Below are 56,831 nucleotides of genomic sequence, written 5' to 3'. Positions count from 1 at the left end.
GGAACCGGACCGGCGCGCGGAGTTGCGGGAGAAGCTGACCCTCCAGGGTGAGCGGCTTTGGGCGTACGTCCAGCAGAACAAGGGCACTTGGTGGACGGACGCCTACTGGCAGAACCACAACTGGATCTGCTGGGCCGGGCTGGCCACGGCCGGTTACGCGCTCGGCCGCCCCGAGTGGTCCGACGCGGCCCGCGCCAACCTGGAGACGGTGCTGGCCCATCTCGCCCGCGACGGCTCCGACTCCGAGGGCGTCGTCTACTGGCGCTACGGCGTGCCCTGGCTGGCGATCCACGCCGACCTCGTCCAACGGGTCGAGGGCGCCGACCTGTTCAAGACGTGCGACTTCCTGCGCAACACCACGAACTGGCGGCTGCACCAGTCGGCCGGCGGCACCTTCGAGGAGAACATCGACCACGGCGACTGCCACGACCGTCGCAGCGGCCACAGCGTCGCCCTGTACTACCGGCTCGCCGCCGCGTACGCCGACCCCACCGCCCAGTGGCTCGGCGCCCTCGTCGCCGAACGGCACTTCTGGCGCGAGGCGTACGCGTCGGGGGTCCGGCCCGGCGTGATGCCCGAGGCGTACCTCGAACTGCTCTGGTACGACCCGCGGATACCCGCCCGCGCCCCGGGCGGGGAGACACCGGCCACCGCGTACTTCCCGGACCTCGGGCAGATCACCGCCCGCACCGGCTGGGACGCCCCGGCCACCGTCGTCAGTTTCAAGGCGGCACCCGGCGGGGGCCACCACGCGTGGGAGGAGGGCGAGCGGCTGCGGCGCGCGACCGGCTGGGAGGCCGCCAGCGCGGGACACCACCACCCCGACGCGGGCGCGTTCGTCATCGCCTCGCGCGGCGCCTTCCTCGCGGTGGACGAGGGCTACAGCAACCGCAAGCGCGCCGCGCACCACAACCTGGTGCTGGTCGACGGACAGGGCTGGGCCGACGAGGACCGCTACCACGTCTACCGCGACATCCCCTACGAGCGGCGGCCGCGGGTGCGGGACGTGCTCGCCGAGGGCGGGTTCGCGCACGCCACCAGCGAGACGGCCTGCATGTTCCCCGCCGAACTCGGCGTGACCCGGCTGGACCGCACGCTCGTGGCGACCCCGCGCGGCCGGGTCGTCGTGCTCGACCTGCTCGCGGCCGGGCAGCCCCGGGAGTGGACGTTCGTGCTGCACTCCGACTGGCCGGCCGAGGAACTCGACGGCGAGAGCTGGCTGTTGGCGTCGGGCCCGGCCCAGGCGCGGCTGACCCGGCTGGCCCCGCGGACGGTGCGCGCCACGCGCTTCGCGACTTCGATCGAGGCGAACCCCACGTCCAGCACGCCGAGTCTGCGGATCGAGAAGACCCTCCAGACCCTGCACCTGACCACCGAACCCGCCCGGGAGACAGCGCTGTTGACGGTCATCGAGTGCGCCGATGCCTTCGACGCCACACCGGCGGCCGCAGTGGCGCTCGATACGGCCGAGGGCTGGGGTGTCCGGGTCGGCCGGGGCGAGGACGCCGAAACGGTGCTGCTCGCCCCGCTCACCCGGCGGATCGACGCGGGCGGTGTACGGGCGGACGCGGCCGCCGTCGTCATGTCGGGTGGCCGCACCGCGGTGGTCGGGGCGCGCACGGTGCACCGAGGAGGGCAGCGACTCCTGGCGTCCGGCGAGCCGGTCACCGCGATCCTGAGCTGACCGCGAGCCGGCGCCGGCCGCGGTCTTCGGCCGCCGGACGCCCGGCCCACCACCTCCGACCCCTCACCTTCGACTCTCCACCTCCCTCCACCGCACATCCACGGCACACCGATCGGCAGGAGCACACTCATGGACGGCTGGGAACGCAAGGCGCTGCGCGCCGCGGAGTTCGTCGCCTACCCGGCCCTGGCCGGGGCCGCGTTCTGCGTGCTCGCGCTCGGCGTCGTCACCTGGCTGCCGGCCCTGGCGGCGGCCGCCACCGCGCTGCAGAGCTGGCGCACCGACGGCTCGGGCCGCTGCTTCACCGCGACGCTGCGGGCCTTCCCGGCGCAGTGGCGGCGGCTGCGGGGCGAAGCGCTCGTCGGCACGGCGGTGTTACTGCTCTGCGTCTCCAACACCGTGTTCCTGGTGGGGCGGAGCGGTCCCGCGCTGGCGCTGCTGCCCGTGCAGGCCGTCCTGCTCGCCGCCGCGGCGGTCTACGCCGTCGCCCTCGCGGTGACGACGACGCTCCAACCGGACGCGAAGCGAAAGGAGTTGCACCAGGCGGCGGCGGTCTTCGCGTTCGGCTCGCCGCGGCGCACCCTCGGCCTCGTGGCGGCGGTGGCCGTGCTGCCGCTGTCGGTGCTGCCGGTACCGCTCGGACCGGTGCTGCTCGGGCCGACGTTGCCGCTGATGGCCGCGCTGTCCCTGGCCGCCCCGGTGACACCGGCCGGCCTTCGCGTGGCGCCGGGCGCGTACGGCCGTGGCCCGTCCGCAAGGGCGTCGTCGGCGGCTCCACACGGTCCCGCGAGGCCGGCGCCGTCGCCCCTGTAGCGGCAGGTGCGTCGGCCCGCGGGGCGCGACCGGCGCCCGGTCGGTTCGGTCGGCCTGGTCGGCCCGGGAGGCCCGTCGAGGCTCGCACGGACACCCGCATTGCCGACTGACACGCGCCTGACACGCGCCTGACACGAGCCTGGCGCGCGGCGCCGATCGTTGCCGGAGCGCCGCCCCGCGGGAAGCGCCGCCCTTGTAGCCTGGAGCAATGGCCCCATCCACGCCGGTGTCCGCGGGCGCACCGAGGAGTCCTTCCGCCGCGCCGGAGTTGGCCCGCCTGGAAGTGGCGCTGTCGGCGCTGATGCGGTGGAGCGAGAGCAAGTACATCCGGGCCGAGGTGGCCCGCCGGTCGGGGTGCGACATCCCGGCGAGCGCGCTGCGGCTGCTGGAGCACTTCGACGTCGCCGGCGCGATGCGGGTGTCGGACATCGCGGAGTGCCTGCGGATCGACATCTCGACGGTCTCCCTCCAGCTTCGCCAGCTGAAGGCCGACGCGCTGGTCAGCCGGCTCCGGGACCCGTCCGACGGCCGCTCCGGGGTCATCGCGATCACCGAACGCGGCCGCGAGGCCCTCGCGCGGGTCCGGGCCGCACGCTGCGAACTGCTCGCCACCGTCTTCACCGAGGCGGTGCCGGACGAACTCGGCCGGGCCGCCGACACCCTGATCCAGGTCCAGGACCACATGCTCGCGGGCATGGTCGAGGCGGGCTACGTCAAGTCGCTCGACTGACCGCCGCGTTGGCCTCCGCGCCGACCTCCCCCGGCCCCCCCGCCCCGAGCGCGCCCGAGTCTCCCCGCACCCGCACGCGGACCCGCACCCGACGGCCCCCGCCGCCAGGGAAGTTCGCCCCGCGTCCCCGAGGTGTGCCGAAGTCCCCATCCCCGCAAGCGCGTTGCCCGCCTCCCGGCAATCTGCTTTGATTGATCAAACTAGTTGAAGAGAGCCTGGGGGAGACCATGGGGACCACCGTCATCACCGGCGGCACCGACGGCATCGGCCGCGCGCTGGCCGACCGCTACCTGGAGCGCGGCCACGACGTGCTGATCGTCGGCACCAGCGCCGAGAAGGGCGAGGCGTTCCTGGCCGCCGCCGAGCGTCGCGGCGCCGGCGACCGGGCACGGTTCCTCCGGGCCGACCTGAGCCGGGTGGCGGAGAACCACCGCGTCATCGCCGAGATCACGCGCGGTTACCCGGCCGTCGACCTGCTGGTGCTGGGCGCGCGCTTCCACCGCTCGACCCGGGCGGAGACCCCGGACGGGCTGGAGAGCAACTTCGCGCTGTACTACCTCAGCCGCCACCTGCTCAGCCACGGGCTGATCGCACCGCTCAGCCGTGCCGAGCGAGCCGTCGTGCTCAACTTCGGCGGCTCCGGCCAGGCCGGCCCGGTCCGCTGGAACGACCTGCAACTGCGCCACGGCTACCCGGGCACCGGCGCCCTCGGCCACGGCGGCGCCCTCTGCGACCTGCTCGGCGTGCACTTCGCCCGGCTGCACGCCGACACCCCCGTGCACTACGTCCTCAACCACCCCGGGGTGGTGTCCACCAGCTTCGCGGGGGAGTACGACCCGGCCACCGCGGCCGCCGTCGACCGGCTGAAGGCGACCGGCAAGCCCGTCACCGAGGCCATCGCGCAGATCCAGCCGTTCCTCGACGAGCCGCCCGCCCGCCTCACCGCCGTACTGGAGGGCCGCCAAGTCCCCACCGACGGGCAGGCGTTCGACCCGGCGGATGCCGCCCGCCTGCACGAGATGACCGAGCGGCTCCTCGCCGACCTGCCGCGATGACGGCGCCCGTCACACGCCCGAGGGGCGCCCGCCCCGGCAACTGCCAGTTCAGGCGCCCCACATGCGGGTCCGGGCCGGCCGTCAGACTCCCGAGGCGTCCTTCACCTGGGGCAACTCGGGTGCGGCGGCGACGGGTTCGGGCCCGCCCTCGCTGAGGCCGATCCGTCCGTGCAGCGTGCGTAGGAACCCGGGCGCGTACCAGGCCGAGCGGCCCAGCAGCCGCATCGCGGCCGGGACCAGGACCCCGCGGACGGCTATCGCGTCGATGAGGATGGCCAGTCCGCTGCCGAGGCCGAACATCTGCATGAAGCTGACCTTGGCCGTGCCGAAGGCGAAGAAGCTGACCGCGAGCAGGCAGGCGGCCGCGGTGACGATGCGGCCGGTGTGCCCCAGGCCGTTGGCGACGGCGGACCCGGTGTCCTCGCCCTGGTCGTGGAGTTCCTTGATCCGGCTGGTGACGAACACCTCGTAGTCCATCGACAGACCGAAGACGATGCAGAACATCAGCACCGTCATCGACACCTCCATCGGTTGCGCGGTGAAGCCGAACAGGCCCGACAGGTGGCCGTTCTGGAAGATCCACGTCATGGCGCCGAGGGTCGTTCCCAGGGTGATCACATTGAGCACCAGGGCGCGCAGCGGCTGCACCACGCTGCCGGTGAACAGGAAGAGCAGCACGAAGGTGGTGAGGGCGACCAGGCCGATGGCGAGCGGGAGGTGGCTGCTGATGGAGTGCTTGGCGTCGACCAGTTCTGCGTCCTGCCCACCCACCAGCGGGTGCGCGCCGGGCGGCGGAGCCAGCGCGCGCACCTCGCGGACGAGGTCCTGCGCGTCGTCCGACCTCGGCGTCAACGAGCTGACCACGCTGATCCGTTGGGCGTCCGGCCGGCCGAGGCCGGCGCTGCCGGGGTCGGCCGCCGAGCGTTGCCCGCCGGCGTAGGTCGCGGTGCTGGTCTCGACGCGCTCCACGCCCTTGAGACGGGACAGCTCCGTCGCGTACGCGCCCAACGGGCCCTCGCCCACCCGCTGGTCGATGACGATCTGCAAGGCCGTGTCGTCGTTGCCGTCGAAGTTCCTCTGTAGCGCCGCGGACACCTGGCGGCTCTCGGCGTTCGTGGGCAGCACGCGCTCGTCCGGCGTGCCGAAGGCGATCCCCAGCAGGGGGCTCGCCGCCACCAGCAGGACCGCGAGCACGGGCAGCGCGGTGAGCGCGGGCCGCCGCATGACGGTGCGCGCCAGCCGACCCCACGCGGATTCCCGCACGCCGGAGCGCTCGGACTTCAGCCACGGCAGCCGCCCGCTGTTGACCCGGTGGCCCAGGACGGCGAGCAGCGGCGGCAGCACGAACAGGGCGCTGAGGGCCGCGATGGCGACGACCCCGACCCCGGCGTAGCCGAACGAGCGCAGGAAGTACTGCGGGAAGACCAGCAGCGCGGCCAGCGCGGCGGCCACGGTCGCGGAGGAGAACGCGACGGTGCGGCCCGCGGTGTGCACGGTGCGCCGGACCGCGTCGTCCACGTTCGCCCCGGTCGCGAGCTGCTCCCGGAAGCGGCTGATCATCAGCAGGGCGTAGTCGATGCCCAGTCCCAGGCCGAGGGCCGTGGTGAGGTTGGTCGCGGTGTCGGCCACGCTGGTGAGGCTGCCGAGCAGGGAGAGCAGGGCGAACGAGCCCAGCACGGCGATGGTGGCGATCGCCAGCGGCAGCAGCGCGGCGACCACGCTGCCGAAGACGAACAGGAGCAGCACGAGGGTCAGCGGGATGGCGATGGTCTCGGCCAGGAAGAGATCGCTCACCACCTGCTTGGACATGTCGGAGTTCACCGCGGCGCCGCCGCCGGCCTTGACGGTGAGCGTGTGCCCGTACGCGCCGCTGTAGGTGTCGATGAGGTGCTCGGCGCTCTTCTTCTGCTGGGTCTCGTCGCCCTTGACGTGGGCGAGCACCATGGCCTCGCGGCCGTCCCGCGAACGGAGTCGGGCGCTGTGCGTGTCCCAGAACGAGACGACGTTCGCCAGGGTGCTCTCGTGCTTGAGGTCGGCCTCCAGCGCGCGGCCGCTGCGCTCCGCGGCCGGAGTGTCGATGCGGCCGTCGCCGGCCCGGACCAGCAGCACCAGGTTCGTCTCACCGCCGAACTTCCGGTCGATGACGTTGCTCGCCCGGGTCGACTGGGAGGAGGGGTCGTCGAATCCACCGCCCAGCAGCTTGGTGAACGCGCCGCTGCCCGCGGCACCCATGAGGGCCGTTGCCACGACAGCGACGATGAGTACCAGCCGGGACCGGCGGATCGCCAGTTCGGCTATGCGTTGGAACACGCGGGATCTCCTCTTTGTCCTTGCGCTTGCGCTTGCGGTGAAGGCGACGTGGCGGCGGCCGGGAGGCAGGGGGGAACCACGCGGCGCTCGACGGCGGCTGGGCGCGCGTCGGAACCTGGCGCGCCACCGGCACCGGCACCGCGCTCTTCGTCGCGGCAACGACGTTAGTGAGACGGAGCGGGAGTTGGCAGTGTGAGATTTACCTGACAGTGTTCGAATTCCTGAAGACCGCCAGGAGTCGCAGGCCGTACGGTGGCTCCATGCCCGCAGAAGAGCACGCCACGGCCCCGCCCACCCTGCGCGAGCGGCGCCGGGCCGCCGCCGTCCGGGAGATCCTGGAGGCCGCCGAGCGCCAGATCGCCGAGGACGGCCCCGCGGCGCTGTCCCTGCGGGCGGTCGCCCGCAGCCTCGGCATGACCGTGCAGGCCCTCTACCACTACTTCCCGAAGCGGGAAGCCCTCGTCACGTCGCTGGTCGCCAAGGAGTACGAAGACCTGGCCGACGCGCTGCAGGCCGCCCTCGACGGCGTGCCGGACTCCTCGGACGTGCCGCGCCTGGTGGCCGCGACCGAGGGCTACCGCCGCTGGGCCATGGCCCACCCCGAGCGGTTCCAACTCCTCTTCGGCACGCCGCTGCGCGGGTATGCGGCCCCCGCCGAGGGCGCCACCACCAAGGCGATGCGCCGGATAGCCGGCATCTTCCAGCGCGAGCTGTTCGACGGGTTCAGCAGGGAGCAACTCGCGGCGGCCGACACCTCCGCGCTCTCACCCGAACTCCTGGCACACCTGGAGAGCCTGCCGGCCGAAGGGCCGGGCGAGCTGCCGCCGCCCGCGATCGCGCTCTTCGTCGACGCGTGGGGGCGGGTGCACGGCCTCGTCGTCCTGGAGGTCTTCGGGCAGACCTCGTTCATCGGCGACGGCCAGGCCGAGATCTTCCGGATGGCGATGGCGCACATGCTCCAGGACGTCCACCGCCGCATACCCGCCGCGGTCAGCGCGCCGGCCTGATCCCTACGCGCTGACGGGTCGTCAACTGACCTTCACCATCAGGATCTTGTCGTCACCCGGCTTCGGACTGATCCGGCCGTCGGTGTTGCTCGTGGTCACCAGCAGCCCGCCGTCGTAGGCCAGGACGGTGCGCAGCCGGCCGTAGGTGGCGACCAGCTTGCTCTGCGGCGCGGCGACCAGCTTGGTGCCGTTCAGCGGGATGCGCCACAGCCGCTCGCCCTTCAGGGCCGCCATCCAGATGCAGCCGTCGGCCCAGGCGATGCCGCTGGGGGAGTCCTGCTCGGTGCCGAACTGGGCGACGGGCGAGGTGTATCCGGGGTGGCTGGTCTTTCCCTGGGTGGCGGGCCAGCCGTAGTTGTGGCCGGCCTTGATCAGGTTCAGCTCGTCGGCCTTCTTGTCGCCGAGTTCGGAGGCCCACAGGTTCCCGGACGGGTCCCAGGCCAGGCCCTGCACGTTGCGGTGGCCGAGGGTGTAGACGACGGAGTGGCCGAAGGGATTGCCCGGTGCCGGCTTGCCGTCCGGCGTCATCCGCAGGATCTTGCCGCCGAGCGAGGACTTGTTCTGCGGCAGTGCCTTGTTCTCGGCGTCGCCGGTGCCCGCGTAGAGGAAGCCGTCCGGGCCGAAGGCGATCCGGCCGCCGTCGTGGTGGATGTTGCGCGGGATGCCCTTGAGGATGACGTCGAGCTTGCCGAGCTGGTGGCCGGCGGTCGCGGAGGGCGTGTACGTCAGCCTCGCGATGCGGTTGTCGGTCGCCGTGGAGAAGTAGACGTAGATCAGCTGGTTCGCGCCGAAGTCCGGGGAGAGCGCCAGCCCGAGCAGGCCGGTCTCGCCCGCGGAGCTCTTGGTGGAGACCACCCCGGGCACCGTGCCGGCCACGGTGCGCTTGCCGGTGCCGGCCGCGATCCGCTGGATCGCCCCGGTGTCGCGCGAGTTCACCAGCAGGTCGCCGCCGGGCAGCGCGGCCATGCCCCACGGCACGTCCAGGTTCTTGGCGACGGTGCGAGTGACCGCCGCCGACCCGGAGGCGGCGCCCGCGGTCGCGGTCGGCGTCGCGGTCGCGGGCGCCGAGGCGGGGGCGGAACCCGCGGTACCGGCCGGGGCCGACGCGCTCGCCGACGGTGACGCCGATGACGACGCGCCGGCGTCGCTGGACGGGGTGGACGTGCTGCCGCCCGATCCCGACGAGCAGCCGGCGAGCAGCACGGCCGCCACCGCGGCGGCGCCCACCGCGGTGCCCCGCCCGCGCCGGCCCGCGGCGCCGGTCCGCCGCTGCGGGAGGAAGCGGTCCGCGTGCTCCGTCAGTGTCCTGCGCCATGCCGTCATCCGACGGTCGCCCTTCTCGTACCCGGTGCCGTGCGCCGGTGTGCCGTATGCCGTATGCCGTATGCCGACCGGGCCCGGTCCGGGCCCTCGGGCCACTCCTACCCCATGCCCGGGCTCACCGCGACCGGCACCGGCCACCAGCGCCCGAACGGCCCCTCCCGTTCCCTCCCGTTCCTTCCCGGGCCCGGGGCCCGCCGATCCGTGCGCGGGGGTGCGGGGCGGGGCGGCGTGTGCGTCGGGGTGCGAGTCCGGGTCCGCGCTCGGGTCGGGCCGTCGTACCGCCCGGCGCCTGGACCGCCGGCGCCCGGACCGCCGACGCCCACGCACACCGCCGCCGGGCGGCACCGGAAGGCGCGGGGCGGGCGGGGTCGGCTCAAGTCCGTTGAGCGGGCGGGGCGGAGGGCGCCCCAGGGGTGAAGGCCGTCGCGAGCCGGTCGAGCAGCGCCGCGGTGGACGGGTGCGGGTCGCGACGAGGCGCGAGGGCGTAGACGCCACGGGTCGGAGGGTCCACGAGGGCCACGGTCGTGACGTCGGTCCGGAGCGCGGACCTCAGCACCCCGGGGATCAGCGCGACGGCGTGGCCGGTCGCCACCAGGGCGATCTTGCCGGGCAGATCGGCGGCGGTCAGGTCGATGCGGGCGGTGACGCCGGCGCGGGCGGCGTGCCGGCGCAGCAGCGCAGCGGAGCCGTCGTTGTCCTCGACCCAGGTCTCGCCGGCCAGCGCCTCGACAGGTACGGGGCCGCGCCCGGCGCGGGGATGGCCGGCCGGCAGCACGACGACCATGGCGTCCACCCCGAGGAACCGCCGCTCGACCCGCGGATCGTCGGGGAGCCCGGGCGGCGCGTCGGTGACCACGCCGACATCGAGATCGCCGGCGGCCACCCGGTCGTGCAGGTCCGCGCTCAGCCCGGGCGACAGGCTCCAGCCGAGGGGGCCTTCCGCGTCCAGCAGGCGGCGGATCGCCGCGGGCACCACCCCGGCCGCCAGGGACGGCGTCCCACCGACGGCCAGCGGCCGGCCGGCCACCCCGTCGCGCAGGTCGCGGACGGCGCGGACCGCGCGCTCGGCCTCGTTGAGCGCGACCAGGGCGTGGCGGCGGAACACCTCGCCGGCCGGCGTCGGGCGCACCCCGCGCGCGTGGCGTTCCACCAGCGGCACGCCGAGTCGGCGCTCCAGCCCGGCGATCTGCCGGGAGACCGCCGACTGGGTGTGCCCGAGCTCCTCGGCCGCCGCCGACAGCGAGCCGAGCCGGCACACCGTCACGAACGCCCGCCACACCAGCAGATCCATGACGCCAGTATGCCCGCTGCCATGCGTATCGCGCAGAGCTGACCTGCGAGATCTGCGCTTGTCGCAGCCATCGCGATGTACCACGCTGGACCTATGACCACCACACCGCACACGATCGCGGTCCTCGGCCTGGGCCGGATGGGCGCCGCGATCGCCGCACGGCTGGCCGGAGAGGGCTGGGACGTCGTCGGCTGGACGCGCTCCGGGCGCGCGGCCGGCGCCGTCCGTACCACCGGCGACCCGAACGACGCCGTGGCGAAGGCCGACGTGACGCTCCTGGCGTTGTACGACGGCCCGGCCTGCCGCTACGTCGCCGACCGGGTCCGCGCGTCGCTGCGCCCCGACACGCTCGTGCTCAACACCAGCACCATCGCCCCCGCCGAAGCAGCGCTGCTGGCAAGGGAGTTCGGCCCGTCCTACGTCCATGCCCCGGTGCTCGGCTCGGTGCCGGCGGCCACCGCGGGGACGCTGCGGATTCTCGCCGCCGCCGAGGGCCCCGCGCTGGACCGGGCGCGACCGGTCCTGGCGGCGCTCGGCACCGTGCGGGCGGTGGACGACGCGGCGACCGCCGCCGCGCTCAAGCTGGTTGCCAACAGCTCGCTGGCCGGCGCGGTGCTCGCGCTGGGCGAGTCGCTGCGGCAGGCCGACGCCCTGGGCGTGCCCCGCGCCCAGGCGCTGGACGTCCTCGAACTCGGGCACCTCGGCGGTCTCGTCACCCGCAAGCGAGCTTTCCTCGGCGACCAACCGGCCCCTGACGCCGCCGAGTTCACGATCGGCACGCTCGCCAAGGACATGGCGCTGCTGGCGGCGGCGTCGGACGTCCCGCTGCGCGGCGCGGCCGAGTTGGCCGCCTGCCCGGCCGGCTCTGACGCCGACATCGCCCTCGCCGCCACCGTGCCCGCCCCCGGTGACGAGGTGCTCGCCCCGCTGCGCGCCTACCAGCGCGGGCACGCCACCGGCGACCCCGGCCACTTCCGCGACGCGTTCCTGCCCACCGCCCACATCGAGGGCCTGCGGGACGGCGCGTTCGTGTCGTGGCGACTGGACGAGTACTGCGCCCTGTTCGGCGGCCGGCCGGCGCCGGACGAGCCGGCCCGCTCGCGCCGTATCGACTCCGTCGAGGTCCGCGGCACCGTGGCGACCGCGACCATGACGCTCCGGCACGGCCCGGACACCTTCACCGACCTCTTCCTGCTGGTCCAGGGCGGCGACGGCTGGCGTATCGCCAACAAGGTGTACCACCGGCACCCTTGAGGCGGCGGAAGAGACGTCCGGCTCGTACGGAGGCGGGTCCGCCGCTCCCCGCGGCCCGCGCGAGGGTCAGCGCCTGATCTCCGCTTCCAGTCGTCGCGCACGATCGACTCCCGGCCGTGGTCCGTGGCGATCAGGCAGGCGTCGGAGAACGGGTGGGAGCCCTTGAGGGTGTTGGCCGGCGCGACCTGGGTGCGGCCCAGCGGCATCGCGCGGGCGGCCTTCTCCGGCACGCCGACGGTGTGCATGGTCTCGTGCAGGGCCTCCGTCAGCGGCGCGCCCGCCATGCAGGCGGTGGTCTCGACCAACGTCGGGTCCAGCACGGCGAGTTGCTTGACGGTGGCCCGGTGGACATCGACCACGGGCGCGTACTTCACGCGGATCACGGGGCGGGGCGGCTTCCGCTGGGCCTCGTCGCCGCCCTCGTACGCGGCGCGGCGCCAGATCGACACGAACCTGTTCGGCCCGTTGTGGGTGACGCAGGCCGCGCTGCCCGTGCTGCGCGGCCAGGGCAGCGGGCACATCATCCAGGTGTCGTCGGTCGGCGGCGTGTTCGCGCTGCCCGGCCTCGGGCTCTACCACGCCTCCAAGTGGGGCCTGGAGGGTATGACGTCCAGCCTGGCCATGGAGGTCCGGCCGTTCGGCGTCAAGGTGACCCTGGTCGAACCGGCCGGCTTCGCCACCGACTGGCAGGGCGCCTCGGCGGACCAGGCCGAACACTCGCCCGCGTACGCGGAGTTCCGTGCGAACCTGCCGGTCAGCGCCTCCGCCCGGCGCGGCGACCCCGACGCGACCGCCGCGGCGATCCTGGCGATCGCCGACGCCGACGAGCCGCCGCTGCGGGTCTTCCTGGGTGACCAGCCGCTCCCGCTGATGCGCGCCGAGTACGCCCGGCGGATCACCGAGTGGGAGGCATGGGACGACCTTTCCGGCAAGGCGTTCGGCTGAGGTGCCCGCCACCGGCAGCCGCGGCGGGCCGGCCGCTCCGGTACGCCGATCGGAGCGGCCGGCCGGCGATGGGCAGGTCTGAACGTCCGGGTCGCGGGCACGCGGACGGCGTGAACACTTCAGCAGGGACAGCGGCCGGCCGGCGCGGCATCGGGAGAACGGCGGGTGGCACGGCCGTCGAGTGGGGCGGGCGCGCCGGTTTCGCGGCGCGCGGCGTGATCTACGTACTCGTCGGCGTGCTGGCGGTGCGCGTCGCGTTCTCCGACGCGGGCGGGCAGCAGGCCGACCGGGGCGGCGCGCTCGCGGAGATCGCCCACGAGCCGTTCGGCGAGGTGCTGGTGTGGCTGCTGGGCGCGGGGCTGGCGGGCATGGCGCTGTGGCGGCTCTCCGAGGCGGCCTTCGGCCAGGCGGGCCCCGACGGCGGCAAGCCCGCCAAGCGCGCGGCGGCCGCGGGGCGTTGTGTCTTCTACGCGTTCGTGTCGTACTCCGTCCTCGCCTACGCGGTGGGCGACAAGGGGAGCGGGAGCGGCTCGACCGACAAGCGGACCGACGACGTGACGGCCCGGGTCCTCGACTGGCCGGGCGGGCAGTGGATCGCCGGCGTCGCCGGGGTCGCGGTGGCCTGCGCCGGCGCGTGGATCGCCGCCCGTGCGGTGATGCGCAAGTTCCACAAGCACCTGAAGATGGGCGAGATGTCGGTACGGCAGCGTCGCGTCGTGGACTTCCTCGGGGTGTCCGGCGGGGCGGCGCGAGGTGTCCTCTTCGCGACCGCCGGGGTGTTCGCGGTGGTGGCCGCGGTCCAGCACCGGCCGGGCGAGTCCAAGGGCATGGACGACACGCTGAGGTCGTTCGCCGGGACGCCCGCGGGCCCGTGGCTGCTGGTGCTCGTTGCCGTGGGCCTGGTCGCCTTCGGCGGCTTCTCCTGGGCCAGCGCCCGCTGGCGCGCGCTCTGATGACTCCGGGCCGGGCTGGCTTCATGCCCTCGTTGGCTCCGTTTCCTCCGCTTTTCTGAGACCTGACCCACCTTTCACCCTCACAGCGGCGTTCATACGGGAATGTTCGCATTCCGCGGAGGGAAGGGACGGAGGGTGAGCACGCGCAGAAGTTTTCTCGGCACCGCCACCGCGGTCGGCGCCCTGGCACTCCTCGACGGCGCCGACGCCGCGGCCGCGGCCGGACCGGACGCGGCGGCGCCGGAACTGCCCGCCCGGCACGCGGTTCTCGCGGTCGACACCGCCACCCAGCGCCACTACGACGCGCTCCGGGCCGAGTTGGCCCGGCGGCTCGGCCCGGTGATCGTCGTGCAGAACGACGACCGGGGCGGCCTGTACACCCTGGTCCACCACGGGACGCGGGAGTCGGCGCACCCGGTCCCCGCGCTCTTCGCGCTGGCCAAGTCGATCGCCCACGCCCCGCTGGGCATCTACTCGATCGTCGCGCCGTATCTGGACCACCGGGTTCCGGGCCTGCCCGGCGCGCCCCGCCCCGACCGGCACGACCTGCGGATGGTGGCGTTCAAGGGGCCCCGGACGAGGGACTGGGTCGGCCCGCTCCGCGAGTTCGGCGCCACCCTGACCACCGCCCGGCGGCAGCTCGGCGACGCGCGCCTGCCACGGGAGCTGGCGGCGTCCAGTGCGCAGATCCTCGATGCCGCCGTGGAGTTCGCCGAGGGGTCCGTCCGGCGCGGCGCCTTCGACATGCGGTCGTTCGAGCACTTCACGAGCGGCCTGGACGACGCCATCGGCACCAACCTCAGCTACGCGGCCCGGGCGCAGATCGCGGGCGTGGAAGGGCTCATGAAGCGGTGGCGGGCCGAGGTCGGCGAGGCGGACTGGCCCGGCCTGTATGTGGTCGTGCTGTCGATCTGGACGACGTCCGCGCCGAACCAGAACTCGCTCATCGTCAAGCGGTTCCTGGACCCCGCGACGGCGGACGCGCACCTGATCGACCTGCCGACGGCCCAACTCCCCGCCGACCCGGTCCTCGTGGCCCTCGACAACCTGGCCCGGATCGTGCAGGACAACGTCGCGGCGGAGCTGGTCTTCCCCACCGACCGGAAGCTGGCGGACGCGCTGAAGGGCCCCGAGGATCTGCTCGCCCCGGCGATCCGGCGCCAACTCGCCTGCCCCTACCGGACGTCGGCCGCCCCGCGGAAGGACGCCGGGGCGGCCTCGTAGCGCGGACCGGGGCCGCACGGTGCCGGTCACCGCCGCTCGGGCGAGCGAGGGTGACCCGTCGGCGGGCTCACCTGGACGCCTTCCCCGGTCCGCCGCCGCGTGGCCCGGGGCGCGGGGTCCTCCTGGACGACCGCCACCTCGCCGGGGGGCGGGACGAGCGCGCCCGGGGCTCGACGTGGACGCGGGAAATCGAGGGTGGACGCGGGAAATCGAGGGTGGACGCGAGAGATCGAGCTGTGGACGCGCCGAGGGGAGCCGCCTCCACCGCGCGCGTCGATCATCCCGACTGGCGGCGCACTCGCCGGGCCCGGCAGGGTGGTCCCGAGCTGGGCAGAAGGACCGAGCAGCAGGTCCGACCAGAAGGCACCGAGGAGAGGACGCCCGCCCGTGACCGTCGAGACCATCCGCACCCACGACTTCCCGTTCGACCCCACCCACGGCTACGACCTGGACCGGCTGTTGGAGGTCGGCGCGCCCGAACCGCCGCCCGGCTTCGACGACTTCTGGCGCGGCAGGTACGCCGAAGCGCGGGCCGTCGACACGGCGCCGCGGGTGGGCACCGTGGAGAAGGAGCGGGACGGGGTCCGCGTCCACGCGGTGTCGTACACCTCGGCGGGCGGCTTCCGGGTGGGCGGCTGGCTGACGGTGCCGGCCGACGGCCACGTCACGCGCGGCATGGTGGTGCTGCACGGCTACGGTGGCAGGGCCGCGGTCGACGTGCCGCTCCCGCCGCCGGGCACGGCCGCGATCTGGCCGTGCGCCCGGGGGTTGGGGACGCGCAGCCTGGACCCGGACATCCCCCCGGTCTCGGCCGGGCACGTGCTGCACGGCATCGGCTCGCGGGAGAGCTACGTGCACGGCGGATGCGCCGCCGACGTGTGGTGCGCGGCCTCCGCCCTGCTGGAGCTGGTGCCGCCGGCCGCGGACCGGCTGGCACTGACCGGGGTGAGCTTCGGCGGCGGGATCGGCGCGCTCGCGCTGCCCTGGGACGAGCGGTTCGCGCGCGGGGCGCTGGTGGTGCCGAGCTTCGGCAACCACCCGCTGCGGCTGACCCTGCCCTGCACCGGCAGCGGCGAGGCGGTCCGCGGCCACCACGCCCGGCACCCCGAAGTGACCGACGTGCTCGGCTACTTCGACGCGGCCGTCGCGGCCACGCGGATACGGGTCCCCGTGCACGTCGGTGCGGCGCTCTTCGACCCCTCGGTGCCGCCGCCCGGGCAGTTCGCGGTGTACAACGCGCTGGCCGGGCCGAAGGAGCTGTTCGTCCTGGCGGCCGGCCACTTCGACCACCCCGGACTCGCCCGGGACGAGGCCCGACTGCTGCGTGCCCAGCGGGAGTTCCTGACGTCCGAGGGGTGACGACCGCCCCGCGGGGGGATTCCCGCGCGTCGTATGGACACCTCCCCGCGACGTGCCCTTTCCAAGCTCATACGCATGAGCGAATCAGCCCCGGCCCGGCCCGTGACCGCCGGGCCGGGCGCCCACGGGAGCTCACGGGTGCTCCCGGGTACCCCCAGGCGCTCCCGTGCGCTCAGGGCCTGCGGCCCCGGAAGGTGCCGCGCAGGTCGCCCACCCACGCGTCGGGGTTCTCCCAGGGGATGAAGTGGCCCCCGTGGTCATGGGCGTTGACGTTGACGTGGTGGAACCACCGCGCCTGCGGGCCGGAGACGAACGCCTGGACGCGTGCGTCGGCGGAGTGCACGCCGGGCGGGTTCTCGTACGTGACGAAGGTGAGGCCGACCGGGGCCTGCACCACCGGGGTGCGGTCGTGGGAAGGGGCCCAGGGGTAGCGGTTGGCGTTGGCGTAGTAACGCATCGACGTGGCGATGGAGTTGTTCACCCAGTAGATCGTGGCGTGGGTGAGCAGGTCGTCCTTGCTGAAGACGGACTCGACGTCGCCGCCGTTGTCGCTCCAGGCGTTCCAGCGCTCCAGCAGCCAGGCGAGCAGTCCGGCGGGGGAGTCGCTCAGCCCGTGGGCCAGGGTGGCGCCGTCGAGCATGTGCGTGGCGAGGTGGGACGCCGAGCGGCGGTCCATCGCGAGGATTCGGGCGCGCACGTCGGCGGGCTGGTCGTCGGTGAGGGGCCGGTTGCGGGCGAAGTCCCAGGCGCGGGGGCCGGTGAAGAAGTCGAGCGGCAGGCCGGAGCCGATGTGAATGCCGTACAGCTCTTCGGGGTACTTGTGGCCGAGCTGGCTGGTGACGATCCCGCCGATGTCGCAGCCCCCGGCGGCGTACTTCGCGTACCCCAGGGTCTCGGTCATCAGGGTGTGCCAGAGGTCGGAGACCTTCCAGAAGTTGACGTCGGGGAAGCCGGTGAGCGGGCCGGGGAAGCCGAAGCCGGGCAGGGAGGGCACGATGACGTCGAACGCGTCGGCGGGGTCGCCGCCGAACGCGGCCGGGTCGGCGAGCGGGTCGATCACCTTCGACCAGTGCCAGAACGTCCACGGCCAGCCGTGGGTGAGGATCAACGGGACCGGGCGGGGGCCGCGGCCGGGCTTGCGCAGGAAGTGCACCGGGACACCCCGCACGTCCACCTGGTAGTGCTGGTAGGCGTTGATGGCGCGCTCGGCCGCGCGCCAGTCGTACGCGTCCCGCCAGTAGGCGACCAACTCGCCCAGATAGCCGGCCGGTACGCCGTAGGACCAGTCCTCGTTCCCCTCGTCCAGCGGCGGCCGGGTCAGCCGCAGCCGGGCGCGCAGGTCGTCGAGGACCTCGTCGGGCACGTGGATCGGGGTGGGTTCCAGTGCGAACGTGCGCGCGGAGGTCATGGCGGGGAATTTTACCGGGCCGCCGACCGGCGGGACCGGTCATCCGTCCTGCCGGTGGGCGGAGCACCGCAGGTCCACCGCGGTGGCGGCGAACGCCAGCGGCCCGGGCAGCAGCGGCAGCAGCACCGGCAGGGCCCACAGCAGCAGCGCGGCCAGCACCGCGGCGGCGGCCAGCAGCGCGGTGCCGCGCGGGTCCGCCAGCGAGCGGGCCAGCGCCTCCCGTCCGGAGAGCCGGTGCGGCCCGTCCAGGGCGACCGCGCGCAGGCCGACGGCGGCGGCGCCGAGCGCGAGCAGCAGCAGGACCGGCGCCATCGCGGCGGCCCCGGGCAGCCCGGAGCGCAGCAGCCGCTCGTCGAGCAGGAACAGCACGCCGAACGCGGGCGGCACCAGGCCCTTGGCGAGCGTGGCCAGGGTCAGCCGTGCCCGGAGTTCGGCCGACAGGTCGCCCACCTTGACCTGGACGCCGCTGCCGGCGGACCGGCGCAGCACGGCGCTCGCGGCGGAGAGCGCGGCCGGGGCGGTGACCACCGGCAGGCAGGCCACCGCGGTGACCACGCCCACCAGCAGCATGTCGGCGAAGAGGGTGAAGCCGGAGCCGAACACCTCGCCCGGCTCGCGCCGGGCCCGGCGGGCCTGATCGGGTACGTGGGTCGACGTCATCGGGAACCCTCCTCAGCTCTTCAGTCCGGACGTGGCCATGCCCTGCACCAGGTAGCGCTGGAAGACGAAGAAGAACAGCACGATGGGCAGGACGGAGATCACCGACATCGCGAACATCGGCCCGTAGGCGGACGTGCTCGACTGGTCGACGAAGTTCCGCAGCGCCAGCGTGATGGTGGCCTTCTGCGGCGAGAACAGGTAGATCATCTGCGCGAAGAAGTCGTTCCAGGACCAGATGAACGAGAAGATCGCGGTGGTGATCAGCGCGGGGCGGCTCAGCGGCAGGACGATGTGGAAGAACGAGCGGAACGGGCCGCAGCCGTCGATCCGGGCCGCCTCCTCCAGTTCCCTGGGCAGGTTCCGCATGAACTGCACGATGAGGAAGACGAAGAACGCGTCCACCGCGAGGAACTTCGGCAGGATGAGCGGCCAGAAGGTGTTGGTCATGCCGAGCTTGTTGAAGATGATGTACTGCGGGATCAGCACCACGTGCTGCGGCAGCATCAGCGTGGCCACGGTGAACGCGAACATCGGGCCGCGCATCCGGAACCGCAGCCGGGCGAAGGCGTAGGCGGCCAGCGAGCAGGACATCACGTTCCCGACCACCGCGCCGAGGCTGATCAGCAGGCTGTTGCCGAGCAGCCGGGTCACCGAGACGCCCGAGACGCCGTCCAGCGCGGTGCTGTAGTTGCTCCACTCGAAGTGGCTGGGCCACAGGTTGACGCTGGTCACCACCTCGTCGGCCGGCTTCACGGAGGTCACCAGCAGCCACAGCAGCGGGTAGAGCAGGGCGAGCAGCGCGATCAGGGCGACCGTGTGGGGCAGCCAGCGTCGCATGGTCAGGTTCATCATTCCGCCTCGTCCGCGTAGAACACCCAGGCCCGGGAGACCTTGAACATCACCGCGGTGACGGCCGCGATGGCGAGCAGCATCAGCCAGGCCATGGCCGAGGCGTAGCCCATGTGCGAGGCGGTGAACCCGCGCTCGTACAGGTAGAGCGTGTAGAAGAGGGTGGAGTCGGCCGGCCCGCCGTTGCCGCCGCTGACCACGAAGGCGGGCGTGAAGACCTGGAAGGACTGGATCATCTCCAGCACCAGGTTGAAGAAGACCACCGGCGAGAGCATCGGCACCGTGATGGACACGAACTGCCGCCAGGCGCCCGCCCCGTCGAGCCCCGCCGCCTCGTACAGCTCAGGGGAGATCTGCTGGAGGCCGGCCAGGAAGATGACCATGGGGGCGCCGAACTGCCAGATGGTCAGCATCACCACGACGAAGGTGGCCAGGTGCGGGTCGCCGACCCAGCCGCCGAGGTGGATGCCGAAGGTGCCGAGCACGTTGTCGACGGTGCCGCCGTCGTTGAACAGCGCTCGGAACACCAGGGCGATCGACATGCTCGCGCCGAGCAGGGACGGGGCGTAGAACGCCGAACGGTAGAAGCCGCGGCCGGCCCTGAGCCGCTTGAGCAGCAGCGCGGCGCCGAGCGCCAGGGCCAGCTTGAGCGGGACGGCGATCACCACGTACTTCAGGGTGGTCAGCACCGACCGCCAGTACCGCGGGTCGTCGAACAGCATCTCCCGGTAGTTGCGCAGGCCCACCCAGTGCGGGGCGTTGAACATGTCGTAGCTGGTGAAGGAGAGGTAGAGGGACACCGCCATCGGCACCAGCGTCACCGCGACCGCGCCGATCATCCACGGGGTGAGGAAGACATACGCCGGCCAGCGCGCCTCACGGCGGCCGCGGGCGCGCCGGCGCGCGTCCGCCCGGTCCGCCGCCGGCCCGGCGGGCTTGGGCACGTCGATCTGCGAGACGCTCATGACTCCAGCTCCTGCTTCGCCTGGACGACGAGTTCGTGGGCCGCCTTCGCGGGCGAGGCCAGGCCGAACTCCACCCGCTGGTACTCACGGACGAAGGCGCTCTCGATCGCGACGTCACCCTTGGGGGGCGCGGCAGGCGGGGGCTGCACGCCGTACTTCTGCATCTGCTCGTCGAACTGCCACACCTTCAGGTCCGGCCCGCTCAGCTTCCGGTCCACCTCGGCGGCGATCGCGCGGTTGGGCGGCTGGGACCGGGTGACGCCCAGGACGTCGCCGGCCTGCCGGTCGTTGAGGAGGAAGTCCATCAACTCGGCTGCCATCTGGGGGTGTTTGGAGTGGGCGCCGATGCCGATCAGCATCGTGGGCTTGAAGTAGGCGCCCGCCTTGCCGTCGACGCCGGGGACCGGGGCGTAGCGCATCGTGTGCCCGGTCGGGCTGGTGAAGCCGGTGAAGGTGGCGTCCCAGGAGTAGTCGAGGGCGTCCAGGCCGCGGCTGAAGGCGCTGATGCCCGTCGCGTCGGCCTGCGCGCTGTCCTTGGCCGACACCAGCGCCCCCGACTTCTGCAACCGGTGGCAGAAGGACCAGAACGCGGCGAGGTCCTGCTCGGTGTAGCCGAGCTTGGTGGGGCCGGCGTAGAGCTGCTTGCCGTGGCTGCGCAGCCAGTCCTCGAAGACGTCCTCGTTGCTGCCCCCGTCGTTGGAGCCCGCCACGGTCCGCCCGTCGGGGGACTTCAGCTTCATCGCGGCGATCTTCGCGTCGACCTCCGCGTAGTCCTGCCAGGTCCAGGAGGGTTGCGGCGCGGGGATGCCGGCCTGCGCGAAGACCGTGGCGTCGTAGACGTAGCCGGTGATGCCGCGGCCCATCGGCAGGGCGTACTGCTTGCCGGCCAGGTGGCCGGTGTGCACCAGCGACGGGTCCATCTCGCCGGTGTGGACGGTGCCGTCCTTGACGTAGCTGTCCAGGGGGAGCAGGGCGCCGCCGGTGGCGAACTGGGAGATCTGGCGGTAGTCCAGCTGCGCCAGGTCCGGGATGCCGCCGCCGGCGGCCTGGGTGGCCAGCCGCTGCTTGTAGGAGCCGAAGTCGGCGTTGGACATCTGGACGGTGACGTCGGGGTGCGCCTTCTCGAACAGCCGCACCGCCTTCTCGGTACGGGCCTGCCGGTCGTCGTTGCCCCACCAGGTGAAGGTGAGGGTGATGTGGTGGCCCGCGGCGCCGGAGGCACCGCAGGAGGTGAGCGCGGCCAGCAGGACGGTGCTGCAGCCGGCGGCGACCGCCGTGGCGACCGCCCGGCGGCGGAGGAACCGACGCCGGCCGCTTCGGGGCTCGGGCATGGTGGCCTTTCCGGGGTGGGTGGGTGGAGCGGTGGCGCGAGGCGGCGGGCGGGCGCCGCCGGCCGGGGGCCCGGTGGGGGACCGGCCGGTCGGCTCAGGCGCCTGGGCGGGCGCCGGGTGCGGACCGGCCGGTCGACTCCCCGCCGGGAACGGGGACGTGAGGGAACGGGTCGGCTCAGGCGTCGTGGTAGACGTCGAGCCGGCCGCACATGCCGAACCGTCCGGTCGCGGTGGGCCCGCCGGCCCGGGTGCGGGCGGCGGCGAGGTGGCTCGGGTCGCCGCCGCCGAGGGCGGCCAACTGGTCGCGGGTGGCGGTGGCGGCCGCGTGGGCGCCCTCGCGCCAGCGGCGCTCCCACTCGGCGAGGCGGGGCCGCACCAGCTCCGCCGCCGCGCGGTGGAAGGCGGCGAGCGGCTCCGGGTCGCCGGCGGCGACCGCCTCCCGCAACTCGACGAAGCGGCGGGTGGCGAGGTCACGGCGGGCCCGCGCCGCGACGACCAGTTCCTGCTCGCTCCCCGCGGTGGGCAGCCGGACCGCCGCCGCGTAGGTCTCGGGGTCGGTGAGCCGGTCCGGGGGCAGGGTGAGGACCGCGTCGCCCGCCTCGGGCAGCCCGCTGTTCTGCATGACGACGGTGATCCGCAGGCCGCCGTGGTTGACCAGCCGGTGGATGGTGCCGGGGGTGAACCAGGCCACCGTGCCGGCCCGCAGCGGGGTCTCCTCGAAGCCGGAGGTGGTCAGGGTCTGCACGGCGCCCTCGCCGTCCGTCACCACGTACCCCTCGCTGCACGTCAGGTGGAGGTGCGGGGTGCCGCCGCCGGGCCGGCCGTCGACGGTCGGCCAGTCGTAGACGGTCAGCCGGGAGACCGCGACCGCCCCGGGGAACCCGTCGTAGGCCGTGGTCACCATGGGTGCCGCTCCAGGTGCGCGGTGACCGCCGCGCGGTCCCAGGCGCCGTCGGCGACGTGCACGCGGTAGCGGCGGGCCAGTTCCTCGCCGGGATCGAGGACCAGTTCCTCGTGGAAGGCGAAGGAGGGGGCGACGGCGGCGAACGGGTCGGTGCGGACGAACCAGTGCGCGGGGTGGGTGCCCTTCGCTCCGGTGTGGTCGTTGCCGGGTGCGTGCTCGAAGACGACGGTGGCGTGCCCGTCGCGGCCGTCGTGCTCGCCGCAGTAGGCCAGCCACGGCGCCTGGTCACCCATCAGGTCGCGCTCGGCGCTGTCGGCGTCCGCGGTGAAGGCGTGCCCGTCGCGGAAGGCCCGGGGGCCGCGCCAGAACAGCCCGGTGTAGCCGGCGGCGGGGCGCCCGGCGGTGGTGGGGCTGCCGAACCGCAACGGCTCGGAGCGCCGGTTGGTGACGGCCGAGGACCAGGTCAGGCTCCAGCTGCCGGCCTCGGCGTCGGCCCGGACCTCGATCCGGCGCTCCTCCTCGGCCCACAGCGAGCCGTCGTACGGGTGCCAGGTCAGGCGTTCGGCGATCACCACGCCGTCCGGCCGGGCGGACACCTCGTCGAAGCCGACGTGATCCATCGAGCCGATCCGCTCGGGCAGCGCCAGGTAACCCTCGCCGTGGACGTAGGTGTTGCCGCCCCACAGGTTCTGGCCCGACAGGTGCGAGGCGGTCAGCTGGAGGCCCTTGTGCCAACGGTGGTCGTTGGGGCGGTAGTCGGTGACCAGGGCGCCGCCGAGGGTGCGGATCGGGTGGAGGTACGGCTTGGGCGCCTCCCAGGCGGCCTCCGGGCGGTACACGTAGGCGAACAGCTCGGTACCGGTGGCCTGGTGGGCCACGGTGATCCGGTCGCCGTGCACGTGGGTCAGCGAGAGCGTCATACGGCCTGCTCCTCCTCGCGGGCGCCGACCGGCAGCCGGTCGGGGTCGCCGCCGTGCATGGCGGCGTAGAACGGGTCGCCGGGGCCGATCTCGCCGGCCCGGACGGTGGTGTCGGTGAAGGCGGACTTGTAGAGCGCGGCGGTGAACTCCACCACCCGCCGACCGCCCTCGCCGCTGGTCGGGTGGGGCGCGGCGGCCTCGATGTCCGCCACCAGGGCGCGCAGTTGGGCCAGGTGGGAGCTGGGCTCGTCGGGGCCGAAGTCGTTCCAGTCCCGGACCTTCCGCTCCGGGACGCCGGGCGCGGGGGTGATCCGCCAGTCGGCGTTGCGGTAGCCGTAGAGGTGGGTGAGCTCGACGGTGGCCAGCTCGCAGTCGATCCGGACCCGGCTGACCTCGTCGGGGCTGAGAACGCTGTTGACGACGGTGGCGACCGCGCCGCTCGCGAACCGGACCTGGGCGGTGGAGACGTCCTCGGTCTGCACGTCGTGCACCAGCCGGGCGGCCATCGCGCGGACCTCCCGCCACGGGCCCAACAGGTCCAGCAGCAGGTCGGTCTGGTGAATGCCGTGGCCCATGGCGGGGCCGCCGCCCTCGGTGTCCCAGCGGCCACGCCACGGCACCGCGTAGTAGGCGGCGTCCCGGTACCAGGTGGTCTGGCAGTGCGCGACCAGCGGCCGGCCGAAGGCGCCCTCGCGCAGCAGTCGGCGGACGTGCCGGGCGCCGGAGCCGAACCGGTGCTGGAAGACGAACGACGTGGCGGGAGAGCCGGGTTCCTCGCCGGTGGCGGCGGTCATCGCGTCGTAGTCGGCGAGCGAGGGGCACGGCGGCTTCTCGCACCACACGTGGGCGCCGGCCCGCACCGCGGCGATCGCCTGCTCCCGGTGCAGCGAGGGCGGCGTGCAGAGCACCACCAGGTCGGGGCGCAGCTCGCCGAGCATGGTGTCGAGGTCGGTGAAGGCGCTCGCCACGGCGAACTCCTCGGCGGCGGCGCGGGCCGCCTCCTCGGCGACGTCGACGACGGCGACGATCTCCACCGCGCCCTCACCCGCCAGGGTGGCGAGCGCGGGCAGGTGGGCTCCTCGGGCGATGCTTCCGGTGCCCACCACAGCGGTGCGCAACGGGGGTTTCGGACGGTGCGGGGACATACGGGCCCTCTCGTGAGGCTGGCGGTACGTCATGAGCGGCGCGGAAGCGGTGTGCCGGCCGGCCGCTCGATCACCGTGGGCACGGCGGCGGTCGGCCCCCGCGCCCACGGCATGCGGGCGCGCGGAGCCACCGGAAGGGTGGGCCGGCGGCTCCTTCGCCCGGCTATTCCAACGTTGTAACCAGCGCGCGTGCCGCGGGTCAACCCTTTGGGCATCGCCGACTTCCCCACATGGTCGCCACCGGCGCGGTCTGCCATGAACTGCCCTACAATGAGGCCACTTCGAGAAGGGTCAGGTACGTGACGGCAGTGAGGCTCAAGGATGTCGCCGACCGTGCGGGCGTCTCCGTCAAGACCGTTTCCAACGTTGTACGCGGAATGTCGAAAGTGGCACCCGCCACCCGGGAGCGCGTCATGGCCGCGGTGAGCGAACTGGGTTACCGCCCCAACCCGTCGGCGGTGCGGCTGCGCACCGGCCGCAGCGGGCTGATCGCCCTGGCGGTGCCGTTCCTGGCCACGCCCTACTTCGCCGAACTCGCCCACCACGTGAGAACCGAGGCGTCCCGGATCGGGCTGACCGTCCTGATCGAGGAGACGCTGGGCGACGCCCGGGAGGAGCTGCGGCTGGCCAGCGGGCTCGGCGCGGCCATGCTGGACGGGGTGATCCTCTCCCCGCTCCGGGTGCCCTTCGACCAACTCGCCGCCACCACGGCCGGTTTCCCGCTGGTGCTGCTGGGCGAGCGGGAGGACGGCCGGGAGCGGCTGGAGACCGACCACGTCCTGATCGACAACGTGGCCGCCGCCCGCGAGGCCACCGCCCACCTCGCCTCCCTCGGCCGGACCCGGTGCGCCGCCGTCGGCGTGGACCGGCAGGGCTCGGCGACCAGCCGGCAGCGCCTGGAGGGCTTCCAACTCGCCCTGCACGAGGCGGGTATCCCCTTCGACCCCCGACTCGCGCCGCCGGTGGAGGAGTTCGACCGGCGCAGCGGGCTGCGGGCCGGCCGCACGCTCGCCGCCCTCCCGGCCGGAGCCCGCCCGGACGCGGTGTTCTGCTTCAACGACCTGCTGGCCGTCGGCGCGATCCGGGCCTTCCACGAGGCCGGTCTCGCGGTGCCCGGGGACATCGCCGTCGCCAGCGTCGACGGCAGCGAGGAGGCCCGGTACGCCACCCCCTCGCTGACCACGGTGGTCCCCGACAAGGCGGCCATCGCCTCGCTGGCCGTCACCTCGCTGGCCCACCGGATCGGGGCGGCGACCCCGCCGCGCCACGCGGTGCACCTGGCGCCGTACCGGCTGGAGGTGGGGGAGTCCACGACCGGGGTGCGGCGGCCGGTGGACGACTGAGCGGCGGCGCTTCCACGAAGGCCGGTCGGTGGCGCGTCCACGAGGACGCGGTCGGCGGCGCGTCCACGAAGGCCGGTCGGTGGCGCGTCCATGAAGGCCCGGCCGGCTTCCCCCGGCCGCGGCTCCTACCCCTGCGGCTCCTTCCCCGCGGCCGCGACCTGCGTGCGGTGCGGGGAGAGGGCGGCACGGCGATGTTCGGGTTGGTAGTGTTCCCGGCCATGCGGGTGGGCTGCTGGAACCGGGTGATCGCCGGGTGCGCCGTTCTGATCGCCGCGAGCGGGTGCGGTGGGAGCGGCGGGGGCGGCGGGTCCTCGCACTCCGCGGGCGCCCCCGCCGCGAGTTCGCCGGCCGGCCCGAGCGCGACCGGCTCGTCCGCGCCCGTGGATCGCTCGCCGTCGGGGTCGCCGTCCGGCAGCACTCCGGCGGTGCCCTCGGGCGCCACCGGTTGCGCGGCGGTCGGCCTCACCCCGGCGCAGGTCAGCCGGATCAGCGGGCTGACGGTGACGTCGCGGAAGACCAAGGGCTTCGGCTGCGCCTACACCGGAAGCATCGACGCGATGGGCCGCGGGGACACCGTCGCGATCCAGCGGCTCACGTCCTCGGCCGGCCGAACCCGGTCGGTCTTCGGCTCCTTCGACCGGCTCGGCCGGTCCTGCCGCTGGGGTGATCGGCGCAAGACCCGCTTCAGCTGTACGAACGACGCCGGGGCGCGGACCGGTGTGTACGCCGGTGTGGTCGTGGTGGCCGGCGGCGCGCACTCCTGGGAGGCGACGGTCAACACCACCGCCGCGGCGCGGCGCGACGCCGCGGACACCGGATTGACCGACTACCTGTCCCAGCACGGCGCCTGACCCTGGAGCGCGGCGCCCGACCGCGGATGAGCGGGGCGCGCACCCGGTGGCTCCGGGTTCGCGCCCGCACGCGTCCGTTCACGCGGTCGGGGCGCCGGCGCCGTATCCGTGCAGGAAGGCGTCGACCCCGCGGCTCACGCGGTCCTGGACCTGGGCCGGGCTCAGGGACGGGCTGCCGTAGGGGCGGATGGTGATCTCCGAGGTCACCAGGGCGATGAAGTGCACGGTGGCCCGGGCCGGTTCCGGGATGCGCAGCAGGCCGCCGTCGGCGAGCTGCTGGAGCCGGCGGCCGACCTCCCGCTGCACGCGCTGGGGTCCGGCCTGCTGCCAGGCGTCGATCACGGCCGGCGGGAAGTGCTGCACCTCGGCCTTGATCTGCCGCACCATCGCGAAGTGCTCGGGGAACTGGGTGCGCTGGCCGACGAAGGCGCGGCCGAGCGCCAGCAGATCGGTCCGCGGGTCGGTCCCGGTCACCTGCTGCTCGACCGTCGCGATGAAGGCGTCCGCGACCTGGCCGGCGCTGTCGTGGACCACGTCGGAGAAGAGCTGCTCCTTGCCCTCGAAGTGGTTGTAGATCGTGCGCGTGGACACGCCCGCCTCGGCCGCGATGGCCTCGATGCTGGTGCGGCTGTAGCCCTCCCGGCCGAAGACGGTCCGGGCGCCCTGGGTGATGGCCTGGCGCTTCCCCGCCCGCCCGCCGGTGCGGGCCGGACCGGGGCGCACCGGCGTCGCCGGGGCGGCGGGGGTGGCGTGGGCTGTCGGTGAGGTGCTCAGGGGGGCCTCCTGCGGTCGGTCGTCCGTTGCCCAATTTACCATGCACGTTGTACTTTACTTTCAGGGCTTTCCTTCACCTGGCTAAGGACCGTGCGATGGACATCGGCACTATCACTTTCGGCACCCTACTCAGCGACCCCTATACCGGGCACCGCGTCTCCCAGGCGGAACGCCTCGACGAGGTGGTGCGTGCCGCGGTGCTCGCCGAGCGGCTGGGCTTCTCCTGGTTCACGGTCGGCGAGCACCACTTCGGCGAGCGCGACGTCATATCGGCGCCGCCGGTGGTGCTGGCCGCGATAGCCGCCCGGACCTCCACGATCACCCTGGCCACCGGCACCACGCTGGTCGCCAACCGCGACCCGGTCCTGGTCGCCGAGGACTACGCCACGCTCGACCTGCTCTCCCACGGGCGGCTCCAGCTCATCGCGGGCGCCTCGTTCTTCCCCGACCCTTACACCGTCTTCGCCCAGCCCCCGGAGAGCAAGGCCGACCGCAAGCGGGAGAACCTCGAACTCCTGCTGCGCCTGTGGTCCGAGGAAGAGCCCGAGGTGACCTGGGAGGGCGCGTTCCGCCCGCCGCTGGACGCGGTGCGCGTACAGCCCCGCCTCCACCAGGACCGGCCGCCGATCTGGGTCAGCGGGGGCTCCCGCCCCGAGTCGGTGCACCTGGCGGTCGAGTCCGCGCTGCCCATGGTCTTCGGCACCACCGCCCGGCCGCCCGAGACGCACGCGCCGATGTTCCGGCTCTACCGCGAGCTGTGGGAGCGCGCCGGCCGCCCGGCGGAGCAGGCCAGGACCGGCGCCGCCAGCCATGTCTTCGTCGCCGACACCACCGCCGAGGCCCGCGAGCAGTGGCGGGAGTACTACGGCAACTACTTCCGCGGCGCGAAACTGCCGGCCGGCGCCCGCCCGTTCGCCTTCGACTTCGACGACCTGGTCGGACCGGGCTCGGCGATCTGCGGCAGCCCGGCGGAGGTGGTCGACAAGCTCGGCCGGCTGCACGACCTGTGGGGGCACGACCTCCACCTGCTGTCCATCGACATCGGCGGCATCCCGCACGGCAAGGTGGCGCGGGCGATGGAACTGGTCGCCGCCGAGGTGATCCCGCAGGTGGCCGGTCTGGGCGCGGACCGCCCCACGGGCGGCACCGTCGGCGGCCGGCCCCCGGCGCCCTCGGCGCTCGCGGCCGCGGCGGCCGAGCCGGTCGGAGGGAAGGCGTGAGCGCGATACGGGCGGACGCGGTGGCACAGCCGGTACCGCCGGTGGTCCCGGCCGCATGGGTACGCGAAAGGGCCGACGGGGACGACGCGCTGGTGCTCGCCGACGTCCGCTGGTACCTCGACGGGCGCTCCGGATACGACGCCTACCTCGGCGGGCACCTCCCCGGCGCCCTCTGGGTGGACGTCGACACCGACCTGGCCGCACCGCCCACCCCGTCCGGCGGGCGCCATCCGCTGCCCGCCCCCGAGGAGTTCGCCGCACGGCTCGGGCGGCTCGGCATCGCCGAAGACAGCGTGGTGGTGGCCTACGACGACCAGGGCGGCGGGTTCGCCGCCCGCCTGGTGTGGCTGCTGCGGCGGACCGGCCGCGCCGCCGCGCTCCTCGACGGCGGCCTGGCCGGATGGCCCGGCGCGCTGGACACCGGCCCGGTGCACCGGGCGCCGGTCACGCGCCGCGTGACGCCGTGGCCGGCCGCGCTGCTGCGCGACGCGGACCAGGTCGCCCGGGCGGCGGGCGCACCGGACGCGCTGGTGCTGGACTCCCGCGCCGCCGGCCGCTACTCCGGAGCCGACGCGCACGCCGGGGAGACCCGGTCCGGCCACGTGCCCGGGGCACTCAGCGCTCCCTGGCAGGAGAACCTGGCCGCCGACGGCACCTTCCGCTCGCCGGAGGAACTGCGCCGCCGTTTCGAGGAGTTGGGCGCCGCCGACGCCGAGGAGGTGGTGTTCTCCTGCGGTTCCGGGGTCACCGCCTGCCACAACCTGCTGGCCGTCGAGCGGGCCGGCCTGCCGGACGCCGCCCTCTTCCCCGGCTCGTGGTCGGCGTGGTCGGCCGACCCGGACCGGCCGGTGGTGGCGGGCCCGTACCCGTTCCCCACGGACGGCCCGGACGGCCCGGACGCCCAGGACCCGGCCGGTCCGCGGGCGGGCCGTGCCGATGCCGTCGACGTGTCCCGTACCGCCGACGTGTCCCGTACCGCCGACGTGTCCCGTACCGCCGACGCGCCCGACGCGTCCCGTACCGAAGGGGCAGTGCGATGAGCACCCTCACCGGACAGCACCTCGGCTTCGGCGTCGTCTCGCACTACCAGGGGCCCGACCCCGAGCACCTGGTGGCCGAGGCGCGCGACGCCGAACGGCTGGGCTTCGACCTGTTCGCGCTCAGCGACCACCTGCACGGCGACCGCGACACCTGGGAGCCGTGGACCGCGCTGAGCTTCCTGGCCGCGGCGACCGAGCGGATCACCCTGGCCACGGACGTGCTCGGGCTGCCGTACCGCGCGCCGGCCGTGCTCGCGAAGATGGCCGAGACCCTCGACCGGCTCTCGCACGGCCGGCTGGTGCTCGGGCTGGGCAACGGCGGCTACGACGCGGAGTTCGCCGCGTTCGGCCTGAGCACGCGCACCCCGGGGCAGAAGGTCGCCGCCCTCGACGAGGCGGTGCAGGTCATCAACTCGCTGTGGCAGCGGCCGACGACCACGTTCGTGGGCCGGCACTTCGCGGTCTACGACGCGCGGATCGAGCCGCGGCCGGCGCACCCCGTCCCGATCTGGCTCGGCACCTACGGCCCGCGGGCCCTGGAGGTCACCGGGCGGCTGGCGGACGGCTGGCTGCCGTCGCTGCAACGCCTGGGCCTGGCCGAGGCGGTGGGCCTGCGCGACAAGGTGCGGGCCGCGGCCCGCGCGGCCGGCCGCGACCCGGACACCATCACCTGTGCCTGCAACGTGCAGGTGCTGCTGGAACGCCGGCGCGGCGTCCCCGGCCACGTCCTCGCGGGCTCCTCGCAGGACGTGGCGGAACAGCTGGTCGCCGTCGTCCGGGCCGGCTTCACCTTCCCGCTGCTGTTCGGGCTGACCCACCCCGAGACCCGGGAGCGCTTCGCCACCGAGGTGATGCCCCTGGTGCGCGCCGAGTTCGTCCGCGCCTGACGACTGACGCCTGATGCCTGGACGCCTGATCACTGACCACTGACCCCTGACATCCGTCACCCGACGCCCGACCCCTGACGCGTGACGCCCGCGCGCCGACGCGCCGACGCGCCGACGCGCCGACGCGCCGTCCCGCCGGGGGGCCGAGGGGCCCGAGAGCCGGACGGGCGCAGACCCGCGACACCCACATCCAGCCGGGCAGGCCGGCCGATCCGGCCTGCCCGGACACGAAAGGAAGATCACGCATGGCACGCAAATGGTGGACGCTCGTGGCCGTCGTGGCCGGAGTGTTCATGCTCGTCCTGGACATCACCATCGTGAACGTGGCACTCCCCGACATCCGGGACGACTTCCACTCGTCGCTGTCGGATCTGCAATGGGTCATCGACGCCTACGCGTTGGCGCTGGCGGCGGGTCTGCTCACGGGCGGTTCGCTCGCGGACCTGTGGGGGCGGCGCCGGCTGTACGCGGTGGGCACCGCGGTCTTCACGATCGGCTCGCTGCTGTGCGGCCTCGCCACCGGCCCGCTGTTCCTGGCGCTGGCCCGGGCCGGCCAGGGCATAGGCGGCGCGGTGGTGTGGGCGACCTCGCTCGCACTGCTGAGCCAGGCGTTCCAGGGCCGTGAACGCGGCCTGGCGTTCGGGATCTACGGCGGGGTCCTCGGCATCGCGGTGGCGGTCGGACCGGTGCTCGGCGGCGCGCTCACCAGCGGGCTGAGCTGGCACTGGATCTTCTGGGTGAACGTCCCGATCGGCATCGCGGTCGTCGCGATCACCCTGCTGAAGCTGGAGGAGTCCCGCAACCCGACCGCGGCCCGCCCCGACTGGACCGGCTTCGTCCTCTTCAGCGCCGGGCTGTCGCTCCTGCTGTACGGCCTGATCAACGCCGCCGACGGCTGGTCGCAGGCGAAGGTGTGGGGGACGCTGGTCGGTGCCGCGGTCCTGCTGGCCGCCTTCCTGCTGCTGGAGCGGCGGGCGACCCACCCGATGCTGGACCTGTCGCTGTTCCGCAAGCCCACCTTCAACGGCGGGCTGGTGGCCGCGTTCGGGCTCAACGCCTCGATCTACGCGCTCATCACCTACCTGGTGCTCTACCTCCAGCAGGACCTGCACTTCAGCCCCGCCCAGGCGGGCCTGCGGCTGCTCGCGCTGACCGGGGCGATGTTCGTGGCGTCCACGACCGCCGGGCGGCTCAGCTCCGCGGTCCCGGTACGCCTGATGATCAGCGTCGGCTTCGTGCTCATCGCCGTCGGCATCGCCCTGATGACCGGGGTGAAGGACTCCTCGACGTGGACGCATCTGCTGGCGGGGATGATCGTCTCCGGCGCGGGCGCGGGCATGGTCACCGTGCCGCTGGCCTCCACGGCCGTCGGTGTGGTCGCCCCGGCCCAGGCGGGTGTGGCGTCGGGGGTGAACGCCACCGCCCGGCAGGTCGGGCTGGCCACCGCGATCGCGGTGCTCGGCACCGTGTTCACCACCCGCAGCGAGCACCACGGCTTCGCCAGCGGGCTCAACCTGATCCTGTGGATCGGCGCGGTCGTGGCGCTGGTGTCGGCGGTGCTCAGCGCCCTGCTGATCCGGCAGAAGGACTTCGTGCCGCCGCCCGCCCGCCCGGCCCCGGCCGACACCGCCGCACAGCCCGAGGCCGCCGGGGCCTGACGGCACCGCGACCGAAGCGGAACCGGCGCCCGAGCGGCGCGTGTACGGCGTGCGTACGGTGTCCGACCGGCGCCCGAGCGGCGTGCGTACGGCGTCCACCTGGCGTCCCGGGCGGCTCCCGAGTGGCGGCTGACAGCGCAAAGGGCCCTGGGTCCACGGATTTTCCCGTGGCCCCAGGGCCCTTGAGGTGTGCGGCCGTAGCCGTAGCCGTAGCCGTAGCCGTAGCCGTAGCCGTAGCCGTAGCCGTAGCCGTAGCCGTAGCCGAAACCGAAGGCGCGGCCTCGGCCGCTGCCGTGTCCCCGCCCGGGGTCAGGCGGAACCGGCGGGCCGGGACGCCGCGGTCGCCGGTGGTTCGGCGTCAGCCGGAGACGTGGCGGTGGGCGCCGCTGCCGCCAGCAGCGTGCGGGTGTAGGCGTGCGAGGGTGCGGCGAAGACGGCTTCCACCGGACCGCTCTCCACCACCTGCCCGTCCTTCATCACCACGACCCGGTCGCTGACGTGATGGACCACGCCGAGGTCGTGGGAGATGAACAGCAGCGCCACCCCGAGGTCGTGCTGGATGTCGGCGAGCAGATCGAGGATCTGCGCCTGCACCGACACGTCGAGTGCCGAGACCGGCTCGTCGCAGACCACCACGTCGGGCGCGGTGGCCAGCGCGCGGGCGATGGCCACGCGCTGGCGCTGCCCGCCGGACAGTTCGGCGGGGCGGCGTTGCAGCACCGCGGCGGGCAGCCCCACCCGGTCCAGCAACTCAGCGGCCCGCGTGCGGCGTCCGGCGCGGCCGCGCACCCCGGCGCGGGCCACGGCCTCGCCGACCACCCGCTCCACGCTGTAGCGGGGGTCGAACGAGCCCAGCGGGTCCTGCTGCACCGCCTGGATACGGGGACGCGCGGCGCGGCGCTCCCGCTCCGGCACCCCGCTCCACGGCCGCCCGTCGAACCGCACCTGCCCGGTGTCGGGCGGCACCAGGCCGAGGATGATCCTCGCGACGGTGGTCTTGCCCGAGCCGGACTCGCCGACCACGCCGACCGCCTCGCCCGCGCCCAGGCGGAGCGAGACGTCACGCACCGCGTGGTGCACCGAGCCGTCCGGGCCGCGGAAGCCCTTCGACACCGCGTCGACCTCCAGCAGCGGCGCCCGCTCCGCGAGGTCCTCCGCGCGCCCGGCCGCGCCCGGCGGCCTGCGGTCGCGCGCCGCGCTTCGTGCCACGGCCGGCGTGCGTACCGGCGTGCGTACCGGCGTTTGCTCCGACTCCGGTCCGTCCAGCGGGTGGTGGCAGACCGCGGTGTCCGCGCCGGAGACGACCGGCAGCAGGGTGCGGCAGGTCTCGTCGGCGGCCGCGCACCGGTGGGCGTAGGGGCAGCCGTCCGGGCCGGCGTACGGTCTCGGCACCGCGGGCACCGAGAGACGGGTGCCCTTGGCGTGCAGGGTCGGCACCGCGTCCAGCAGCGCCCGGGTGTAGGGATGGCGCGGCCGTTCCAGCACCCGCCGGCCGGTGCCCGTCTCGACGATCCGCCCGCCGTACATCACCGCCACCCGGTCGGCGAGCCGGGCCACCACGGACAGGTCGTGACTGATCAGCAGCAGCGCCGTGCCCTCGCGGCGCAGCCGGTCGAGCAGGTCGAGGATCTGTGCCTGCACGGACACGTCGAGGGCGGTGGTGGGCTCGTCGGCGACGAGCAGGTCGGGGCCCGCGGCGATGGCCGAGGCAATCAGGGCGCGCTGCCGCAGCCCGCCGGAGAGCTGGTGGGGGTACTGCGCGGCGCGGCGCCCGGGTTCGGGCACGCCGACATCGGCGAGGAGTTCCCGCACCCGCTCGGCGCGGTCCTGGCGGGCCGCCACGCCGTGCACGCGCAGCGGCTCCGCGATCTCGGCGCCGACGGTGCGCAGCGGGTCGAGCGAGGACAGGGCGTCCTGGAGGACCAGGCCGACCCGCCGCCCGCGCAGCCGCCGCCACTGCGGCTCGCGCAGCCGGGTGAGGTCGTGGCCGTCGAACGACAGCGTCCCGGCGCGCACCCGCGCGCCGTCTCCCGCGAGCCCGACCAGGGCGCGGGCGGTGACGCTCTTGCCGGACCCGGACTCGCCCACCACGGCGAGGCATTCGCCGGCGTCGAGGGTGAAGGAGACCTCCCGTACGGCGCGCAGCGCGCCGAAGGACACGTCGAGGCCGTCGACGGTGAGCAGGGGCGTCATCGGCCGGTCCTCCGGGTGAAGCGGGCCTGGGCCTGGCGGCCCACGATGTTGACCACCAGCGCGGTCGCGGTGATGGCGGCGCCGGGGAAGATGCCCAGCCACCAGGCGGTCTGCAGGAAGTCGCGGCCCTGGTCGAGCATCGCGCCCCACTCCGCGGTGGGCGGCTGCGGTCCCAGGCCCAGGAAGCTCAGCCCGGAGGCGGCGATGAGCGAGGAGCCGAAGCCGACGGTGGCCAGGACCAGCAGCGGGCCGAGCGCGTTGGGCACGACGTGCCGCCACACCAGGACCGGCCGGGACAGGCCCAGGGTGGTGGCGGCCTCGACGTAGCCGGAGCGGCGCACGACCAGGGTCTCGGCGCGGACGATCCGGGCGTAACCGGGGGCGAACGCGGCCGCGATGGCGATCGCGACGTTCACGGTGCCGCTGCCGAGGACGGCGACCGCCAGCAGGGCCAGCAGGATCGGCGGAAGGGCGAGCAGCACGTCGGCGACCCGCATGAGGACCTGGTCGGCCACCCGCCCGCCGAGCCCGGCGGCAAGGCCGAGGGCGGCGCCGGCCAGCACGGACAGCGCGGTGGCGCCGGCGCCGAGCAGCAGCGACAGCCGGGTGCCGTAGACGACCCGGGTGTAGAGGTCGCGGCCGAGCTGGTCGGTGCCGAACCAGTGGCCGGAGCCGGGCGGCCGCAGCGCCTGGAGCGGGTCGGTGGTGTCGGGCGCGTTCCCGGTGAACAGTCCGGGCGCCGCGGCGGCCACCACCAGCAGGGCGAGGAAGAGCACGGCCGCGCCGAGCAGCAGGGTACGGGGGCGCGGTCGGCGCCCGGCGCGGGCCGCGGGCGCGGCCGGCGGATGCGGAGCGGACTCCAGGGTGGGGAGCACGGTCACGGTGTCACCTGGTCCGTCCTGAGCCGGGGGTCGATGACCAGGTAGAGCAGGTCCACCAGGGTCGAGAGCACGACGAACACCAGGGCGGACAGCAGCACCAGACCGATCGCCAGGGGCATGTCCTTGTTGGTGGTCGCCTGGAGGATGAGGGCGCCGATGCCGGGCCGGCCGAACACCGTCTCGACCAGCACCGCGCCGCCCAGCAGCGAACCGGCCAGCCAGCCGGTCAGGGTGATCAGCGGCAGCGCCGCGTGCCGCAGCGCGTGGCGCAGCCGTACCGCGGTGGTGCTCAGCCCCCGGGAGCGCGCGGTCACCGCGAACGGCTCGTGCAGCGCGGTCTCCAGCCCCTCGCGCAGCACCTGGGCCAGCACGCCGGTCATGGGCAGCGCCAGGGTCAGCGCGGGCAGCACCAGCGCGGTGCCGTTCTGCGCGCCGGCCACCGGGAACAGCTGCCAGTGGAAGGAGAACATGGTGAGCAGCAGGATGCCGGTCCAGTACGACGGGCTGGAGACGGTGAGCAGTTCCAGCAGCGACGCGGCGCCGCGCAGTACCGGGCGCCGTCCGGCGGTGGCGGTGGCGCTGAGCACGGCCAGCAGCAGGGCCACCGCCAGCGCGGCCAGGGCCAGTTGCGCGGTGGGCGCGAGCTGGCCGCTGATCAGCGAGCTGACCGGGCGCTGCACCTGGTAGGACTCCCCGAGGTTCCCGCGCAGCAGGTGGCCGAGGTAGTGCAGGTACTGCTGCCACACCGGTTCGCCCAGGCCGTACTGGGCGCGGATGCGGTCGCGGACCTCCGGTGAGGCGGAGCTGAACGGGCCGAGCATGGTGGTCACCGGGTCGCCGGGGATGAGTTGCAGAGCGGCGAACGCGACCGTGGCGGCGCCCAGGAGCACCGCCACGGCCGCCGCCACCCGCCGGGCGACCGCCCGGAGCAGGTGTGTCGCCTTCACGTCACTTCCCGAGCCAGGCGTCGTGGAACTCCAGCCAGGTGTTGGCGTCGGCGGCGATGCCGTGCACGTGGCTGGAGGCGCCGTACACCGAGGAGACGACGTACATCGGCACCACCAGGGAGAGGTCGACGGCGCGCTTCTGGACCTGGGTGTAGTACCTGGCCCGGCCGGCCGGGTCGAGGGTGGTCTGGCCCTGCTCGGTCCACTTGTCGAGGTCGGCGTCCTTGATGAAGGTGCCGTTGGCGCCGCCCTTCGCGGGGGTCTCGGCGCTGTTGAAGTACAGCCGCAGCACGTCCGGGTCGGCCCGGGACCAGCTGTAGTCGGAGATGTCGTCCTTGCCGCCGAAGAGCTGCTTGACGAAGGTGCCGACGTCCTGCCGCGGCCGCTCCACCTGGATGCCGAGCTTCTTCAGGTCGGCCTGCACGGCCTGGCCGAGGATGTCGTGCTGCTGGCTGACGAGGTTCTGCGGCATCAGCGGCCAGACCAGGGACAGCCGTTTGCCGTTCTTGGTGCGGTAGCCCGCGGAGTCCCGCGTGGTCCAGCCGGCCTGGTCCAGCAGCTTCGCCGCCAGCGTCGGGTCGTACGGCCAGGTGCCGGTCAGCGAGGAGTCGTAGCCGATGGTCGCCGGGGACAGCGGGCTCCAGGCGCGCTGGTAGGCGCCGAAGTACACGCTCTTGACGTCGGCGTCGACGTTGATGCCGCGCTGCACCGCCTGGCGGACGCGCTGGTCGGTGAAGGGTCCGCGGGAGGCGTTGAGGACCAGGTTGTACACGCCGCCGGGCGCCTGCTTGGAGATCACGGTGAGGCCGGCGCCGGGGGTGAGGGTCTTGACGTCGGTCGGCGGGATGGACTTGGCGACCTGGACCTGTCCGCTGCGCAGCGCTCCGACCCGGACCGAGTCCTGGCTGAGGAAGCGGTAGGTGAGCTTGTCGAGGTAGGCGGGGCCCTGGTGGGCGTTGGTGGACGGCGCCCACCGGTACTTGGGGTTCCGGGTCAGCACGGCGCTCTGGCCCTTGGTGTAGGAGGAGAACACGAACGGGCCGGTGCCCACGTCGGCGGGGCCGCCGGCGCCGAGCTTGGAGCCGTACTTGGCGATCGCGGCCGGCGAGTAGAAGCCGAGGTAGGGGGTGCTGGCCGCTTGCAGGAAGGGGGCGAACGCCTTGGAGAAGGTGATCTGGACGGTGTAGGGGTCGACGACCTTCGTCCCGGTGTAGGGGCCGAGCAGCCCGGCGGCGTACTGCGACTTGGTCGCCGGGTCCACGATCCGGTCGAAGTTGGCCTTGACCGCCTGGGCGTTGAACGGGGTGCCGTCGGTGAAGGTGACGTCCTTGCGCAGGTGGAAGGTGTAGGTGCGCAGGTCCTTGGCGACCGTCCAGGACGAGGCGAGCCAGGCGTGGAACTGCCCCTTGTCGTCCTGGTAGACGAGGGAGTCGAAGACGTTGCGCTGGATGGAGCCGGTGATGTCCTGCTGGCTGACGTCGATGTCCCAGGAGACCGGTTCGGTGTCCACCGCGTAGGTGAGGGAACCGCCGGAGACGGGTTTGCCGGCGGAGGAGGTGCTGCCGCCCGACCCCGAACCGGAGCCGCAGGCCGCGGCGAGGAGTACGGCGGCGGTGGCGACGGCGAGCGGGACGGGTCTGCGGCTGAGGCGGGACATGCGGGTCTCCCGGAGGTACCTGGTGGTGGCATGGCGGCGGCCGGACCGCGTGGCGCGGCCCGGCCGTCAGGGTGTGTCGGTGGTGCGGTGGTGCGGTGGTGCGGGTCGTGCCGGTCGCACGGGTGGATGCCGTACGGCGGCGGGTGGCGGGGTGGTGCGGGCGTCGCGGCGGTCAGCCCTTGGCGACGTTCTCGCGGACGGCCGGCACGACCTCCTCGGCCCACCGCCCGAGGGCGGTGTCGAGGGGGGCGTCGCCGGTGGGGAAGAGGATGAAGCCGGCGGCGCCGTGTTCCAGGACGGCGCCGGTGAGTTCGTCCGTCCACTGCCGCACCGAGCCGCCGACCCAGCGGCCGCTGTCGTCGCGGGTCCGGGCCAGGGGCGCCTCGGTGATCTGCCCCGGCAGGTTGAAGACGCTGGCGACGGCGGACGGATCGCGACCGGCCTGCTCGGCGGCCCGGTCGACCAGCGGCCGGGAGGCGCGGTACCGCTCGCTCACCCAGTCCGAGGCGTGGCCGGGTATCCACCCGTCGGCGAGCCGGCCGGTCACGTCGAGCGACCGCTCGCCGAGCGAGCCGGTCCAGATCAGCGGCGCCGGCACGTCGGCCGGCTCGATCCCGCGCACCTCGTTGAACTCGCCGAGGAAGGTGACCGGTTCGCCCCCGCCGGACAGGGCGCGCACCAGCGTGATCGCCTCCTCCAGCGCGCGCACCGCCTGGCCGGGGCCGAGCCGGGGCCGGCCGAACCGCTCGATGTCGTCCCACAGCCCGCCGGCGCCGATCCCGAGCACGATCCGGCCGCCGGACAGGGCCGACAGGGAGGTGAGCGCGCGGGCGAGCACCGGCGCGGGCCGGCTGGGCAGGTTGGTCACGTTCGCCAGCCCGGCGATGCCCGAGGTGGCACCGAGGACGAAGCCCAGCGTGGAGTACGCGTCCAGCCGGTGCCCGTAGTACGGATGGTCCGAGGTGGAGAACAGGTCGAGGCCGGCCCGGTCGGCCTGCACGCCGAGCCGGACGATCTCGGCCGCCCGGGCGGTCTCGGTCCCTGGGGCGAATCCGAACAACGTGGTGTGCTGCGGCATCGGTGCGTTCTCCTCGTTCGTGGACGGGTGGTGCGGTGCTGCGGTGGCGCCCGGGTCAGCCGGCCGCCGACCGGTCGTGCACGACGGTGTACGTGTTGGCGTCGCGTGCGGTGATCAGCGAGCGGGCGTGCTCCCGGCCCTGCCGGACGCTGACCGGGCGGTCCTCCTCCGGCAGCCGGTGGAAGGCGTCGTACGCCTCCTTGCTCTCCCACTGGGCGTAGTTGACGACGGTGGTGCCGTCGAGGCCGCGCAGGATGGTGTGGGAGCGGTGCCCGGGCCGGGTGCGGACCCACTCCTCCGGCTGGGCGAGGGTGTCGACCAGGTCCTTCTGGTTCTGCGGGTCGACGTCGAAGACGATGATCACCGTGTAGTCGTCGCGGCGGGTGGAGAACTCCACCTGCTCCAGGTCCGGGTGCAGCTGCGAGGCGACCACCTCGGTCTGCAACAGGCGGATGGAGGTGGCGAGTTCGTTGAAGAGCGGCACGGTGTGGTGCTTGAACCCCTCGCCGGCGTAGCGGGCCTGGAGGTCTTCGAGGCTGCGCCACTGGATGACGTTGGCGGTGCCGCGCTCGTCCCGGCCGGCGTGGAGGGTCGAGGAGATCCACCCGGGGTAGTCGGCGTGGTCGATGATGTCCCGCATCGCGTCGAGCAGCCGGTCCTGGCCCTGCTCGGTCTTGGTGCGGAAGAGGTTGAACACGGTCAGATAGCCGTCGTCGGGCGAGAGCAAAGGCATGGTGTCTCCGTGGGGTCGGGGCGCGGTCGGGCGCGGGACGTGCTCGGGGGCGGGCGGGCGGGTCGGGCCGGGGCCGCGGTCAGGCGGGAACGGCCTCGACCACGCTGCAGTGGCCGCCGGGGACGACCCGGGTCAGCCGCAGTCCGGCGCGGGCCAGCAGGGCGGCGAACTCCGCCTCGGTGCGCTGGCGTCCGCCGCACAGCACGAGCATGTCCAGGTCCATCAGCTTCACGTTCAGCGCCGGACGGTCGGTCGGCAGCACCGCCTCGACCAGCAGCACCCGTCCGTGCGCGGGCAGCACCGCGCGCACGTGCGACAGGATGCGGACCGACGGCTCGTCGTCCCAGTCGTGGATGATGTTGGAGAGCAGGTAGGCGTCGCCGCCGGCGGGCACGGAGTCGAAGAAGTCGCCGCCCTCGGTCGTGCTGCGCTCGGTGACACCGGCCTCCTTCAGCACCGGCCCGGACTCGGCGACGACCTCCGGCTGGTCGTACAGCACCCCGCGCAGGTCGGGGTTGGCCGCCAGGATCGCCGACAGCAGGGCGCCGCGCCCGCCGCCGACGTCGACGAGCGTGCGCAGCCCGCCGAAGTCGTAGGCCGCGACGATCGATCCGATGATCTGCCGGGACGTCTGCGTCATGGCCCGGTCGAACACGCCCAGTACGTCGGGGTGTTCACGGATGTGGTCCCACACCGGCACGCCGTGCACGCCCTCGAAGGCGGGTGCGCCGGTGCGGACGCTGCGGGCCAGTTGGGTCCAGGTGTGGCGCTCGGCGGGCAGGCCGGTCCAGATGGCGAAGTCGCGCAGGGAGACCGGTGAGTCGCTGCGCAGCGCGTCGCCGAGGTCGGTGAGCGCGAAGACCCGGTCCGGTCGCTCCTCGAACAGCTCGATGTCGGCGCAGGCGCGCAGCAGCCGGTAGAGCGTGGGGGCGTGGGCGTCGATGTCCACGGCGATCTGCTCGACGGTACGGGGGCCGGCGGCCAGCGCGTCGGCGACTCCGAGCTCGGCGGCGGCGCTGACGACCTGGGACATCCAGCCGGCGGTCGCCAGTTGGAGTATCCGGACGGGGGGTGGAAGCGGAGCGGACATGGCGAAGCTGCCTCCAAGATGGGGTTGCCGGTCCACCGGCGCACCGCCCCACCGGCGCGCTGTCGGCGCGCGGGGCGGATGGCGGCGCACCGCGTCCGGAACCGTCCGCGCCTGCGGCGTTCGCGCGAGAGCGCACGACGAGGAGACGCGGGGGCACCGGGCGGGGTGGACTGCGGCAAGGTGCGGAGTGGGAGATTCCGAGATTCCGAGAGGCGCTGCTCGGCAGGTCGTCGACGAACCGTCGTTTTCCGGGCAGGGCGAAGCCGCCTGGAAAGCGTGACACATGCCGAAGCAGAGCGTCAACACGCGCCGTCGACAGGCGACATGGAGCGGTCCGGCGAGGCCCGGCAGCGCGTGGGAGCGAGGTGACGCCGGAGGCGGGAGGGCCCCGTGCGACCGCCGCGGCGGAGGCGGCGTTCACTGCCGGCCCGCGCCCGACGGCAGGTCGCCGCGGCTCCACACCAGGTGGATCGCCAAGGCGCGCAACCGCCAGCCGTCCGCGGTGCGGACCGCCTCCGCCTCGATCCGGCTGCCGGTCCGCAGGTCGGCCCGGCCCGACAGCGGCGGGTGCACATGGGTCACCAGGAGCTTGGCGGACACCTCGGCCCGGTCGCCGAGGAGTTCCACCACGTGGTTGGTGCTGGCGTGGTGGGTGCGCGCCCAGTTCCGCTTGGCGCCTTGCTGGAACTGCGCCAGGCCGGCCAGCCCGCGGTGACCGCCCACGGGGAACCGCAGGTCCAGGTCCTCGGTGAACAGCGAGCGGTAGAAGGAGTCGTCGCGCGGCGGGTCCGGGCGGCTGTCGAAGTCCAGCAGGTAGCGGTCGAGGAGACCGCCGATCTCGGCGCGGTCGAGCAGGTCCGCGAGGCCGGCGGCGTCCTCGTGCGAGGGCGTGCCGGGGGCGGCGGCGCGGGTGGTGGCGCGGAGGGGACGGGTCATGGCGGTACCGCCTCTTCGGTAGCGGGCCGGCAGGTCGGCGGGTCGGCGGGCCGGGGGTTCAACGGGCCGGCGGGCCGAACCAGCGGCGCAGGGCTCTCCGCGCGCCGGCCAGCGCCCGGGCCGGCGTGGCGTCGGGGCCGGTCGCCCAGGCCACGTGGCCGTCCGGGCGGACCAGCACGGCTCCGACGTCGTCCAGCCGGACCGCCCCGGGCCCCGACGTCCGCGCGCGGACGTGCCGCACCCGCGGGAGCCAGGGCGCGACGGCGCGGGCCAGCCGCTCCCCGTGCGCGTCGTCGCCGGTGAGGGCCAGCAGCAGGCCGCGCCCGTCGCGCAGGAGCGCGGCGCTGTGGGTGACCGTTCGCGACGGGGCCGCGCCGCCGCCCGTGCCCGTATCCTCGCCCGCGCGCTCGGACGTGTGCAGGGGGACGTGCGGCAGCAGCGCGCCGGTCAGCCGGTGGCCACCGCCCAGGTCGTAGCGCGTGTCGAGGCCGCTGACCGCGCCCGCGAGGTGCCGGCGGGCCGGGGCGAGGGCGATCAGCTCCTCGAACACCGCCCGCACCGGGCCCACTTCGGGGCCGCCGAGCAGCAGCAGCGCCTGCGCGGTGATCGAGGTGAGCACCTGCTGCCCGGCCGGGTGCCGCTCGGCGTGGTAGGTGTCCAGGAGCGCGTCGGCGAACGTGCCCGGCCCGGCGGCCTCGGCCCGGACGGCCGACGCGAGTTTCCAGCCGAGGTTGAAGGCGTCCTGGAGGCCGAGGTTGAGTGCCTGCCCGCCGACCGGGAGCTGCCGGTGGGCGGCGTCGCCGGCGAACAGCACGCGTCCGTGCCGGTAGCGGGTGAGCTGGCGGAGGGAGTCGTCGAAGGACCCGGACCACAGCGGGGTGCCGTGGCCGATCTCCTCCCCGGTGACCCGCTTCCAGACGTCGGCGACGGTCGCGAAGTCCGTGGCGCGGCCGGGGGAGGGCTGCGTGCCGAACTCGTGGACCATCACCCGAGTCACCCCGTCGCCGCGCCGGGCGGCGATGGCCAGTCCGCGATCCAGCCGTTCGAAGCGGCGGTCGGGGATGTCGAGGCCGGCGACGTCGGCCCGCAGCAGTTCGCGTTCGGCGGGCCGGCCGGGGAAGTCCGCCCCGAGCAGGCCGCGCAGCGCGCTGTCCTGCCCGTCGCAGGCGACGGCGTAGCGGGCCCGTATCCGCGTGTCGGTGCCGTCCGGGGTCCGGGCGAGCAACGCGACGTGGTCGGCGCCGGGTTCGACGGCGTGCACGTCGTGGCCGCGCAGCACCCGCACGCCCAGGTCCGCGGCCAGGGAAGCCAGCAGCTTCTCGGTCACGGTCTGCGGCGCCTTCCACTGGCCGGGGTAGGGGCCCGGCACGGTGAGGTCCAGCGGGATGCCGCCGAAGTGGCCGCGCGGGTCCTGGGGGAGGACGCCGAACCGGGTCAGCAGGTCCCGGCTGTCGAGGAGTTCCATGGTGCGCGCGTGCAGGGTGGAGGCGCGGGACTCGGTGGTGGGTTCCGCCAGCCGCTCCAGTACGAGCACGTCGGCGCCGCCCAGCCGCAGTTCGTCGGCGAGCAGCAGCCCGACGGGGCCGGCGCCGATGACGACGACGTCGGCGTCGAGGCCGGGGGCATCGTTCGCGGGGGTGTCGTTCGCGGCGGTGCCGGTCGCGGGAGTGCGCTTCGGGGAGGAGGTGCCGTTCACGGTGGTCATCGTTCAGCGCCTGCTTTCCGCGTAGTCCCGGCCGAGGCCGAGCGTCGCCAGGCTGTTGGCGCTCAACGCCCCGCGGACGTATTCGCGGGCCGACGCCACGTCCGCCTCGGGACCCAGGACGCCGCGGATCGCCCCGGGGTCCAGGACGACCGTGTGCCGCGACGCCGCCGTGACCCGGCGGCCGGTGTCCGTGAACGTCCACAGGCCGGTGTGCAGTGACAGCAGCGCCGGCAGCGTGACCTGCTTGTAGGCGATCCGGTGCGGGGGCAGGCAGACCCGGTGGGACGCGGTGGTGTGGGTGCTGCCGTCCTTCGCGCGGGTGTCCATCTCCAGCGTCTGGAGGCCGGGGGTGTGCTCGGTGAGCCGGACCCGGGCGACGTGCGGCAGCCGGTGCTCCCACCGGTCGGCCTCGTTGACGAAGTCGTAGACGTCCTTCACCGAGCCGTCGATCTGCACCACGTCCTCGAAGGTGAACGTCAACTCCGCGGCGCCGTGCGCGCGTTCGACGTTCTCGCGCAGCGCGGCCAGCTCGGTGCGGGAGTTGCGGTCCACCGCGCGGTCGATCCACTCCAGCCCCTGCGGGCTGTCGTCCACGGCGCGGTAGTCGTGCAGCAGCCGGACCCGGGAGCCCTCGCCAGCCTCCTCGACGATCCACGTGCCGCTCATGCGCGCGACCGGCGGGGCGGAGACCTCCTGGCGGAAGTCGATCCGGCGGGCGTCCGGGTCCAGCGAGCGGTGCGACGTCCAGCTCTTCGCCTCGCCGTTGGCGGTGGCCCAGATACGGATACGCTCCTGGTCTCCGGAGCGCTCCAGGTGGTCGACGTAGATGGTGGGCGGGAAGATCAGCGGCCAGTTCTCGACATCGGCGAGCAACTGGTAGACGGCGGCCGCCGGGGCCGCGACGGTGACGGTGTGCTCGGTCTCGTGTGTGCCGCTCGGCGGCATGGGAACCTCCGTGAGGGGTCGGGTGGCCCGGGTACGGGGCGGGTACGGGGCCGGGTCAGAAGTTGCCCAGGCCGCCGCAGACGTTGAGGGCCTGCGAGGTGACCGACGCGGCCGCGTCGGAGACCAGGTAGCCGACGAGGCCGGCCACCTCCTGCGGGGTGGAGTAGCGGCCGAGCGGGATCTTCGCCTGGAAGCGGGTGAGGACGTCGCCCTCGCTGACGTCCCACGCCTGGGCGTAACCGGCCCGCACCCGCTGGGCCATGGGCGTCTCCACGTAGCCGGGGCAGACGGCGTTGACGGTGATGCCGGTGGGGGCCAGCTCGTTGCCGAGTGCCTTGGTGAAGCCGACCACGCCGTGCTTGGACGCGGAGTACGGAGCCCCGAGGACGACGCCCTGCTTGCCCGCGGTGGACGCGATGTTGACGATCCGGCCCCACGGCCGGTCCCGCAGGCCGCCGGTGGTCAGCACCTCCCGGGTGACCAGGAAGACGCTGTTGAGGTTGGTGTCGATCACGTCGTACCACAGCTCGTCGGCGATGTCGGCGGTGACGCCGCCGCCGGAGCGCCCGGCGTTGTTGACCAGGATGTCGACGTTTCCGAACGCGGCGACGGCGGCCTCGACGAAGAGCCGCACCGAGCCGGGGGCGCGCACGTCGACCTCGGCACCGGCCACGGTGAGCCCGGCGGCGCGCAGTTCCTTGACGGTGGTGGTGACCGCTTCGCCGGTGCGTGCGCCGAGGAAGACCCGGTGCCCCTGCTCGGCGAGTTGGCGGGCGACGGCCAGGCCGATGCCGCTGGTTCCGCCGGTGACGACGGCGACGCGTTCGTCACGGTCGGGTCCTTCGGTGCGTTCGCTGCGTTCGGCCTGTTGGGACCGGCCCTGCCGGTCCGGCTGTTCGCTTGGTGCCACGTCCTGCTCCTTGGTCCTGGCGGCGCCCTCGCGGGCGACGGGTGTCGAGGCGTACCCGGGCCCGGGTACGCGGGGGATGCGGGTCACGCGGGCGGGGCCGCGGCCAGTTCGCCGTTCACGGCGGCGATCAGCGCCCGGGGGGTGGTGTCCGGCGCGAGCGCGTCGTCGGCGAGCGCGATGCCGTACTCGCGCTCGATCCGGCTGCCGGTCTCCAGCAGGGCGAGCGACTCGTAGCCGAGCGCGTCGAAGTCGGTGTCGAGGATCTCGCCGTCGAGGTCGACGGTCTCGTCGGCGCCGGCCCCCTCCCGCAGGATTCGGCGCAGGTCATCGAGGTGGAAGGGCAGTTGGGGCATGATGTCCTCTCATCGGTGCGGGGGAGTGGGGGTGCGGGGGCACGGTGCCGGCCGGGGCCGAGGGCCCCGGGGCGCCCGGACCGCGGCGGGACGGCCGCGCGCCGGGCGCCGCCGGGACCGGCTCGGGCCGGCTCGGACGAGTTCAGATCCGAGCGGCTCGGATCGGCTCAGATCGGCTCCGCCGCGCGGACCACCACGGCCGAGTTGAAGCCGCCGTAGCCGCGCGCCAGGACCAGGGCCGTGCGCAGCGGGACCTCGCGGGCCGCGCCGGTGACCAGGTCGACGCGGTACGCGGGGTCGGGCCGGACGTGGACGGTCGGCGGGATCACGCCGTGCCGCAGGGCCAGCAGCGCACCGGCCAGGTCCAGCGGGGCCGCGCCGGAGCCGAGCCGGCCGGTGGCGGTCTTGGGGGCGGTGACCGGGACGCCGCCGGGGCCGAACACCGCCGCGAGGGCGTCCGCTTCGACCCGGTCCAGCGCGGGCAGGCCCGCGGCGTCGGCGAAGACCACGTCGATCTGCTCGGCCGTCACCCGCGCGTCGCGGAGGGCGGTGTCGATGGCGTGCCGCAGCCCCGGCTCCCGGCCGGTCTCCGGCCGCGGGTCGAAGGAGGCGCCGTAGCCCGCGATGACGCCGTAGCCGGGCACCCCGCGGCGGCGCGCCGAGGCGGCGTCCTCCACCAGGAGGATGGCCCCGCCCTCGCCGGGGACGTGGCCGGCGGCGGAGGCGTCGAAGGGCAGGTAGGCGCCGGCCGGGTCGTCGCTCGTACTGAGCCGCTCGCTGGCGAGTTGGGCCACCCAGCCCCAGGGGCACAGCGCCGCGTCCACACCGCCGGAGACGATCACCGGGGTGCCCTTGCGGATGAGCCGCCGGGTGTGCGCGAGCGCGTCCAGGCCGCCGGCGTGATCGCTGACGACCACGCCGGAGGGCCCCTTCATGCCGTGGCGGATGGAGATCTGGCCGCTGTTGACGGCGTAGAACCAGGCGAAGGACTGGTACGCGCTCACGTACTGCCCGCCCTGGCTCCACAGCTTCCGCAGCTCGTTCTGCCCGAACTCGAAGCCGCCGGAGGTGCTGGCCGTGACCACACCCATGTCGAACGCGGCGTGCTGCGACGGGTCGATCCCCGCGTCGTCCAGCGCCCAGTCGGCGGCGACCAGGGCCAGCCGCGTCATACGGTCGGTCTGCGGGATCAGCCGGCCCGGCAGGTGGTCCTCGGCGACGAAGCCGGTGATCTCCCCGGCCAGCCGGGCGGGATAACGGTCCGCGTCGAAGCGGGTGATCGCCCGGATGGCACTGCGCCCTTCGACGGCCGCGGACCAGTACTCGCGCGTGCCGAGGCCGGTGGGCGACACGATGCCGAGACCGGTGACCACCGCCCCGGTCACCGGCGCCCGGCTCGCCACGGCCCCGGTCGCCGCTGCCCCGGTCACGCCGCGCTCCGGTCGGGCTCGGCGAGCACCATGGCGCTCTGGAAGCCGCCGAAGCCGCTGCCGACGGTGAGCACGTTGTCGGTGCGGTGCTCGCGGGCGGTGAGCGGGACGTAGTCGAGGTCGCACTCGGGGTCGGGGGTGTGCAGGTTGGCGGTGGGCGGCACCACGTCGTGCCGTATCGCGAGCGCCGACGCGGCGATCTCGATGGAGCCGATGGCGCCCAGCGAGTGGCCCACCATCGACTTGATCGAGCTGACCGGGACCCGGCGGGCGTGCTCGCCGAGGCTGCGCTTGAACGCGGCTGTCTCGTGCCGGTCGTTCTGCTTGGTCCCCGAACCGTGGGCGTTGACGTAGTCCACGGCGGAGGGGTCGAGCCGGGCCTCGTCCAGGGCGACCCGGATCGCCTCGGCCATCTCCGCGCCGTCCGGCCGCAGTCCGGTCATGTGGAAGGCGTTGCAGCGGGAGGCGTAGCCGGCGATCTCGGCGTAGACCCGGGCGCCTCGCCTGCGGGCGCTGCCGAGTTCCTCCAGGACGAAGAAGGCCGCGCCCTCGCCGAGCACGAACCCGTTGCGGGTGCCGTCGAAGGGGCGGGAGGCGTGCGCGGGGTCGTCGTTGCGGGGGGTGGTGGCCTTGATGGCGTCGAAGCAGGCCACCGTGATGGGGGAGATGGGGGCGTCGGAGGAGCCGGCCACCATGACGTCGGCGCTGCCCTCCCGGATCAGCTCGACCGCGTGGCCGACCGAGTCGATGCCGGAGGTGCAGCCGGTGGAGACCACGGCCGAGGGCCCCTCGGCGCCCGCGGTCCAGGCCACTTCGGCGGCGAACGAACTGGGGACGAGGTAGTCGTACAGGTGCCGCACCGCGTAGGTGTGGTCGACCTCGGCCAGCCGGCCGCCGTCGCTGACGACGCGGTACTCCGTGTCGAGCCCGGTGGTCGCGCCGACCGCGCTGCCGACGGTGACGCCGACCCGGTGCGGGTCCAGGGCGCCGATGTCGAGGCCGCTGTCGTCGAGCGCCTCGCGGGTGGCGGCCACCGCCAGTTGGGCCGCCCGGTCCATCCGGCGGATCTCTTGCGGGCCGAGGCCGTGCGCCTCGGGGCAGAAGTCGATCTCGGCCGCGATACGGGAACGGAAGGGCGCGGGGTCGAAGAAGGTGATGCCCCGCGTCGCGGTGCGGCCCTCGCTGAGCAGGCTCCAGAAGTTCTTGACGCCCACGCCGCCGGGGGCGAGGACGCCGATACCGGTGATGACGACGCGCCGCCCGCTCATGCCGAACCGTCCCAGTCGTAGAACCGGGTGGCCATGGCGTCGGAGGGGGACCGCCAGGTCGCCGGGTCGTAGGCGCCGATGAACGGCTTGAGGTCGGCGCTGATCCGCACGAAGTGGGGGTCGGTCTTCGCCTCCTCGATCCGGGTGCCGCCGTCGTTGTCGTCGAAGTCCTGAAGGTGGAAGTAGAGGCCGTGGTAGTAGAACAGCTGGCGGCGCCGGGTGCCCATCCGGTGCGGCACGTCGGTGCGGTCGAAGTCGGCGAAGAGCGCGCCGACGTCGGCGGCGTGGCCGGGTTCCATCCGGGCCACGATCAGGGTGCTGTGCATGGGGCCTTCTCTCGGTCGTTCCGTTGGCGGGGTGACAGGAGAGCGGGGGGCACGTCGTCGGGCCCTGCGGTGCGGGGTGATTACGGGGACGGTCGGTCGGGCGGAGTCGCTTACGGGAGCGGCGGGTTGAGGGGACGGTTGGTCGGGCGGACGGTGCCGGTGCGGGTTGGGCGGTGACGGGGGCGGAGTCGCTTACGGGAGCGGCGGGTTGAGGGGGTCGGCAGGTCGGGCGGGTTCGGTGACGGGGGCGGCCCGGGGGGAGGCTGCGACGGGTGCTCGGGGGCGGACTTCGGATACGGCGGCCGCGGCCTCGCGTACGGGTCAGGCCGCGGCGGCGCGGACGGGCCGGTGGGCGGGGCCGAACCACCGGGTCAGCGCCTCGTCCAGCCGGACGCCGGTGCCCGGCGCGGTCCAGGCCACGTGGCCGTCCGGGCGGACCAGGACGGCCCTCGTCCCGGTCGGAGGCGCGGAACCGCCCTGCCGGGGCGTGCCGGTGACGATCGTCAGCCGGTCGCGCCAGGCGGCGGCGCGGCGGCGCAGCCCCGGGTCGTCGGCGAGGTCGAGAAGCACGCCGCGGGCCGGGTGGAGCAGTTCGGTGGTGCCCACCGTGCCGCCGGCGGTGGCCAGTTCCTGGTGCGGCAGGCGCCGGCCCAGCAGCGGGTGCGTGCCGGGCCCGACGTCGTAGCGGATGTCGAGGCCGCTGACCATCCCGGCCAGGTGCCGGCCCACCTCGTCGTGGACCACCAGGCCGGTGAGCACGTCGCGCAACGGCTGTACCTCGCTGCCGCTGAGGTAGAGCAGGCCCTGCGCGCGGGTGTTGGTGAGGAGCCGGCGCCCGACCGGGTGGCGCTCGCCGTGGTAGGTGTCCAGCAGGGTCTCGGGGGCGTCACCGCGTACGACGGCGCCGAGCTTCCAGCCGAGGTTGACGGCGTCCTGGATGCCGGTGTTCATGCCCTGGCCCCCGGCGGGCAGGTGGATGTGGGCTGCGTCGCCGGCCAGCAGCACCCGGCCGCGGCGGTACTCGGTCGCCTGCCGGGCGGCGTCGCCGAAGGCGCTGATCCACAGCGGCGTGGCCCCGGCGATGTCCTGGCCGGTCAACCGCTGCCAGGCGGCGGCCACTTCGGCGTACCGCAGCCCCTCCGGCCGGGCGCGCGGGCGGGCGCCGCGCTCGCAGGCGATGATCCGGTGCACGCCGTCGCCGATCGGGACCGACATCGCCATACCGCCCGGCAGCGACTCGCCGATGGGGCGCGGCGCGATGTCGCAGTCGCCGATGTCGGCGAGGAACATCTCCATCGTGGACTCGGTGCCGTCGAAGGCGAATCCGGCGAGCCCGCGTACGGTGCTACGGCCGCCGTCGCACCCGACCAGCCAGGCCGCCCGCAGGGTGCGGCGGCCCCGCGGCCCGTCCACGTCGACGCTGACGCCGTCGGGGCCCGCGCGAAGCCCCACCACCGCGGTGCCGCGCAGCACACGCGCGCCGAGTTCGGTGATCCAGTCGCCCAGCACCGCCTCGGTGCGGTGCTGGGGCACGCCCCGCACGCTGAAGTGCGCGCCGTCGAGCACGCCGAAGTCCACCGGCACGCCGCCGAAGTGGCCGAGCGGGCTGGTGTCGAGCGGTCCGTAGCGCGGCAGCAGCCCGCGCTGGTCGAAGACCTCCATGGTGCGCGGGGTGAAGCCGAGCCCGCGCGACTCGCCGCTGGGCCGGGGCAGCCGGTCCAGCACGAGGACGTCGACGCCGGCCAGCCGCAGTTCGCCGGCGGTCATCAGTCCTGTGGGGCCCGCGCCGACGACGATGACGGCAGCGTCCATGGTGGTGCCTCCTCTCGGTGTGTTCCACGGCAGGTGGAAGCGAAGGGGCGACGGGGGAGGGATCGGGGCGACGGTCGTGCCGCAGCCGCAGCCGCAGCCGCAGCCGCAGCCGTAGCCGTAGCCGGGCCGCGGACCGCCGGGAGGTTCCGGGCGCACCGGGGCCGGCAGGGAAAGGGCGCCGGGCGCAAGGGTGCCGGGCGGACAGGGCGCCGGGCCGGACCGGAAGGGAGGGGAAGGGGCGGGGGACCGCCCGGGGCGCGGCGTCGCGCTCGGGGCGAGGAGAGCGCTCCGGGTCTCCCGCGGGAGCCAGGAAGGCGTCCCGATGTGGGCACAGGTGTGCCGCGGAAAAAGTGTGACAGTGCCCTTCCGGCAATGTCAATAGCCGATCTGAATCGCGATCACACGCCCGGCGCAAAGCTGGACGGCGACCGGTTGGCGCGACCGTGCAAAGCCGGTCGGCGGCCGGTTGCCGCGCCGGTGATCGCTGCTCGGCGGGGTCTCCACACACGTCCTTCATCCGCATGTCATTGGGCGAAACATTTCCCCCGGTCGGCCGCTGCCCGCCCCGCCCCTATTTCCTTGACGTCCCGCCGCAGGACTGCCTAGTGTTCTGCCGGACTCAGCTGCGAACAGCCCTTCGATTCACCCCTCCGGCCGGGACGAGAATTTCGACCACCCGGCCGGCCGACCAGAAAGGGTGTCCTCATGTGCCCGCCCCCGCTCGTGACGCAGGCCCGTGCACCGCGGCGTGCACCCGCCACGCCCGCCGACCGCGTCGCCGCGTGTGCGCGCTGCGGCGGCGAGGCCCGGCCGGGCAGACCTGGTTCCCCCTCGGGCCGACGGCTGTGCGGGCGGTGCGTGGAGCGGCTGCGGACCGACCTGTGCCGGGTGCTCACCCTCTACGAGGAGTCCGAACGCGCCCTGGTGCGCTCCCCGGTGGGACTGCGGCAGCGGGTCAGCGGCAGCCGCTCGGTCGGGATCGTGCTCGACGACGAGACGGTGGCGGTGCGCTCGGCGATCCGCTCCGTGCTCCAGTCGTGGGCGCGGCTGGTCGCCGACGAGCGGGGGGTGCCGGGGGCCGGTGACACCGAGGTCAGAGGGCTGCTGCGGTTCCTGGTGTGCCATCTGGACTGGCTCTGCGGCCACCCGGCGGCGCAGGACCTCGCCGACGAGGTGGCCGAGCTGCTGGCGTCCGCGGGCGTCCCCGCCGGCCCGGCGCCGCAGGCGTCGGCGCCGCTGGGACCCTGCTCGCAGCCCGGCTGCGGCGGCACGCTGCGCGGACCGGCCACCGCCGCGGGCGACGCGCTGCCCGCCGCCGACCAGGTCCGCTGCGAGCACGGCCACGCCATCCCCCCGCGCCAGTGGTTCCTGCTGGCCGAGCGGATACGCCGCGGGCCCGGCGACCGGCGACCGGGACCCGCCACACCCGCCCGCCCCGGCCGCCCGGCCCGGGAAGGCGCCGTGCGGTGAGCGCCGACCGGCGCCGCGCGCGCACCGTGCCCACGGAACTCGCCGCACTCGCGATGGGCGTTTCCGAGGCGACCATAAGGAAATGGGCGAGCCGCGGGAAGATCACCCGGTACGGAACTCCGCAGCGCGCGGAATACGACCTCGACGAACTCTTCGAACTGGCCGATGGCGGCAATCGGGAAATTCCGGCCGACAATCCCTCGGAAGACCGCGTATCCGAGGGAGATGAAATCGGTGGAGCATCCGATACGCATATCGAGGACGGCCTCCGTGGAGAAGTCGACTGCGGCGCCTGCCGGTGAGACGTGAGTGCGCGTCGCGCCGCCGGGTGCGAGGGGTTTCTGAGCGGTATTTCGCGGAACGCCCGCGCCCGCGGATTCCCCTTTACGGCGAGACGCCCTCACAGGTGCGGTCTCCGCTGATGCCGGACCCCCGGAGCGGCGGCTCCTGACGCCCAACCGCCGCCCCCAACCGCCGCCCCCAACCGCCGCCCCCAACCGCCGCCCCAACCGTCGCCCCAACCGTCGCCCCAACGCCGCGCCGCCGTCGCCCCGCCGTGGTTCCCTCGCGGCCCCGCCGCGGCCCGGCGCGACTCACGGTGCGGGAGGCATCTCCAGCACCACCTTCCCCACGGTGTGACCGCCCTCCACCGCCCGTACCGCCTCCGGCGCCTGAGCGAACGGCACCACCCGCGTCACCCTCGGGTCCAGCGCGCCGGCGCGCACCAGTTCCACCACCGCGCCGAGCAGCGCGGGGTCGCGAACCGGTCCCACCGGCGCGCCGCCCAGCGCGCCGACCGCCTCCCGGTCCGCCCCGCTGACCACCTTCGCCGGGTCCGCCACCAGGGCCGCGGCCTCGCGCAGCACCTCGCCACCGACCAGGTCGAGCACGCCGTCGATGCCCTGGGGCGCGGCGGCCCGCACCCTCGCGGTGAGCCCCGGCCCGGAGGCGACGTGCCGTACGCCCAGCGACTCGACGAACTCCCGTTTGCCGGCGGACGCGGAGCCCACCACCGTCAGGCCGAGATGGGCGGCGACCTGCGCGGCGGCCACCCCCACCCCGCCGCCGACCCCGGTCACCAGCAGCGTCGCCCCGGCTCGCAGCCCCAGTTGGCGCACCGCGCCGTACCCGGTCGCCGCCGCTATCGGCAGCACCGCCGCGTCCGTCCAGGCCACCTCGGGGGGCTTGCGTACCACCGCGTCCGCGGCGAACAGCGTGAACCGGGCGTACCCGCCGGTCAGCGGACCGCCGAGGACCGCGTCGCCGACCGCGAACCCGGCCACCCCCGACCCCACCGCCACGACCTCACCGGCCGCCTCGCCGCCCATCACGGCCGGCAGGCGCACGACCGGCGCCCCGCGCGGCCGGCGGCCCGAACGACGCTTCCAGTCCACCGGGTTGACGCCGGCCGCGCGGACCGCGACGAGCAACTGCCCCGGCCCCGGCGCGGGGCGCGGCAGGTCCGCGAAGTGCTCGACCTCCGGGCCCCCGAAGCGAGCGTGTACATAGGCCAACGGCATGTGTTTCCCCGGTCTTCCCAAGCGGTTTCCGCGCCATACGGAAACCGGTCCGACGACTTCCCCTGCACGGCGATTCCTTCTGCCGATCGGCGGCTGAACGATGACCGATCCAGGACCGATCCACCACCGATCCGTGCGGGTTCCCGGCAACGAAGACTCCGTTCGTCCGCGACTCCCGCGAAAATGCCATGCAGATTGCATTTTACCTAAGGCGCTGGCTAGGCTCCACCGAAGTACGACGGAGCCTCAGTTCTCCGTCGAAGGCACGGCATTCGGCCCGCGCCGCGCGCCCGGCGAGCCCCCTCGGCCGTACCGGCGCGATTCCCGGCGGCGGGCGACACGGACAAGGAGCACAGCGAATGGCAAGCACGGTCGTGGTCGTCGGCGGCGGATACGGCGGGGCGGCATTGGCCCGTCAACTCGACGCGGACTTCGATGTGGTGCTGGTCGACCCCAAGGACGCCTTCGTCCACACGGTCGCCGCCCTGCGCGGGCTGGTGGACGAGGACTGGTCACAGCGGATCTACTTCCCCTTCGACGGGCTGTTGCGGCGGGGCCGCCATCTGCGCGACCGGGCCGTGGCGGTCGACGAGCGCGGGGTGACCACCGCGGGCGGGGTACGGCTGGACGCGGACTACGTGGTGCTCGCCACCGGCTCCTCCTACCCGTATCCGGCGAAACCGGAGACCGACGACTCCGCGGTCGCGCGCGCCCGGCACGCCGCGACGCGGAACGCGCTGGCCGCCGCCGAGCGGGTCCTGCTGCTCGGCGCGGGGCCGGTCGGGCTGGAACTGGCCGGCGAGATCACCGAGCGCTGGCCCGGTCGGCAGGTCGTCCTGGTCGACCCGGCCGACGACGTGCTCGGCGGACGCTACCTGCCCCGGTTGCGCGACGCGCTGCGCGAGCAACTCACCGCGCTGGGCGTGGAACTCGTGCTGGGCAGCGCGCTGGCCTCGCCCCCGCCGGTGCCCTCCGGCGAGCACGCGCCGTTCACCGTGCACACCCTCGCGGGCGTCCGTATCGAGGCGGACCTGTGGTTCCGCTGCTACGGCGTCTCGCCGCTGAGCGACATGCTCCGGGGTGCCCTCGCCGCCGCGCGCCGGCCCGACGGTTTCGTGGAGGTGGACGAGCACCTGCGGGTGCCCGGGGCGCCGAACGTCTTCGCCGTCGGCGACGTCACCGCGGTGCCCGAGCCCAAGCGGTCCAAGGCCGCCTCCGAGCACGCCGCCGTGGTGGCCGACAACATCGCGGCGCTCGCCGCCGGGCGCCCCCCGCAGCGGGTCTACCAGCCGGGCGGGGACGGCGTCCTGGTCCCGTTGGGCTCCACCGGGGGCGCGTCGCAGGTGCCGGGGCCGGACGGACCGGTCGTCCTGGGCGCGCAGGACACGGCGCGCTACAAGGGCGGCGACCTCCTGGTGGGCCGCTACGCGGACCTGTTCGGCCTCGGGGAGCCGGTCGCCGGATGACCGGATGACCGGATGACCGGAAGTCGGGGTCGAGGTCCGAGTTCGGGTCTGCGCTTCACCCTATGTGACGGCCCGTCATATTCCTTCACATGACGGCGCGTTGACCGAGATCCCGACACAACTCCGCAGCGCCGCCGTCACACGTGTCCGCCAGGATCGGGAGCACATCCCGGCTCGAACGAGGGCTCGAACGAGAGGTGGTCCATCGATGGGCAACGGAACGCAGTCCCTTGCGGGCAAGGTGGCCGTGGTCACCGGCGGCGCGGGAGGCATCGGTGTCGCCACCGTGGAGGCGCTGGCGACGGCGGGTGCGGACGTCGTGCTGGCCGACGTCGAGGACGCCCCCGTCCAGGACATCGCCGGCCGGCTGGCCGCGAAGGGGCTCTCCGTGGTGGGCCGCACGGTCGACGTCGCCTCCGAGGACAGTGTCCGGGCCCTGGTGGACTTCACCGTGGACACGTTCGGCGGCATCGACGTGCTGGACAACAACGCGGCCCTGACATCGGCGATCCGGGCCGACCGGGACGTGGTGTCGATGTCGGTGGAGCTGTGGGACCAGGTGCTCGCGGTGAACCTGCGCGGCCCGATGCTGCTGTGCAAGCACACCGTGCCGGTGATGATCGAGCGCGGCGGCGGCTCCATCATCAACATCACCAGCGGGCAGGGCCTGTCCGGCGACCGGGTCATGGTCGCGTACGGCAGCTCGAAGGGCGGGCTCGTCTCGCTGACCCGCTTCGTCGCCGCCGCCTACGGTGCCGACGGCATCCGCTGCAACGCCGTCGCACCCGGGCTGGTCCGCACCCCGGCGCTGGAAGCGGACATGCCGGTGCCGGTGCAGCAGATGTTCCAGAGCGCGAACCTGATCCCGCGCCTGGGCACGCCGGACGACGTCGCGCAGCTGGTGGCGTTCCTCGCCTCTCCGGCGGCGTCCTTCATCACCGGTCAGGTGCTGCCGGTCGACGGGGGCTTCCTCTCCCACCTGCCCACGCTGTCGCCGCTGCCTCCGCGCTGACGCGAGGCGCCGCGCCCGGCACCGACCGGCCGGTGGCCCGGGCCGACCCTCGCGGGCCGGTCCGGGCCACCGCCGGTTGCCGGTGCCGGGGCGCGTACGCAGCCGGAGGTCACCCGATCCAGGGTGCGAGGCCGGCCTGGACGGCGTCCGCGGTGGCCGGGCCGGCCCAGGCGACGTAGCCGTCGGGGCGTACCAGGACGGCATCCGTCGCCGCGCCGCCGTTGCCGTCACCGCCGCCATCGGTGGGAGGGGTGCGACGGGCCACCACCAGGCGGTCCTTGCGGTCGGCGAGGCCCGGCAGCAGGTCGTCCGGGTCGTCGTTGGCCGGGCGGGTGTCCGCGGCGGCGCCGGCTGCCGCGGCTGCGGGAAGGGCCAGGACGAACCGCCCCTCGCGCAGCAGCTCGTAGAGCCGGCCCGCGTCCAGCTCCAGATCCGGGGCCCGCCTGCCGACGTCGCGACGGGCGCCGCGGGGGGCGGGATACGAGTAGCCGATGCCGGTGATCTCGCCGACGGCCTGCCGCGTCACCGGCCGGACGTGGGTGACCACGAGTTTCCGCAGGGTGCGCAGCGCGACCTCCAGCGGATTGTGCGCCATCGCCAGCCGCAGGTTCAGGCCGCTGGTGCGCAGGACGGCCCGGCCGATCGGGTGGCGCTCGCTGTGGTAGCTGTCCAGGAGGGTGTCGTCGCCCCAGCCACCAAGCACCGCGGCGAGTTTCCAGCCGAGGTTGGCGGCGTCCTGAAGGCCGGTGTTCATGCCCTGGCCGCCGGCCGGCGAGTGCTGGTGGGCGGCGTCCCCCGCGAGGAACACCCGGCCCACCCGGTACCGCGGCACCTGGCGTTCGTCGCTGTGGAACCGGGAGAGCCAGCGCGGGTCGTGCATGCCGTAGTCGCTGCCGAAGGCCCGCTCGATGATCGACCGCAGCTCCTCGAACTCCAGCGGGGAGTCGTCCGGTTGGCCCCGGTGGGCGCGGTCCCAGCCGCCGACCCGCCACCAGCCGTCGCCGAACGGGGCGATGAAGCCGAACGCGTCGCCGGTGCCGTGCACGCGGACCACCAGTTCGGGCTCCTCGGTGAACTTCACGTCGGCGAGCGCGACCGACCGTATGACGACCTTGCCGGGGAAGGGCAGCCCCAACGCCTCGCGCACCGCGCTGCGTACGCCGTCGGCGCCCACGAGGTAGGCGGCGCGCACTGTC

Annotated in this window: 50 protein-coding genes and 1 pseudogene (2 of these 51 only partly in view); 20 read left to right on the top strand and 31 right to left on the bottom strand. The window is 74.2% G+C overall.

The genetic code is table 11. The annotated features are described in order from the left end of the window. From OG896_RS02845 to OG896_RS02830, 4 genes are all read left to right on the top strand, one after another. Positions 1–1,684, top strand: partial view of a hypothetical protein gene (locus OG896_RS02845; protein ID WP_329362061.1) — the 3' portion only. Its footprint begins 347 nt before the window's first position; the window shows 1,684 of its 2,031 coding nt (coding positions 348–2,031); its start codon lies beyond the left edge, outside the window; the stop codon is at positions 1,682–1,684. A gap of 129 nt (positions 1,685–1,813) precedes the next feature. Continuing rightward, a complete protein-coding gene (locus OG896_RS02840) occupies positions 1,814–2,497 on the top strand; it encodes a hypothetical protein (RefSeq protein WP_329362059.1) in 684 nt (227 codons plus the stop codon). Positions 2,498–2,705: 208 nt separating this feature from the next. Further along, positions 2,706–3,227, top strand: a complete 522-nt coding sequence (locus tag OG896_RS02835) for a MarR family winged helix-turn-helix transcriptional regulator (protein WP_329362057.1) — start codon at positions 2,706–2,708, stop codon at positions 3,225–3,227. A gap of 227 nt (positions 3,228–3,454) precedes the next feature. Then, the gene (locus OG896_RS02830; protein ID WP_329362055.1) at positions 3,455–4,282 is read left to right on the top strand and encodes an SDR family NAD(P)-dependent oxidoreductase; all 828 of its coding nucleotides are present in this window, start codon (positions 3,455–3,457) and stop codon (positions 4,280–4,282) included. 81 nt (positions 4,283–4,363) lie between these two features. On the opposite strand, the gene OG896_RS02825 is transcribed toward OG896_RS02830, so the two are convergent. Next, the gene (locus OG896_RS02825) at positions 4,364–6,592 is read right to left on the bottom strand and encodes an MMPL family transporter (RefSeq protein ID WP_329362053.1); all 2,229 of its coding nucleotides are present in this window, start codon (positions 6,590–6,592) and stop codon (positions 4,364–4,366) included. Positions 6,593–6,852: 260 nt separating this feature from the next. On the opposite strand from OG896_RS02825, the gene OG896_RS02820 reads away from it, so the two are divergent. After that, on the top strand, positions 6,853–7,599 hold the full coding sequence (locus OG896_RS02820) for a TetR/AcrR family transcriptional regulator (protein WP_329362051.1): 747 nt from the start codon (positions 6,853–6,855) through the stop codon (positions 7,597–7,599). Between the two features lie 21 nt (positions 7,600–7,620). Here the strand turns inward: OG896_RS02820 and OG896_RS02815 are convergent, their stop codons facing one another. Together OG896_RS02815 and OG896_RS02810 are read right to left on the bottom strand one after the other, a co-directional pair. After that, on the bottom strand, positions 7,621–8,922 hold the full coding sequence (locus OG896_RS02815) for a PQQ-dependent sugar dehydrogenase (RefSeq protein ID WP_329362049.1): 1,302 nt from the start codon (positions 8,920–8,922) through the stop codon (positions 7,621–7,623). 373 nt (positions 8,923–9,295) lie between these two features. After that, a complete protein-coding gene (locus OG896_RS02810; protein ID WP_329362047.1) occupies positions 9,296–10,213 on the bottom strand; it encodes a LysR family transcriptional regulator in 918 nt (305 codons plus the stop codon). A 93-nt stretch (positions 10,214–10,306) separates the two neighbouring features. Between OG896_RS02810 and OG896_RS02805 the strand changes: the two genes are divergently transcribed. Continuing rightward, positions 10,307–11,467, top strand: coding sequence for a nuclear transport factor 2 family protein (locus OG896_RS02805; protein WP_329362046.1), 1,161 nt, complete (start codon positions 10,307–10,309; stop codon positions 11,465–11,467). Between the two features lie 80 nt (positions 11,468–11,547). Here the strand turns inward: OG896_RS02805 and OG896_RS02800 are convergent. Continuing rightward, positions 11,548–11,898, bottom strand: a pseudogene (locus OG896_RS02800) (phosphogluconate dehydrogenase C-terminal domain-containing protein); the annotation flags it as partial. Between OG896_RS02800 and OG896_RS02795 the strand changes: the two are divergent. From OG896_RS02795 to OG896_RS02780, 4 genes are all read left to right on the top strand, one after another. Next, positions 11,804–12,412, top strand: coding sequence for an SDR family NAD(P)-dependent oxidoreductase (locus tag OG896_RS02795; RefSeq protein WP_329373633.1), 609 nt, complete (start codon positions 11,804–11,806; stop codon positions 12,410–12,412). The pseudogene OG896_RS02800 and the gene OG896_RS02795 sit on opposite strands and share 95 nt — an antisense overlap. A gap of 110 nt (positions 12,413–12,522) precedes the next feature. After that, positions 12,523–13,365, top strand: a complete 843-nt coding sequence (locus OG896_RS02790; protein WP_329362044.1) for a DUF1206 domain-containing protein — start codon at positions 12,523–12,525, stop codon at positions 13,363–13,365. 135 nt (positions 13,366–13,500) lie between these two features. Continuing rightward, a complete protein-coding gene (locus OG896_RS02785) occupies positions 13,501–14,589 on the top strand; it encodes a hypothetical protein (protein ID WP_329362043.1) in 1,089 nt (362 codons plus the stop codon). Positions 14,590–14,976: 387 nt separating this feature from the next. Continuing rightward, the gene (locus OG896_RS02780; RefSeq protein ID WP_329362042.1) at positions 14,977–15,948 is read left to right on the top strand and encodes an acetylxylan esterase; all 972 of its coding nucleotides are present in this window, start codon (positions 14,977–14,979) and stop codon (positions 15,946–15,948) included. Positions 15,949–16,120: 172 nt separating this feature from the next. Here OG896_RS02780 and OG896_RS02775 read toward each other — a convergent pair whose 3' ends face one another. The 8 genes from OG896_RS02775 to OG896_RS02740 all read right to left on the bottom strand — a co-directional run bounded on the left by OG896_RS02775 (position 16,121) and on the right by OG896_RS02740 (position 24,130). Further along, positions 16,121–17,356 carry an epoxide hydrolase family protein gene (locus OG896_RS02775; protein ID WP_329362040.1) on the bottom strand — a complete coding sequence of 412 codons (1,236 nt, stop codon included), beginning with the start codon at positions 17,354–17,356 and terminating at the stop codon, positions 16,121–16,123. 39 nt (positions 17,357–17,395) lie between these two features. Next, positions 17,396–18,016 (bottom strand): hypothetical protein, encoded by a 621-nt coding sequence (locus OG896_RS02770; protein ID WP_329362038.1) that lies wholly within the window; start codon positions 18,014–18,016, stop codon positions 17,396–17,398. A gap of 12 nt (positions 18,017–18,028) precedes the next feature. Then, positions 18,029–18,865, bottom strand: coding sequence for a carbohydrate ABC transporter permease (locus tag OG896_RS02765; protein ID WP_328474830.1), 837 nt, complete (start codon positions 18,863–18,865; stop codon positions 18,029–18,031). Next, positions 18,865–19,830: a carbohydrate ABC transporter permease gene (locus OG896_RS02760; RefSeq protein WP_328472709.1), complete on the bottom strand. Its 966-nt coding sequence runs from the start codon at positions 19,828–19,830 to the stop codon at positions 18,865–18,867. Before OG896_RS02760 ends, OG896_RS02765 begins: the two co-directional genes overlap by 1 nt. Beyond that, positions 19,827–21,161 carry an ABC transporter substrate-binding protein gene (locus OG896_RS02755; RefSeq protein WP_329362035.1) on the bottom strand — a complete coding sequence of 445 codons (1,335 nt, stop codon included), beginning with the start codon at positions 21,159–21,161 and terminating at the stop codon, positions 19,827–19,829. Before OG896_RS02755 ends, OG896_RS02760 begins: the two co-directional genes overlap by 4 nt. A gap of 175 nt (positions 21,162–21,336) precedes the next feature. Beyond that, the gene (locus OG896_RS02750; RefSeq protein WP_329362033.1) at positions 21,337–22,065 is read right to left on the bottom strand and encodes a cupin domain-containing protein; all 729 of its coding nucleotides are present in this window, start codon (positions 22,063–22,065) and stop codon (positions 21,337–21,339) included. Beyond that, the gene (locus OG896_RS02745; RefSeq protein WP_329362031.1) at positions 22,059–22,985 is read right to left on the bottom strand and encodes a PmoA family protein; all 927 of its coding nucleotides are present in this window, start codon (positions 22,983–22,985) and stop codon (positions 22,059–22,061) included. Before OG896_RS02745 ends, OG896_RS02750 begins: the two co-directional genes overlap by 7 nt. Next, entirely contained in the window at positions 22,982–24,130 is a 1,149-nt protein-coding gene (locus tag OG896_RS02740) for a Gfo/Idh/MocA family protein (protein WP_329362029.1), read from the bottom strand. The genes OG896_RS02745 and OG896_RS02740 overlap by 4 nt, the downstream gene beginning before the upstream one ends. A gap of 299 nt (positions 24,131–24,429) precedes the next feature. Between OG896_RS02740 and OG896_RS02735 the strand changes: the two genes are divergently transcribed. Together OG896_RS02735 and OG896_RS02730 are read left to right on the top strand one after the other, a co-directional pair. Next, complete coding sequence (locus tag OG896_RS02735; protein WP_329362028.1) at positions 24,430–25,473, top strand: LacI family DNA-binding transcriptional regulator; 1,044 nt, start codon at positions 24,430–24,432, stop codon at positions 25,471–25,473. Between the two features lie 191 nt (positions 25,474–25,664). Then, positions 25,665–26,324 carry a hypothetical protein gene (locus OG896_RS02730; RefSeq protein WP_329362025.1) on the top strand — a complete coding sequence of 220 codons (660 nt, stop codon included), beginning with the start codon at positions 25,665–25,667 and terminating at the stop codon, positions 26,322–26,324. Positions 26,325–26,402: 78 nt separating this feature from the next. Here the strand turns inward: OG896_RS02730 and OG896_RS02725 are convergent, their stop codons facing one another. Further along, entirely contained in the window at positions 26,403–27,140 is a 738-nt protein-coding gene (locus tag OG896_RS02725; RefSeq protein WP_328472720.1) for a TetR/AcrR family transcriptional regulator, read from the bottom strand. 53 nt (positions 27,141–27,193) lie between these two features. Between OG896_RS02725 and OG896_RS02720 the strand changes: the two genes are divergently transcribed. The 4 genes from OG896_RS02720 (at position 27,194) to OG896_RS02705 (ending at position 31,903) form a co-directional block, all read left to right on the top strand. Then, complete coding sequence (locus OG896_RS02720; RefSeq protein WP_329362024.1) at positions 27,194–28,318, top strand: LLM class flavin-dependent oxidoreductase; 1,125 nt, start codon at positions 27,194–27,196, stop codon at positions 28,316–28,318. Beyond that, positions 28,315–29,358 carry a sulfurtransferase gene (locus tag OG896_RS02715; RefSeq protein ID WP_329362023.1) on the top strand — a complete coding sequence of 348 codons (1,044 nt, stop codon included), beginning with the start codon at positions 28,315–28,317 and terminating at the stop codon, positions 29,356–29,358. Before OG896_RS02720 ends, OG896_RS02715 begins: the two co-directional genes overlap by 4 nt. Next, on the top strand, positions 29,355–30,245 hold the full coding sequence (locus OG896_RS02710) for an LLM class flavin-dependent oxidoreductase (protein ID WP_329362022.1): 891 nt from the start codon (positions 29,355–29,357) through the stop codon (positions 30,243–30,245). Before OG896_RS02715 ends, OG896_RS02710 begins: the two co-directional genes overlap by 4 nt. Positions 30,246–30,490: 245 nt before the next feature. Then, a complete protein-coding gene (locus OG896_RS02705; protein WP_329362021.1) occupies positions 30,491–31,903 on the top strand; it encodes an MFS transporter in 1,413 nt (470 codons plus the stop codon). A 309-nt stretch (positions 31,904–32,212) separates the two neighbouring features. On the opposite strand, the gene OG896_RS02700 is transcribed toward OG896_RS02705, so the two are convergent. The 16 genes from OG896_RS02700 to OG896_RS02625 all read right to left on the bottom strand — a co-directional run bounded on the left by OG896_RS02700 (position 32,213) and on the right by OG896_RS02625 (position 50,167). Next, positions 32,213–34,096: an ABC transporter ATP-binding protein gene (locus OG896_RS02700; protein ID WP_329362019.1), complete on the bottom strand. Its 1,884-nt coding sequence runs from the start codon at positions 34,094–34,096 to the stop codon at positions 32,213–32,215. Continuing rightward, entirely contained in the window at positions 34,093–34,977 is an 885-nt protein-coding gene (locus tag OG896_RS02695; protein ID WP_328472732.1) for an ABC transporter permease, read from the bottom strand. The genes OG896_RS02700 and OG896_RS02695 overlap by 4 nt, the downstream gene beginning before the upstream one ends. Continuing rightward, positions 34,974–35,924: an ABC transporter permease gene (locus OG896_RS02690; RefSeq protein WP_329362016.1), complete on the bottom strand. Its 951-nt coding sequence runs from the start codon at positions 35,922–35,924 to the stop codon at positions 34,974–34,976. The genes OG896_RS02695 and OG896_RS02690 overlap by 4 nt, the downstream gene beginning before the upstream one ends. A 1-nt stretch (position 35,925) precedes the next feature. Continuing rightward, complete coding sequence (locus tag OG896_RS02685) at positions 35,926–37,581, bottom strand: ABC transporter substrate-binding protein (protein WP_329362014.1); 1,656 nt, start codon at positions 37,579–37,581, stop codon at positions 35,926–35,928. A gap of 172 nt (positions 37,582–37,753) precedes the next feature. After that, entirely contained in the window at positions 37,754–38,659 is a 906-nt protein-coding gene (locus OG896_RS02680; RefSeq protein ID WP_329362012.1) for an LLM class flavin-dependent oxidoreductase, read from the bottom strand. 55 nt (positions 38,660–38,714) lie between these two features. Continuing rightward, positions 38,715–39,392 carry an antibiotic biosynthesis monooxygenase family protein gene (locus OG896_RS02675; RefSeq protein WP_329362010.1) on the bottom strand — a complete coding sequence of 226 codons (678 nt, stop codon included), beginning with the start codon at positions 39,390–39,392 and terminating at the stop codon, positions 38,715–38,717. Between the two features lie 79 nt (positions 39,393–39,471). Beyond that, positions 39,472–40,482, bottom strand: a complete 1,011-nt coding sequence (locus OG896_RS02670; RefSeq protein WP_329362009.1) for a methyltransferase — start codon at positions 40,480–40,482, stop codon at positions 39,472–39,474. A gap of 417 nt (positions 40,483–40,899) precedes the next feature. Continuing rightward, positions 40,900–41,418 (bottom strand): nuclear transport factor 2 family protein, encoded by a 519-nt coding sequence (locus OG896_RS02665; RefSeq protein WP_329362008.1) that lies wholly within the window; start codon positions 41,416–41,418, stop codon positions 40,900–40,902. Between the two features lie 58 nt (positions 41,419–41,476). Then, positions 41,477–43,123 (bottom strand): FAD-dependent monooxygenase, encoded by a 1,647-nt coding sequence (locus tag OG896_RS02660; protein WP_329362006.1) that lies wholly within the window; start codon positions 43,121–43,123, stop codon positions 41,477–41,479. Positions 43,124–43,126: 3 nt separating this feature from the next. After that, positions 43,127–44,068, bottom strand: coding sequence for an aromatase/cyclase (locus OG896_RS02655; RefSeq protein ID WP_329362004.1), 942 nt, complete (start codon positions 44,066–44,068; stop codon positions 43,127–43,129). Between the two features lie 55 nt (positions 44,069–44,123). Continuing rightward, a complete protein-coding gene (gene fabG / locus OG896_RS02650) occupies positions 44,124–44,978 on the bottom strand; it encodes a 3-oxoacyl-ACP reductase FabG (RefSeq protein WP_329362002.1) in 855 nt (284 codons plus the stop codon). A gap of 83 nt (positions 44,979–45,061) precedes the next feature. Continuing rightward, positions 45,062–45,331, bottom strand: a complete 270-nt coding sequence (locus OG896_RS02645; protein WP_328472751.1) for an acyl carrier protein — start codon at positions 45,329–45,331, stop codon at positions 45,062–45,064. Between the two features lie 167 nt (positions 45,332–45,498). Next, a complete protein-coding gene (locus OG896_RS02640; protein ID WP_329373631.1) occupies positions 45,499–46,716 on the bottom strand; it encodes a ketosynthase chain-length factor in 1,218 nt (405 codons plus the stop codon). Between the two features lie 41 nt (positions 46,717–46,757). Continuing rightward, positions 46,758–48,029 carry a beta-ketoacyl-[acyl-carrier-protein] synthase family protein gene (locus tag OG896_RS02635; protein WP_329362000.1) on the bottom strand — a complete coding sequence of 424 codons (1,272 nt, stop codon included), beginning with the start codon at positions 48,027–48,029 and terminating at the stop codon, positions 46,758–46,760. Next, positions 48,026–48,355: a TcmI family type II polyketide cyclase gene (locus tag OG896_RS02630; protein ID WP_329361997.1), complete on the bottom strand. Its 330-nt coding sequence runs from the start codon at positions 48,353–48,355 to the stop codon at positions 48,026–48,028. The genes OG896_RS02635 and OG896_RS02630 overlap by 4 nt, the downstream gene beginning before the upstream one ends. A gap of 321 nt (positions 48,356–48,676) precedes the next feature. Next, positions 48,677–50,167, bottom strand: coding sequence for an FAD-dependent monooxygenase (locus OG896_RS02625; RefSeq protein ID WP_329361995.1), 1,491 nt, complete (start codon positions 50,165–50,167; stop codon positions 48,677–48,679). Between the two features lie 858 nt (positions 50,168–51,025). On the opposite strand from OG896_RS02625, the gene OG896_RS02620 reads away from it, so the two are divergent. Both OG896_RS02620 and OG896_RS02615 read left to right on the top strand, forming a co-directional pair. After that, positions 51,026–51,637, top strand: a complete 612-nt coding sequence (locus tag OG896_RS02620; RefSeq protein ID WP_329361994.1) for an OvmZ protein — start codon at positions 51,026–51,028, stop codon at positions 51,635–51,637. Continuing rightward, positions 51,634–51,939 (top strand): hypothetical protein, encoded by a 306-nt coding sequence (locus tag OG896_RS02615; RefSeq protein WP_329374589.1) that lies wholly within the window; start codon positions 51,634–51,636, stop codon positions 51,937–51,939. The genes OG896_RS02620 and OG896_RS02615 overlap by 4 nt, the downstream gene beginning before the upstream one ends. 291 nt (positions 51,940–52,230) lie before the next feature. Here OG896_RS02615 and OG896_RS02610 read toward each other — a convergent pair whose 3' ends face one another. Then, complete coding sequence (locus OG896_RS02610; RefSeq protein WP_329361991.1) at positions 52,231–53,157, bottom strand: NADP-dependent oxidoreductase; 927 nt, start codon at positions 53,155–53,157, stop codon at positions 52,231–52,233. A gap of 359 nt (positions 53,158–53,516) precedes the next feature. On the opposite strand from OG896_RS02610, the gene OG896_RS02605 reads away from it, so the two are divergent. Next, the gene (locus OG896_RS02605; RefSeq protein WP_329361989.1) at positions 53,517–54,623 is read left to right on the top strand and encodes an NAD(P)/FAD-dependent oxidoreductase; all 1,107 of its coding nucleotides are present in this window, start codon (positions 53,517–53,519) and stop codon (positions 54,621–54,623) included. A 208-nt stretch (positions 54,624–54,831) separates the two neighbouring features. Next, positions 54,832–55,635, top strand: a complete 804-nt coding sequence (locus tag OG896_RS02600) for an SDR family NAD(P)-dependent oxidoreductase (RefSeq protein WP_328472767.1) — start codon at positions 54,832–54,834, stop codon at positions 55,633–55,635. Positions 55,636–55,744: 109 nt separating this feature from the next. On the opposite strand, the gene OG896_RS02595 is transcribed toward OG896_RS02600, so the two are convergent. Beyond that, positions 55,745–56,831, bottom strand: partial view of an FAD-dependent monooxygenase gene (locus OG896_RS02595; RefSeq protein WP_329361986.1) — the 3' portion only. It continues 542 nt past the right edge of the window; 1,087 of the gene's 1,629 nt are visible here — the last part of the coding sequence; the start codon falls outside the window, past its right edge — the gene reads right to left on this strand; its stop codon occupies positions 55,745–55,747.

Origin of the sequence: Streptomyces sp. NBC_00669 (assembly GCF_036226785.1) — a bacterium.
In the GTDB taxonomy this organism is placed as follows: domain Bacteria; phylum Actinomycetota; class Actinomycetes; order Streptomycetales; family Streptomycetaceae; genus Actinacidiphila.
The sequence above is the reverse complement of the archived record's forward strand: the minus strand, read 5'-3'. Positions and strand labels throughout refer to the sequence as shown.

Bases quoted from the DNA above. Each gene is read 5' to 3' on its own strand.
- OG896_RS02840 (WP_329362059.1), top strand. From the start codon at position 1,814: ATGGACGGCTGGGAACGCAAGGCGCTGCGCGCCGCGGAGTTCGTCGCC.
- OG896_RS02835 (WP_329362057.1), top strand. From the start codon at position 2,706: ATGGCCCCATCCACGCCGGTGTCCGCGGGCGCACCGAGGAGTCCTTCC.
- OG896_RS02830 (WP_329362055.1), top strand. From the start codon at position 3,455: ATGGGGACCACCGTCATCACCGGCGGCACCGACGGCATCGGCCGCGCG.
- OG896_RS02820 (WP_329362051.1), top strand. From the start codon at position 6,853: ATGCCCGCAGAAGAGCACGCCACGGCCCCGCCCACCCTGCGCGAGCGG.
- OG896_RS02815 (WP_329362049.1), bottom strand. From the start codon at position 8,922: ATGACGGCATGGCGCAGGACACTGACGGAGCACGCGGACCGCTTCCTC.
- OG896_RS02810 (WP_329362047.1), bottom strand. From the start codon at position 10,213: ATGGATCTGCTGGTGTGGCGGGCGTTCGTGACGGTGTGCCGGCTCGGC.
- OG896_RS02805 (WP_329362046.1), top strand. From the start codon at position 10,307: ATGACCACCACACCGCACACGATCGCGGTCCTCGGCCTGGGCCGGATG.
- OG896_RS02775 (WP_329362040.1), bottom strand. From the start codon at position 17,356: ATGACCTCCGCGCGCACGTTCGCACTGGAACCCACCCCGATCCACGTG.
- OG896_RS02770 (WP_329362038.1), bottom strand. From the start codon at position 18,016: ATGACGTCGACCCACGTACCCGATCAGGCCCGCCGGGCCCGGCGCGAG.
- OG896_RS02765 (WP_328474830.1), bottom strand. From the start codon at position 18,865: ATGAACCTGACCATGCGACGCTGGCTGCCCCACACGGTCGCCCTGATC.
- OG896_RS02760 (WP_328472709.1), bottom strand. From the start codon at position 19,830: ATGAGCGTCTCGCAGATCGACGTGCCCAAGCCCGCCGGGCCGGCGGCG.
- OG896_RS02755 (WP_329362035.1), bottom strand. From the start codon at position 21,161: ATGCCCGAGCCCCGAAGCGGCCGGCGTCGGTTCCTCCGCCGCCGGGCG.
- OG896_RS02750 (WP_329362033.1), bottom strand. From the start codon at position 22,065: ATGGTGACCACGGCCTACGACGGGTTCCCCGGGGCGGTCGCGGTCTCC.
- OG896_RS02745 (WP_329362031.1), bottom strand. From the start codon at position 22,985: ATGACGCTCTCGCTGACCCACGTGCACGGCGACCGGATCACCGTGGCC.
- OG896_RS02740 (WP_329362029.1), bottom strand. From the start codon at position 24,130: ATGTCCCCGCACCGTCCGAAACCCCCGTTGCGCACCGCTGTGGTGGGC.
- OG896_RS02730 (WP_329362025.1), top strand. From the start codon at position 25,665: ATGTTCGGGTTGGTAGTGTTCCCGGCCATGCGGGTGGGCTGCTGGAAC.
- OG896_RS02725 (WP_328472720.1), bottom strand. From the start codon at position 27,140: ATGGTAAATTGGGCAACGGACGACCGACCGCAGGAGGCCCCCCTGAGC.
- OG896_RS02720 (WP_329362024.1), top strand. From the start codon at position 27,194: ATGGACATCGGCACTATCACTTTCGGCACCCTACTCAGCGACCCCTAT.
- OG896_RS02710 (WP_329362022.1), top strand. From the start codon at position 29,355: ATGAGCACCCTCACCGGACAGCACCTCGGCTTCGGCGTCGTCTCGCAC.
- OG896_RS02705 (WP_329362021.1), top strand. From the start codon at position 30,491: ATGGCACGCAAATGGTGGACGCTCGTGGCCGTCGTGGCCGGAGTGTTC.
- OG896_RS02700 (WP_329362019.1), bottom strand. From the start codon at position 34,096: ATGACGCCCCTGCTCACCGTCGACGGCCTCGACGTGTCCTTCGGCGCG.
- OG896_RS02685 (WP_329362014.1), bottom strand. From the start codon at position 37,581: ATGTCCCGCCTCAGCCGCAGACCCGTCCCGCTCGCCGTCGCCACCGCC.
- OG896_RS02680 (WP_329362012.1), bottom strand. From the start codon at position 38,659: ATGCCGCAGCACACCACGTTGTTCGGATTCGCCCCAGGGACCGAGACC.
- OG896_RS02675 (WP_329362010.1), bottom strand. From the start codon at position 39,392: ATGCCTTTGCTCTCGCCCGACGACGGCTATCTGACCGTGTTCAACCTC.
- OG896_RS02670 (WP_329362009.1), bottom strand. From the start codon at position 40,482: ATGTCCGCTCCGCTTCCACCCCCCGTCCGGATACTCCAACTGGCGACC.
- OG896_RS02665 (WP_329362008.1), bottom strand. From the start codon at position 41,418: ATGACCCGTCCCCTCCGCGCCACCACCCGCGCCGCCGCCCCCGGCACG.
- OG896_RS02660 (WP_329362006.1), bottom strand. From the start codon at position 43,123: ATGACCACCGTGAACGGCACCTCCTCCCCGAAGCGCACTCCCGCGACC.
- OG896_RS02655 (WP_329362004.1), bottom strand. From the start codon at position 44,068: ATGCCGCCGAGCGGCACACACGAGACCGAGCACACCGTCACCGTCGCG.
- OG896_RS02645 (WP_328472751.1), bottom strand. From the start codon at position 45,331: ATGCCCCAACTGCCCTTCCACCTCGATGACCTGCGCCGAATCCTGCGG.
- OG896_RS02635 (WP_329362000.1), bottom strand. From the start codon at position 48,029: ATGAGCGGGCGGCGCGTCGTCATCACCGGTATCGGCGTCCTCGCCCCC.
- OG896_RS02630 (WP_329361997.1), bottom strand. From the start codon at position 48,355: ATGCACAGCACCCTGATCGTGGCCCGGATGGAACCCGGCCACGCCGCC.
- OG896_RS02625 (WP_329361995.1), bottom strand. From the start codon at position 50,167: ATGGACGCTGCCGTCATCGTCGTCGGCGCGGGCCCCACAGGACTGATG.
- OG896_RS02610 (WP_329361991.1), bottom strand. From the start codon at position 53,157: ATGCCGTTGGCCTATGTACACGCTCGCTTCGGGGGCCCGGAGGTCGAG.
- OG896_RS02605 (WP_329361989.1), top strand. From the start codon at position 53,517: ATGGCAAGCACGGTCGTGGTCGTCGGCGGCGGATACGGCGGGGCGGCA.
- OG896_RS02600 (WP_328472767.1), top strand. From the start codon at position 54,832: ATGGGCAACGGAACGCAGTCCCTTGCGGGCAAGGTGGCCGTGGTCACC.